Below are 45039 nucleotides of genomic sequence, written 5' to 3' on the forward strand. Positions count from 1 at the left end.
CTGTTGATCCTCGTGATCCTGGTGCAGCCCGGTAAGTCCGGCGGCCTCGGCGCAGCATTCGGTGGCGCGGGCGCTCAGCAAGTGTTCGGTGGTCGCGGCGCGGGCAACCTGCTCTCCCGCGTGACCTGGATCACGATGGCGGTGTTCTTCGGCACCAGCATCAGCCTCGCCTACATGTCGAGCTCCGGCGACACCGCCCTCGAGAAGGAAGTCAAGAAGGACACCGATCCCGCCGCGGCGAGCGCAGCTGCCGGCTCCGAGGAGAAGCCGAAGGAAGAGGAGAAGCAGGAGCCCGAAGAGGCGCCCGCTCCTACCCCCGCGGAAACGGCACCCGCTCAGAGCGCAGCACCCGCTGAGAGCGCGGCACCGGCACCTGCAGAAAGCGCGGCGGCTCCGGCTCCCAGCGCCGAGAAGAAGCCCGCTCCCAAGCCCAAAGCTCCTGCCGCGCCCAAGGCGCCGGCTCCCGCAGCACCTGCCCCGGCTGATCCCGGCGCCAACTGAGCCGCTCGTCGGCTGACGATTCATGAAACCCAGCGCGCGCGGGCTGCCGCTGGGTGGAGCGTTGCTGTTCAAGCTCGCGATTGGCTTGCTCGCGCTGTTCGGCGAGGGCTTCCACGGGGTGAGCGACGACGACTTCGCCCGGGTGTTCATCGCCCAGGGCTTCGCGACCGCCCCGTCGTTGGATCCTAGCGGAACCAGTTGGCTGCCTTTTCCCTTCTGGCTCACCGGCTCGGCCATGCTGGCCTTCGGCAAGAGCCTGTTCGTTGCCCGCATCGTGGCGGTGCTGTGCGGGCTGCTAAGCACGGCGCTGCTCTACCTGGCCGCGCGTCAGCTGAAATTGAGCCCCCTGCGCTCAGCCAGCGCCGCCGCCCTCGGCAGCACCTTCCCCTACGCCGCCTACCTGGGCGTCGCTACCGTGCCTGAGAGCCTGTGCGCCGCGAGCATCGTCGCCGCCTGCGTACTCGTCAGTAGCTCCCCTCGCCTGCGCCTCTTCGGTGGCGCCCTGCTCTGCAGCGCGTGCTTGAGCCGCTACGAGGCTTGGCCAGTCGCTCTGGGTTTCGCCCTGGTCAGCGGCTGGGACGCATTCAGAGGCCGTTCTGAGGTCAACACAGAGCCATTCTCGAAGCCTCAGCGCACTCTCTTGCTCGGCTCCGGCGCCCTCGCCGTCTCCGGTTCCCTCTGGTGGATGCTCCACGGCCTCTACGCCCAAGGCAGTGCCACCTTCTTCGTCGATCGCGTGGCCGCCTACCGTCGCGCCATCGGCGCCGCCCCCGAGTCCTTGTGGGCGCGGCTCTCCGGCTACCCGCTAGGCTTCCTACGAGGTGAGCCCGAGCTGGTGCTGGTGACGTTTGTATTTTCCGCCTGGCTATTTTCCTCTCTACGGCGCAGTCAGTCGCCGGAACCTCCGCCGTCAGATTCTTCGGGGGTGAGGAGCAGCGTGTCCCAGCCGTGGCGCCGCACAGCGGCGCTGTTGCTCCTCATGCTCCTCAGCCTGATCTACGGCGACTTGCGTGACGGCGCGCCAACCCACCACTCCGAGCGCGCCGTGCTCGCCTTGTGGATGTTCACGGCGCTGGTCCTACTCCGGGTGCTCGAGCTGCTCCTCGCCCACACCAGCAAGCCGCGCATCGTCCTCGTCGCCGTGGCCTGCCTGCTGCTCGGCCAATTCGTCCTGCGCCCCTGGTACAGCCGCCGCGACTCCTTCATCATCCGCCGCGCCGCAGTCGCGACAGGCGCCGCAGCCAAGTCAAAAGGCGCCGAAAAGCTAGCCGTCGCAACCGACGACTTCGGCTTCTACGCCGTGTGCGTCGGCTTCGAAGCGCCCGACGCCTGCTTCAGCCTGCGCGACAACGACCCGCGGAAGAAACTGACAGAGGACCCGCTAGGCTCCGTCAGTGCCCTGCGGAAAGCGCTGGACGCGAAAGGCGCGCGCTGGTTTGCATTGCCAGTGAAGTATCGTGAGCTTGGGGAGCGCTTGGGCACTGAGCGGTTTGTAACGGGTGGGTGGGTTTTGTTTGAGGCGGGGGAGCCGCTTCGATAACAGAGCGACCGCCCCGATGGTGACGCTATCAACAATGCCACCGTTACGGGAGACGTCGTCAAAGTTGGGCATTGAGTAGCCGATTGGCGCTACTTGCGCCCCTTGTTGATCTCCCAGATCTGCCGGATCTCGTCATCAGGAACTCGCGCGAGCGCTTGCTCAATTGCGCTAAGCGTCGTGTCTGCCGAGAGCCGGAGCACATAGGTTTGCAATTCTCCTTGCCCCTCAATCGTCAAGTGAAACTCGAACCCGAGGTCCGTTAGATGGTCGTCCAAGAAGTCACAGAGCTCCCAGTCATCAACGACCAATGAGACCGCGCCACCTTCGGTGCTAACCCTTATGTGCTCACTCTTCACTGAACGACTCCTAGCTCGTCGGGCGTTGGGTCTCGCTTGTAGCCCTTGGTTCCCGGCTGGCGCTCTGGCTAGCTCTCTCCATCGATAGACGCCGAATCCAGTGGGCCCAACGGTCACGCTTCGTCATTGTCAGGACGACGCGAAGAGGAGAAGCACACCAAGCCTGCTGGCCGTATTTCCGCGTGAGTAATTTGCGTCATGTGTTCGCGGGGGTGGATTCTAGTCTCGTGACGGGAGCACGTACGCTTTGCCGAGCTTTCCCGGAGGTGCGCGGAACGGCTTCCCCTCAACCAGCGGATAGTAAGACAGATACCGATCGGAGTTTTGGAACTCCGCCGCGAGCTCTCGGAACCGCGCGTACGGCTTCCAATCTTGCAGGCGCCGCTTGTCCAAAGCCAGGTAGTTGAACTCGTACAGCGGATCGCCGGGGTCATCAACGAGATGCCCTATCAGTAGAACCTCGCGCTTCGGGATGGAGACATCGCAATGCGCACACACGCGCGGACTCCGCCAGAAGACCTTTTCCGTGGCGTATCGTCGGAGCGCCTTCTCGCGAAGCGGGTGCGCGTCAAAGCACCGCAGGTGAAACCCCGCGTCACTAAAGATCGAGAGTTCGTCAGCGAGATTACTAACGAATGCGGCCATCCCGCGCCGCTCCGGTCCGCTTCCAAGCAGTTCGGAGCACAGTGCGCATTTCGACCGTGCTGTAAGCAATACCATCTATGGCGAATGCTAGTGCCGCGGAGCATCCAGCTCAAGAAGCTACTCCGGATACGCGTCCCATTCTGCGTAGTACAGCAGTAGGTCAACGGCGGCGTTCAGCGGTTCGTCCTGACGCGATGAAAGCACGTCGCGCGCGAGCGATACCTCGAGGAAATAGACGTAGCCAAGGTCCTGGACTTCTAGTGGAATTGAGTAGTCTTCGTTGAAGCTCACGACGACAAACTCGCCTTCAGCAACCCATGGCTTGCGTCCGCAGATCACAGCGTCGTCGTCCAATGAAGGCAATCGGCCTACGAGCTCCGTCAGCGTCACCGGTTCAGGCTTCACTAGCTTTCGTTCCACCTCCCTCCCCCTCGCACATGGCTCACGCTATCGGCATGAAGGCGTCCGACTCCCGCAACGCTCCAGCCTCGAGCAGCTATGAGGACGTGCGGGCGTGGCTTCTCGAAGTCGATCCGGAACTCGTAGCCGCCGCCGACGACGTCGATCAGACGTTGCTCGACTCCGCTGCTCGCCGTTCCCCGCTCGAGCTGCTCCGCGACGCGAGCGCGAGAGAACTCTTGAGGCTGCAGACCACTACCGCGTCGCTGAAGAGCCGCACGTCGTTGGCGTTTCAGATTTCCACGTGGCGTTAAAGCGACCAACCAATACAACTCAACTGAAGACGTCTTCCAACTGTCGCGCATCCAGCACCCGGTCCGTCCAATGCTCGAGCTGCGCTTCATCCGCGGCCGCGAGTCGACTCAGCACCGAGTCATCCAGCGCGGCATCTCCAAACTTGCGACGGAGCAGGCGCTCGAGCGCGCGGCGCTCGCCCTCCACTCGGCCCTTCGCCTCTCCCCTGGCCTCGCCTTGAGCCATCCACTTTTCTGCGAGTGTCGTCATCGCTTCCTTCGCCTCCGGCGTCGCTTCACCAAGAGCGTCCAGCAAGTCTCCTTCTGTCAGCGCCTGGGTCAGCAGCGTCAGGTAATGTAGCACTCTCCGTCCCGCTTCCCTCCGCCTCGCACATGGGTCACGCTATCGGCATGAAGCCGTCCGACTCCCGCAACGCTCCCGCCTCGAGCAGTTACGAGGATGTGCGGGCGTGGCTTCTCGAAGTCGATCCAGAACTCGTAGCCGCAGCCGCCGACGTCGATCAGACGCTGCTCGACTCTGCAGCCCGACGTAGCCCGCTCGAGCTGCTCCGCGAAGCGAGCGCCAGCGCTAGAGAGCTCTTGAGGCTTCAGGCACTACCGCGTCGCTGATGTTTGACCTTGGCGCACTCTTGGGATCACTGCGCGAGGCGAGCGTCCGCTTCATCGTGGTGGGCGGCGCCGCAGCAGTGCTCCATCGTGCGCCCGTGACCACGGTCGACCTCGATATCGTCCACGATCGCGACCCGGAAAATGTCGACCGGCTCCTGGCTGTACTTCAACAACTCGATGCCCGCGTGCGCGACCCCGCCGGGCGAGTGATTCGACCCGCCGCGTCTCACCTCGTGGGTCCGGGACAGTCGCTCCTCACCACCACCCTCGGCGACCTCGACTGCCTCGGCACGCTTCACGACGGGCGGGGTTACGCTGAGCTCGAACCACACACGGAGCGCATCCAGGATGGGAACGACGACCTTCTGGTTCTCGATCTAGCGACGCTGATTGAGGTGAAGACGAAGGCAGGGCGACCGAAGGATCGCATCGTCGTGCCCGTATTGCTCGAGCTACTCCGCCGAGAGGAAGAGTAGGCAGCTTCGCGCCTCATCGCGCTTGCCCAAGCGAACGCCGCGTCACCTGGGCTTCAACCTTGCTTGTTGCGTATGGCCCGCCGAATGGAGCTGTCTAGTAGGTCATCGGTGACTTCACTCGGGCCATCGTAGGGCCACCAGCCGTCCAAGCCGGACACATCGCTGAGGCCCACGTGGAAGCACTCCATGAACAGCCACATCAGGTCAAAGGGACTCATTTTGCGCAACTCGGGATCATCACGAATGATGTCCGGAATGCGTGCGCCGCTGCGATAGGCAGCTATCAGCCGGCGATGCAGGTCGGTTGGGCGGTGCTCCATCTCGAGGAATCTAGCCCTGGCTGCGGGCGGCGCCAACGTCCGCCTTCGAGCAGCGCGGCCTCCCACTGCTCCCTCACCCCCAAAATCCGCGCGGATCCAGGCGGCGGCTGCTACATCGGCTCAGGTCGGCTCTGGAGCGTCAAGTTTGGCTGGGGTGCGGTCTGGAGACAACTAGTGGACGGCGCCGAAGATGAGCAGCATGGGGAGGTCGGCGTTTCCGTCGCGGGCCGTTTTGCGCAGCAGTGGGAGGAACGCGAAGCACTCGATGGCGTGGATGCCGACGAGGGTTGGGACAATCCAGCGTTGGCTTGCGAGGCCGGGGACGAACCACTCGGCGACGCCCGGAGGCAGCACGTACTCGTCGCTCGGATCCGTCGTGGAGTCATCCAACAGGCGTATGCACACACACCGCCGCTGCAGCTCGCCTCCTGGGCGTGAAGATCTTCCCCGTGTGTGCTCCAGTTGCGTTTGGGTCGATTTGGGTTGCGTTTAGGTCGAATAGATATCAACCTCCAAAGAGCAACATGACAGTCGAAACAGCCGAGAGATCGATTGAGGAACGGATCCGACGGATGACCCCAATCGCGGCTCCACCGAACCAACGGGCTGACGTGGCTGCGCTCTTCGCCTTGCTCGACGGTGCAGCCGGCGCGCGCAAGAAGCGCAAGGCTTGCAAGCTCGTCGGCCCTACGGGCGAGTCGATCTCAATCCCCGAGAGCGTGTTCTACGTACTGGAGCGCGTCGCTGAAGTGATGGCTCGCGGCGACTCGATCACTGTGGTGCCGGTTGGCCAAGAACTAACCACCCAGCAGGCGGCCGACCTGCTCAACGTGTCGCGCCAGTACCTGGTTCGACTCCTCGACGAAGGACAGCTCGTCTACCGAAGGACTGGCAAGCATCGTCGCTTGAGAGTCGACGACGTGTTGGCCTTCAAGGAGCAACGAGATCGCAAGCGGAGAGCCGCGCTCGATGAACTCACCCGGCTCAGCGAGGAAGCCGGCGGTTACGAAGAGCTAGACTAGCAGTCCTCAGACGATGATCGTCGCGCCCTTCAAAGTCGTGTTGGACGCCAACGTCCTGTTCCCATTCTCACTGAGAGACACGTTGCTTCGAGCGGCCGCAGAGGGACTATTTCAACTGTACTGGTCTGAGGAGATCCTCGACGAGACGTTGCGAAATCTACTCTCAACCAACCGAATGAACGCGCTGCAGGCAGGGCGCCTTCGCGCCGCGATGACAGATGCTTTCCCTGAGGCAATGGTTGACGGATATCAGCCCCTCGTGGCCGCTATGACGAACCACGAAAAGGACCGCCACGTGGCCGCCGTCGCTGTGAAAGCAGGGGCACAGGTGATCGTGACGAGTAACCTGAAGGACTTCGCGACCCTACCCCACGGGATCGAAGCACAGTCTCCGGACGAGTTTCTCTGCAATCTGTTCGATCTTCAGCCTGACGGCATGGTTGACCTCATCAGGGAGCAAGCACAGGCGCTGAAGAACCCTCCGCGCAGCTTCGAGGACCTAGTACGTGGTCTCGCGAAGTCCGTCCCTGAGTTTGCCGACAGCATAGCGCGCCATACGACACTCGGACACGTGTTCCTCCAGTCCGCTCAGCTCAACCCAACCCAAGCAGCGCGGGGTTCTTGCACTCATGGACCCACGACCCCAACGAATTCACTATTTTGCCGCAAGGAAATACTATCGACGATTCGCGAGCCGACTCTGAGCGAACTCCGCGGCCATGATGAGCGACGTGAAAGCCGCGTACGCTTCTGACATGGGTTCTGCATAGGATTCCTCACCGGCAAGCCATTCGTTCAGATTGGCCATCAGGTCGTCACAGTCGAGAAAGGCTACCAGAGCCTCCAAGGCGGAGTCCTCCGCGAGCTGGACTTTCCGGTCTCGGTCTCTATCGTCGCCGATACCCCATACCTCCGCGAGCGGTATGAGCTGCCACAACGCTGGCGGAACGTCCTCACGGTTCAGGGTTGGGACGCTGTTCATCGCCATGCCACCCCTAATGATTGATTCCGTGAGGTAAATTTCCATCACGCCTAGCTTTACCCAAAAACGTCTTCCAACCGCTGGGCATCCAGCACCCGGTCCGTCCACTGTTCGAGCTGGGCTTCATCCGCGGCGGCGAGGCGACTCAGCACCGAGTCATCCAGCACGGCATCTCCAAACTTGCGACGGAGCAGCCGCTCGAGCGCGCGACGTTCGCCTTGAGTTCGTCCCCGGGCCTCGCCTTGAGCCATCCACTTTTCAGCAAGTGTCGTCATCGCTTCCTTCGCCTCCGGCGTCGCGTCTCCAAGCGCTTCCAGCAAGTCTCCTTCTGTCAGCGCCTGGGTCAGCAGCGTCAGGTAATGTAGCACAAAGAACAGCCCGGTTCGGGCATCGGGGAGCCGCCAGAGTATTGCAATAACCAGCGCCCAGTGGGCAAAGGCACCACGAATCGCCTCGTCGTCCCGCGAGTCCCGCAGCGCCCAAAGGGTGAGCGGAACGATCAGCGATGCCGCGTCCTTGGCGCGGGTGCGTAAGGCTTCGTCAGTCTGGTGACTGATGTCATCTAGGACCACGCGGAAGTGCGGCACGTGCTCTCGAACTCCCGGGATTGCGAGCACCGCGGGGTCGAAGAGTTCCTCGAAGCTCTGCGCGACGGGCCACCCGGCCTTGCTGTGGTGCAATACAATCGGCAGCACCACAGGAGCGGGCAGCTTCCCCCCGTGTTGGAAGTAGCGCGCGAGCACATCGAGCACGTAGCGCCCCACTTGCACCAGCGTCTCCGCCTTTGAGTCGCTCTTGTGTTCGAACACGATGTAGAGCCGCGCGTCGCGACCCGCGAGCTGCACCCGAAACAGCAAGTCGGCTTGCGTCTTAGCGAACGCCGGATCGATGAAGGTCTCTGGCAGCACCTCAAGCGTGGACCAATCGATCGCCGCGACGATCGGTGCGGGTAGCACCGCTTCGAGCTCAACCCGCGCGTTCTTCGGATCACCGAAGATCTGCTTCACCAGCACGTCGTGTGGCTGACGTGGCGGTGTTGGCTCCGGCTTCGCGCTTTCCATCGTGGCGATGTCGGTCGCTGAGCGATTGGATTGCGCACAAGGCACAAGGCACCAGCCCACTGCTCCCTCACCCCCAAAATCCGCGCGGATCCGGGCGGCGGCTGCTACATCGGCTCAGCTCGGCTCTGCGGCGTCTGAGTTGGCTGGGGTGCGGTCTAGGGATAGGTAGTGGACTGCGCCGAAGATGAGCAGCATGGGGAGGTCGGCGTTGCCGTCGCGGCCCGTTTTGCGCAGTAGGGGGAGGAAGGCGAAGCACTCGATGGCGTGGATGCCGACGAGGGTTGGGACGATCCAGCGTTGACTGGCGAGGCCGGGGACGAACCACGCGGCGACGCCAACGCCCCAGCCGGCGAGTACGGCAGCACGAGCAGCTTGGAGGGGAGCGCCTTTGAGGATGAACATGGTCCAAGCGTACCCACGGAGCGGGCTCGCGGGGAGTTGTCCATTCGCGCCTTTCGTGCTGCCACAGCGTCCCGAATTGCCTCGAAACCGCAGTAACTTAGCTTGACCGGCGGGCCGGGAGGCTCGACACCGGGTGCAAAATCTCGCACGCTGAGCCTCATGCAGTGGACGCGGTGGATGGTGGTGGCGGCGCTGGTGTGCGCCAGCGTTGGGTTCAGCAATCGGGCCTCAGCGACGACGGAGATCAAGATTGCGACGCTGGCTCCAAAGAACTCCGCGTGGGGGAAGTTCTTCGTCAAGCTGGACAAAAAGCTGCGCCAGAAGACGAGCGATGAAGTTGGGTTGCTCGTCTACTACAACGGCGTCCAGGGCGATGAAGGCGCCATGGTCTCGAAGCTGAAGACAGGGCAGATCGACGCTGCGGCGCTGACCTCCGTCGGACTCTCACGCATCTACAAGAACGTGATGGTGTTGCAGCTCCCGGGCGTGCTCGACAGCTGGGCGCTGCTCGACAAAGCGCGCAAGCAGATGAAGAAGGAGCTCGAAGGCGGCTTCGAGAAGGAAGGCTTCACCGTCGTGGGTTGGGGCGACCTCGGCCGCGTGCGCCTGATGTCCAAGGGCTTTGCCGTGAGGAAACCTGGGGATATGCAAGGCAAGAAGCCCGTCGCCTGGCGAGATGAGCCGATGGCCCCGGTGATTTACGGCCTGATTGGCCAGGTGACGCCCACTCCCCTCGGCCCGACGGAGGTGCTGCCAAACCTGCGCTCCGGCGCGGTGAACGTCCTCAGCGCCCCGCCTCTGGCCGCGGAGCAGCTACAGTGGACGCCCCAGCTCGATCACATCGGCGCGGACTCCACGGTGTGCGCGATCGGTGGCACGGTGATCCGCACCAAGACCCTCGAGGGCATGCCGGAGGATACGCGCAAGCTCGTGCTCAAGCTGCAGCGCAAGTACGGCAAGAAGGGCGCGAAGAAGATCCGCAAGCTCGACGACGCAGCCTACGCGCGCCTGGCGAAGAAGATGACGGTGGTCAAGCTGACCCAGGCGGAGCGCGACGAGTGGGAGAAGCTCCTGCGCAAGGCGGTGACCAAGCTCGGCCAGGGCACTTTCCCCAAGGAAATGGTTGAGAAGGTCGTCAAGATCTCCGGCAAGAAGAAGTAGCCGAGCAGAAGTTAGGGCTGCGGCTCCGGGGTCGGGGCGTCTGCTCCGGACCCCTCGTCAGCCTCCGGGATGTCGCTCAGATCAGCGGCCTCCGCGGGGGCTGACTTGCTCAGGAGCTCCTCCGGCGTCGCGGAGTTCGGCTCAGGCGCCGCGCCCGACGGCGCCGGTGGCGGCACGTGACCTCGTGGATCGCCGAGCCAACGGTCGCGCAGGCGGCTGACGGCTCCCCACAGCTCGCTGCCCGCGCGACTGGCGGCATCGGTGCCGAAGATGGCCTTCGCGTGCTCGAGCCCAGTGTGCTCCCCGAGGGGCACGTAGGTGAAGCCGAGCACCGCAAACAGCAGCACTGTGGCTTCCACGCTGCGGCGTCCCAGGCTGCCGAACATCGCCGGCATGCTAGTCAGCCGCGGCCTCACTGGGCGACTAATTGGCGTGGGATCTCGCCCCGCTAGACCCGGATTGGGGATGCCGGATCACCCGACTTGGTGTGCGAATTTGCCCATTTTTAGGCCTGATCCGCGATCGGAGCCGCCGCGTATGCAGGACTCGCGGCGGGTACTGGAGACGCGTCGCGCCGATTTCGACTGATCACACGGAGGGTCTCATGCGCATCGCACTCACTTGCCTCGTACTCGGCACACTGGCCATCGGCTGTTCGGATGACGCTTCATCAGGCAACGGAGGCGCCGGAGCCGCTGGAGGAAGCGGTGGCGCGGCCGGCAATGCTCAGGGTGGTAGCTCAGGCTCCAGCGGCAGCAACCAGGGCGGCATGGGCGGCACGGGCGGCGCAGCCGGCGGCATGGGCGGCAGTGCTGGCTCAAGCGGCAGTGCTGGCTCAAGCGGCAGTGCTGGCTCGAGCGGCAGTGCTGGCGCCGGTGCTGGCGGCATGGGTGGCAGCGCGGGTGCAACGACTGGAGGCGCAGCCGGCGCGGCCACGGGCGGTGCGGCGGGGAGCGCAGGAGCAACGACAGGCGGCACCGCCGGCATGGCCAGCGGAGGCGCCGCGGGCAGCGCTGGAACGGTGGGCACCGGCGGTAGCGGCGGAACGCCCAGTGCTTTCTGCGCGGCAAAGCCAACGGGCACGCGCTGCGCGCGGGGCACCGAAGACGTTTTCTTGGTGGGTGGCGTGACGTCGGGTGGCGAGGGCCAAGTCAACGTCCATCGGCGCTCGGACGGTGCCTTTGTTCGCTCACTCTTCAAGGGAGGGCTCCTCACCCCCAACCGAGTCTACCAAGGACCTGACAACTGCATTTACGTGTCGGGCTTCAGTGAAGTCACGGTCTGGGACACCGACGGGAAGTTCGTGGCTGAGCACTTCATCGGGCAGCCGCTTGGGCTCGACTTCTTTGGAGGCAAGATCTACGTCGGGCGCAGCGACCAGATCGAGGAGTTCAGCGACTTGACGATGACAGGTTCGACCTACGCCAGCGGCGCGGCTCACTTCATTCACTTCCGCACGGATGGGAGTGCCTGGGTCAGCCAGGCAGACCTGGGCACGAACCGCGTGGCGATGGTTCCGGCGGGCGGCGGTAGCATGACGGACCTATTGACCGGTGTGGACGATCCGATGCAAATCGCTGAGATAGCCAGCGGGCAGTTCTTGGTGTCCCTCGCCGGTGAGGCGCGGGTCGCGGAGCTGAACGGAAGTGGCAGCGCGACCGCCTCGACAGCGACCCCTGGCTTGAACCCCGTGGGCGCTCAACTGCTCGACAACGGTGACTTGTTGGTGTCGTCGAGCAATCCGCCGGATTTCGACGGAGGTGGCACGTATGGCGTGTTCACCGCAACGCGCAACGGATCCGCGGTCACCTCAGTGCGCAGCATGGCCGTCTCGAGCAATATCGAGCTCAGTTGCCTTTAGCGCTCAGCCGCAAGGAAATGCCAATACTCGGCGATTCCGTGCGACCCTCTAGGCTCGATGAGTTGGGCGGGGCTTCGAGTATTGCTGCTGTTCGTCTGCGCGACCCTGCTCGGCGCCTGCGGCTACACCCCCGGGCACACGCTGGAGCGCAAATCGGGCAGCTCCGTCGAGCCTCCAGCGGTCGAGCTGAGCGACTGGGAGTACCACTGGGGCGACCTACCGCGCGATGCGGAAGGTCGCCTGGTGGAGCCCAAAGATGGATCCCCGTGGCAACACTTGAGGCTCCCTGCTTACCCCACAGGGCGCCCGCCCGGCGAAGCTGGACACTATCTCTGGATGCGCGCGCGCCTGCCTGGCGCTCACTGGCAAGAACCGACCCTGAGCATCGACCAGGCGCTGCTGGCCCTCGAGGTGTACTTCAAGGGTCAGCGCATTCACGCCTTCGGCGACCTGGAGCACGGCCACAACACGGGGCGCGGCTTGCCCTGGCATTTGGTCAGTTTGCCGCGGGGCAGCGAAGGTCAGTGGGTGTACCTGCGCTTGCGCTCGGACTACTCGCTGATCGGCGTGCAAGGACGCGTACGAGTGGGCGAGCGAGGCGCTTTGCTCAGCGACGTGGTGCGGAGCGACGTCGCGAGCTTGCTGATCGGCGCCCTGGTGATCTTGCTCGGAGTGCTGGCGCTATTGGCCGCTGCGTTGGGTCGAGGCGACCGTCCGTTGAGCTTCGCCTTTGCTTCACTCGCGCTCGGCACGGGGCTCTACACGCTGCGCTACACCCGCATCAAAGGCATCCTGGTCGACGCGCCGGAGCTGTGGTTCGACGTTTGGTTCCTGTCTCACCCGCTCTTGTTGCTAGGCGGCCTGGGCTTCGCTTGGCGGCTGTTCTTCGCGCACGGCACTTCACGCTGGCAGCCGTGGCTCAAGCGTCTGTGGTGGTTCGAAGTGTGCTGGCTGGCTTGTTTCCTCGGGGTTGCGTACACGGTGGGTGGCCTCGGCCCTTGGACGCTGCTCGACAACGACCAACAGAACGCGCTACTCGGTACGCTCCGGGTGCTTCACGGCGTGAACGACTTGCTGATCTTGTTCGTCGTTGGGCAACGCGCCTTGGCGGGGAACCGCGAGGCGCGCTGGTTTGCGTTGGGCGTCATCGTGCTCACCCTGGCGGGGGTGCGTGACGTGGCCGCGGCCGTCGGTTGGATTTCGTTCAGCGGCAACACGTATGTTCCGTGGGGTGTGCTGGTGTTGATCGGCTGCCTCGCGACGATTCTGTTTCAGCGCTACCTGGAGGAGCTGCGCGAGAGCGCCCGCGCGCTGGCTGCCAGCGCTCAACAGCGCGCCGCGATGATGCGTGATCTCCACGACGGCATCGGCGGCATCACCACGAACATCGGACTCTTGAGCGAAATCGCCAAGCGGCGCGAAGGCGTGGAGCTCGAGCGTACGCTGCAAACCATCGCCACCCTGTCGCGAGATGGGCTCGGAGAAATCCGCAGCTTCATGCACAGCCTCGACGACGAAGAGGCGAGCTGGAGCGGTTTGATCGCGGAGCTCCGTGGTCAAGCGCGGCACGTCTCAGCGAGCCTCGCGACGGAAGACGCTGAAAACGCGATCAGCGTCGAGGCATCTCACCCACCGAACCTCGAACCGCCGCCGAATCTACTGCGCTATCACCTGTTGAAGATCGCCCGCGAGGCGATGACCAACGCGCTCAAGTACGGTTCGGGAGCCCCCCGCCTGGCGCTCGACATCAGCGGGGAGCGCCTGCTCTTCGAGCTGCAGAATCCAATCGATGGTTCGGCGCCAAAGCCAGAAGCGCTGGGCATCAATCGCGGCCGTGGCTCGAACAACCTGCAAACGCGTGTGCAAGCGTTAGGCGGAAAGCTCCACACCGAGCGCGACGCCGATCGCTACACCTTGCGCATCGAAGTCCCCTTGCCCATCACGTACCCTGAGCTGGAGACCGAAGGGAGCACCCGATGAAGCTCTTCATCGTCGAGGACGACCATCTCATCCGTCAAAATCTCGAACTCTTGCTTGGGGGGGAGAGAGAGGTGGAAGTCGTTGGTACCGCAGCGAACGTCGCTGACGCCCTCGCGGCACTGAGCGATTCCCCTGCGGAAATCGTCCTGAGCGACATCGGCCTCCCCGATCAATCCGGCATCGAGCTGATCGCCGCGCTCAAAGCGCAGCGCCCAGAGCTCGAGGTGATGGCCTACACCGTGTTCGAAGATCGCGAGACGGTGTTCGCCGCGCTCAAAGCCGGCGCGACCAGCTACGTGCTCAAAGGCTCCACACCGCGGGAGTTGATCGAAGCGTTGCACAGCCTGAATCAAGGCGGCGCGCCCATGAGCCCGAAGATCGCCCGCGCGGTGATCCAGGAGTTTCAAGCGCGCCCCGCGGCTAGCCCGGAGCTCTTGAGTCGCCGCGAGACGGAGGTGCTGAGCTTCGTTGAACAGGGGCTGAGCTACAAAGAGATCGCCAGCAACCTGAACTTGAGCCCGCACACCGTGCACAGCCACATCAAGAAGATCTACGAAAAGCTCCAGGCCAATGGCAAGCACGACGCCCTGGAGAAGGCCCGCCGGAAGGGCTTGATCTAGATCCTCGCGGATAGTCTCTTTGCGCTCGGAGCAGCAGCAAGCGCAGATTGGGGATACGGCCTCCCCAGCGCGGGTGATTGAGTGGTGAGAGGCAATCCGACGGATCCGGCGGCTCGTAATGCACGAGCACCATCGGATCAGGAGGACTCATGCGTCGACTCATCATCGCCACTTTTCCACTGCTATTGGCCCTTGCCTGCGATGACTCCAGCAGCAAGAAGCCCGCCGGCGGCAACGGAGGCGCGGCGGGAAGCAGCGCCGGAGCGGGAGGCAGCCAGACCAGCGGCGGCGCGGGAGGCAACAGCGGCAGTGCCGGTGTGAGCGGCAGTGCCGGTGTGAGCGGCAGCGCCGGCGCTTCGGGAGCTGGCGCGGGCGGTGCGAGCGGCGCGGGCGGTGCGAGCGGAGGCGGCGCAGGCACCGGCGGCAGCGCGGGCAATCAGCCGAATCAGATCTTCAGCGTCTCGCCGGGCGCCATCGGCTTGAGCGGCACAGCCGTCGAGACGAACCAGAGCCAAGTGGCGAGCCAGCTGTATGGCTCGAGCAACGTTGGAGACGACGCCGACCATAGCGGAGCATCGGGAACCAACGAGCTCTACTTCAGCAACGCGAACCTCGGGCTCGCCGCAGCGGACGACCTAGACGCCGTGAGCGCTCCCCATCAGGTCGTTTTCCCTGCACCGCTATACTTTTCCGTAAGGAATGTTACACAGAGCACCGACGGCTTGCCCGTCACCGAGGTCCGCGATGAGTCCATGGCCAGCGAAGATCCGGGCGACCTCTTCGTCTCCGTCGGCGCGCTAGATCCCACCGGCGGCGGCAAGAACCAGCTCTATACCGACGAGTATCGCATCGGCCTGCAACCCCTAGCGGCGGGCGGCACACCGAAGGACAACGTCAACGCCTTCGACCTCGATGTGCAAGGCAACGCGCGCATCTACTTCTCCGTCACCAAGGACTCCCAAGGCGCGCCCGGCAGCGCCGTCGCCATGACCGCGGCCAACGAACGCGGTTGCACCTTGTTCGAGTCCGACGGCGATGGCGTGAACCGCGTCACCTTCAGCTGCGACGATCTCGGCTTGCTGCCGGGAGACGACATCGACGCGCTAGTCGTGTTTGGCGCCGCGATCACCACGCCCAGCGACGTGTGGTTCTCCGTGGATCCAACCAGCGTCGGCAAGACGGGGAGCGCGGTGTTCCTGCAATCGAGCGCGGGCGAGCACCCCGCCGACGTCTTCCAATCCAAGGGCGGCGGCGTCAACGCGCTGCTCGTCGATCAAGTCGCCCTCGGCTTGCAACCCATGGCATCCAGCGGAGGCCAAGACGACATCGACGCCCTCGCCGTGCGCGCCGACGATTTCGATTGGTTCTGGTACTGGGGTTCATTCTCCCCGCCCGCACCGCCGCCAGGCGCTCCGCCGCCCGCGCAGTTCTCGAGCGGCCTCAAACGGCACTCGTGTGAGTTTGCCAATCCCAGGGAAAAGACTCCTCAGCCCGCGCAAGACATTTCAGCGGTGAGAGCCCAGCTCGAGACGCCCGACGTCGTGCGCTACTTCAACTCGGCGAACGCACCATTTGGTCCGGGCTTGAGTCTCCCGGGCCTGCCCTACGGTGTTTTCCACGGTGGCCTCGTGACCCCCGGTTCCGTTGCCGCAGGGCAATATCTACATGTTAGCGTCAAGCTGCGCGCGCCGTTCCCTGCGGACGACCCCGGCAACAAGTTCTACCAGTACGCCTTCGTTGTCGATCGAGACGGCGTCGCCGGCAACAACTACGCCGCCAGCGCTCCATGCGACGCCGACTTCTTCGACGGCACCGATCGCTGGTACGAGCTTCACACCGGCCCTGGCGGCACGTTGATCCTCACCGTGACCGAAGCCTTGAACGGCACCTTTACTGACGTCACCGCAACCAGCGGAGCCGTCGCGGTCATCCTGGTGGACGAGATCCACTTCTTCGTCCCCAAGTCGGAGCTCGACTCGATCGGTGCCGACTTGACCAAGCTCAAGTACCGCGTGAGTGCGTTCGCCCATGACGGCGACTACGTCACCAACTGGAGCGGCGGTGTGTTCCCCGGCTTGACGGAGCCCGCACTGACGGTGCCCTAGCCGACTGACTCGGAGCTGAGCACGGGCGCGTAGTGCTGCATCTCCTCGATGTGGGTGATGAAGGGACGCACCGCTGCCAGGAACGCCGGGAACTCCGCGCTTTTGCGAAAGCCGCTTAAGTGCTCCTCGACGGAGGTCCAGTGGATGCGCAGGGTGAAGCGCGCCGGCTCCTCTTCGCAACGAGCCAACTCGTAGTCGATGCAGAACGGGCTGACGTCCAGCACCTTGGCCGCTCGTTGATACGCGGAAACGAACTCGTCCGTTTGGTCGTCAGGGATGCGATAGCGCACGTACTCGGTGATCATCGACGGAAGCTAGTGCCCACCACTGACAACCGCAACGCACCAGATGGTGCGTTAAGGGCGGTTCGTTAGGTTATCCCGGTGCTCCTCCCCCCAATCAAAAAGGGCCTGCAACACGGGAGACAGGGAGCGACCACGGTCGGTCATCACGTAGGCAGACGCAGCGTCTTTTTCGATCAAACCGCCGAGCTCCAGCTCATGGATGCGCTGGGTGAGCATCTTGTCACTCAGCTTGGGCACTAAGTTCCGCAAGTCTCGATAGCGCTTCGGCCCTGTCTTGAGGTGGGCCAAGAGCACCGTCTTCCACTTTCCCCCGAGCACGCTGAGTGCGAACTCCACGGGGCAACCAAACTCCGATGACGTCACCCGCGCTACATAGGCACCAACGCCGCGCCTGACAGCCCGCTAAAGTTGCTCCCCGCGTAATCAGTAGCCACGCAGGCTCGAGCCGCTCAATCAGTGCGTATCGGCTTGCCGGAGCGATCGTACTCCCGCTCGTCGTACTGGTCGCCGTCATCGTACGTGTACTCGAGTCGCAGCTGACCCGTGTCGTAGTACTCCTTTACCCGCTGCGCGCCGCCCGGCTGCTCGACGGCTTCCCTCGCGAGCTTGCCACTACGGGCGTAGTCTCTCGTGGCTCGATGCGTACCGTGCAGGTAGTCCATCTCCGCTCTAAGAGTACCATCCTCGCGGAAATACCTGACCGTGCCGTGCACCGCGCCATCCGCGTCGTGGGGCGTGCTGTGCTCGACCGTCCCGTCTTTGTAGTAGCTGACTTCGTCGCCCACAATCTTACCTTGCTGGTACCGCGTTTCGGTCTTGATGTAGCGAACTACCGTGCGGATTCTGGTCCAGAGACCTTGTTTCTTACCTGCTTCGTATTGCCCAGTTTCGCTTAGGTCGTCGTATCGGAGTGAGTACTTCCCGTGCCGCTTGCCGTGCACGTAGTTCGTTTTCTCATGGTAATTCGTTTCGTCCGCTTGGAAGCGCTCGCATAGAGCGTGCTCCTGCCCTTGGTCGAAGTTCTCTCGGGAGAGCAGCTTGCCGTGCGCGTCGTAACCCTCCCAAAGCCCCTGCTTGCGATCGTTTTCATAACGTCCACGGGCGACGACCACCCCATGAACCTCCTCGTCCTCTAGTGTCGCGAAGCGAATGTAGGGTCCCTGCTTCTTGGGGCGACGTCCCTCGAGTCGGCCGCAGAAGATCGCCGGTTCGCGGATCAGGTACGCGAACTCCAGCTCCTCCACCTGCCTGAAGAGCTGCGTCCCCTTGGGACAAATGAGGGTGCCCTTCGCTTTTGTCGGAGCAAAGAACGCTCGCGAATAGAAGGACATCGCGCGCTTGAAGTCTTGCTCCTCGTAGAAGGCGCCGGCTTCCACACAAGCATTGGCGTAGCCGCCTTCACAGCCCTTTTCATATAGTTTGATGGCTTTGTCGGGGGGTTCGTGGGCGGCTAACTCGTAGCAAGCGTCCCCGTAGCCCGCGCTGCAAGCATCCACGCGGATACGTCTTGCGCCTACGGCATCACGCTCACCACCGACACCTCGGTCCATCAGCCGTGCGAATTGCACGCAGGATGGCTGGTAACCACTCTCGCACGCTTTCTGCCAAGCTGCCCTCGCGCCTTCGAGGTCGGGCTCGAACTTGGTCACCGGGAGAATCGGATTCTCCGCACCACCGAGGGCCAGGATGTAACCCAACCGCGAGCAGCTCAGCGCTTGCCCCTGCTTGCATAGCTCTTCACAGGCGTACAGAGCCCACGCCTCACACAACTTTCCGAACTTCGATCGCCGTGGCTTCAGCTCGGGCAGGCCCGACGTCACCGGCGCTGGAGCGTCGGGCGGGGCTTGGACGGCACGCTCCGGTGCCAACGGACGCGGTGAAGACGGCGGAAGTTGCTTCCCCGCGCAACCGACTGCCAACGCTAGGAACACTAGAAGTGAGCCCCCAATGGTTCGCATCGCCCTAGCCTACCATCCGCACTCAACACTCTCGCCCAGGAACCCAGAAGCGAGGGTTTGGGGGGAGAGGAGCGTCAGGGCTGACGGATACGATGGATCACGCTGGCCTCCCCAGCGCTGGGAGCCGGCTGATCGCGCACCACGAATACATCGAGCGTGCTCGGGGTGACCGATGTCTGGAAAGTACAGCTCGTGCGCGGCGCGACGAAAGGCGTGAGCACGTTGAGGCCGACGGCATCCCCCGGCGTCCGATTGTGCAGCAGCTGACCAGTGACCTCCGTCATACCGGTGACTGGCAGGAGTCCGCTCTGGGTGAGGAATTGATCCATCTCACCGGTGCCGCCGCTCAGCGTGATCACGACGCCGCCACCCATGGTGAACGAGTCGAGAGACGCCTGGAGCGCAGCGCCCGCCGTCGCGAGCTCACCCATTGGAGCCAGGGTCTGATCGTAGACCAAGAACACCTGAGCGCTCGCGACGTTCAGCTGAGCAGGAATGAGGGTGTAGTCGCTCACGGTCGTGAGCGCCAAGGGGCGTCCAGAGTTGGTCTGCGCATCGGCGACGACCTGCGCGACATCGTTCTTGTGCGGCTGCGAAGCGTACTGGTCCCAGGCAAGCACGCTCACACCGGCGAATCCGGGAGGCAACGTGACCGCGTTGGTGAACAGCAGCTGCTGCATCGAGTCCTTCGGGTGGACATCGAGATCCATGCACATGGCAACGATGTGGCCAACCCGGGAACCCACACAAGAGCCTGCCTGGCACACCCGAGTGACGCAGCGATTGCCGCAGCTCCCACAGTTGTCGGGATCCGTCTGCTTGTCGACGCAGGTGCCGCTGCAGTCCTCGAGGGGCGGCGTGCACAGCGGCACACAGGCAAACCCACCATCGACTGCGGCACACACCGGCTCGGCGACGGTGCATGAAGTGAAACAATCTCCGCAGCGCGCGGGCGTGTCGAACGGCGGGACGCACGCATCCGCCGCGTCCGTGGCTGCATCGCTCGCGTCCGTGGCTGCGTCGCTGGCGTCCGTGGCTGCGTCGCTCGCGTCTGTGGCTGCATCTCCAGCGTCGCTCGATGCGTCGCCACCGTCTGCGGAAGCATCACCGCCGTCTGCTGAGGCATCGCCGCCGTCCGTCGATGCGTCGCCAGCGTCGCTCGGCGCATCAGTCGTCGCGTCGCTCCCTCCGTCAGCCGTCGCGTCGCTACCCCCATCGAGGCTCGCGTCGCTACCGCCGTCCACGCTGGCGTCACCACCGCAAACCCCTGCGACGCACGCGACGCCTTCGGCGCACGCATTGCCACACGAGCCGCAGTTCGCGGGATCAGAGCTTAGGTCGAGACACTTGCCGCTACACTCGGTCAGCCCGCTGCGGCAGTCGCCTCCGACGATCCCCGAGGAACTACACGCGAGAGGTACCGCGGCGGCGAGCACGCACGCCACGACCAGCTGACGCAATAGCTTGAAGGCGGGCTTCTTCACTTCGCGCCTCCCTTCGGCGCCTGGCCCTCGTCATCAGGACCTTCCTCGGGCAGCTTGGTGTCGTCGTCGCTGGGAGGCACCGGGACCGGAGGCGGCGCAGCCTTCGAGCTGGCTGCTGCGTCGCTGTGCTGAACCACTTTGCGCTCCCGTGTCACCTTGAACTCCACCCGTCGGTTCATGAACCAAGCATGTTCTGAGCTCTTGTCCACCAACGGGCGCTCGGAGCCGTAGCCGATCGCGTTCATCCGGTCCTTGGCGACCCCATGCTTGACCAGGAATTCCATGACGGAATTGGCTCGGTCTTGGCTGAGGCGCTTGTTGAAGCTATCGCTACCGCGGGCGTCGGTGTGCCCCTCCACTTCGATGTGCACGTACTCCGGGTGCTCGAGGATCAGCTTCGCGAGACGCTCGAGCAGCGGGTAGCTGACGACACGAATGATGTGACTGTTGGTGCGGAAGTGCACGCGGTCGTCGAGCACGATGCGGTCGCCAACCACGCGGATCTGCTCTGAGTCCGGGCAGCCGTCGTGATCGGCGTAGCCGTTCTTGGTCTCGGGCTCGTTGGGACACAAGTCTTCGCTGTCCGGAATGCCGTCTTGATCGTTGTCGGGGTCAGGGCAGCCGTCTTCGTCCTCGAAGTCGTCCTTGTCCTCGGGTTCGTCAGGACACTTGTCTTTGACGTCCAAGATCCCATCCTGGTCGTTGTCCGTGTCCGGGCACCCGTCGTTGTCTTGGAAGCCGTCCTTATCCTCGGGGATCAGCGGGCAGTTGTCGGCGCCGTCGAGGACGCCATCCTTGTCGTTATCCGGCTCGGGGCAACCGTCCCAGTCCTCGAACTGATCCTTGTCCTCAGGCTCGTCCGGGCACCTGTCCTTGGGGTCGATGATTCCATCGTGGTCGCGGTCACCGGGGCCCTTCGGGGGCTCGCCGAACACCAGCTCGAGGTGGATCCCGACGAACGGCACCCGCGCGTCCGCGGGTCGGAGCTGATCGTCAGGCTGAAAGACGTGGGTGTAGCCGAACACCGGCCCAACGCCGAGGCGCCCAGACGCCGCACTGAAGTCGTACCCAAGCTGAGCATCCACGCCTGGGCGCGCGGCGCCGCCTGTAAACACTGCTTCCCCGTGGAAAGCAAACCAGAGCCCACCGGGAGACACCGCTCGCACACCGCGCTCCCCAAACGGATGCAGCCGCGCGCCCAAACCCACCAGGGTCGCACTGCTCGCTCCCAGGGGCTCTAGCGTCGGATCCTGCGGCGGATCTCCCTCGCTGAGGTAGATGGTGCCCAGCTGAAACTCGACACCCAGGAAACTAGCCACCCCGAGCTCCGCGCCCAGGAGGCCCGTTGCACCGAGCCCCAGCTCGCGTTGCTGATGGCCCCCGAGTGCCTTGCTGAGGCCCGCTGCACCATGGGCCCGCAGGGGCTCTGCGGACGCAGCGCTGCTCAAAGACAGGGCAACGCACGAGGTGCAAATGGCAAGGGACAGGCGGCGCACGTGTTTCTCCAATTTAACGTGGTAACAGATCGGCCAGCCTCCGGAAGTCTTAATGCCTTCCCGTGCCAAGCCGACCGGCCACGTCGCCCAGTGCCTGCGAGAGCCGCGGTTTTCCCCGCCGATCAGCGATGTGAACTCTTCACACTACTTTTGCGGCGGAGCGCCTCTGAGTGCCAAGTCTGCGGGGCGCGGCTCGTTCGGGTGCTCGTTATAGAACGCCTCGAGGCTCTCCTGGCTGATGCGCACCGCGATGAGACCGTCGCGCTCAATCTTGGCCTGGCAACCGAGGCGCGACGTCATGCGCACGTCGAACGCCTTGTCCAGGATGTCCTCTTCGTCCTCTTCGGCTTCGCTCAGCAGGTTCGCGCCTTCTTCCACATAGACGTGGCAAGTCGAGCACGCGCACACACCACCACACGCGTCGCCCTCTGGGGCGTGAATCTGCTTCGAAGCCTGAAGGATGCTCGTTCCCACGGGCACTTCGACTTCGAGATCTTGATCGATGAATCGCACCTTTGCCATCTGTCGCTAGCCCTTGGGCTCCTCCAAGCTCACTGAAACTCCACCATGAGCTGCCGCGCGCGTGGCTTCAGCATGCTTCGCGGCGCTTTCCTCCAGGTGGGCTTCGATACCTCGCGCGTTCTCCACGCGCTTCTCCACGTCGCCGAGCGACTTGCCAAGCGTTGCCGCACGGATTGCTCGATCCATGCGCCGCCCGGCCCAGTCGTGAGTCACGTCTTCCAGGCTGTCGATGGCGAGCTGAATCGAGCTCGCCTTCTTCGCGGACTGGATTGCCTGCGCCAGGTCTTCGACCGCTTGCACGACCTTCGTGCGCTCGGCGTCACTCAAGAGATCGGTGTCGCTCGTCAGCGCCTTCTGCGTGGCGTGCAAGATGCGCTGGCCCTCGACCCGCGCGTCAGCCAGACGCCGCGCCTCGAGGTCTTCCTCGCCGTGATCCAGCGCGTCGAGCAGCATGTCCTCGACCTGCTCGTCCGTGAGACCGTAGCTCGGCTTCACCTCGACGGTTTGCTCGATTCCGGTCGTCAGCTCCGTCGCGTGCACCTGCAAGAGGCCGTCCGCGTCGACGTGAAACTCCACCTCGAGGCGCGCCATGCCTGCTGGCATCGGCGGAATGCCCTTCAGGGTGAAGCGCGCAAGCGAGCGGCAGTCGCCAGCCAGTTCGCGTTCACCTTGCACCACGTGCACTTCAAAACCAGTCTGATTGTCCGCGAAGGTCGTGAAGGTGCTGCGCGCCCCAACGGGGATGGTGGTGTTGCGCGGCAAGATCTTGTCTACGCCGCCACCCATCGTCTCGATCCCCAGGGAAAGCGGCAACACATCGAGCAGCAGCACTTCGTCGCTGGCGTTCGCTAGCAAGTCAGCCTGCACTGCGGCGCCGTAGGCCACCACCAGGTCGGGATCGATGTCTCCAAGAGGCTCCTTGTGGAACACCTCGGCGACGAACTGCTTCACTCGCGGCACCCGCGTGGAGCCGCCAACCAGGATCACGCCGTCGACCTCGTGCGCCTCCAGTGTTGCGTCACGCAGCGCCCGCCGACAGCTCCTGCCGGTGCGCACCAACAGCGGGTCGATGAGCGCCTCGAAGTGCGCGCGGGTGATGCGGTGCTCGACGTTTTGCCCGCCCTTCTTCGGCAGCTCGAGCACTACCTCGTCAGCATCCGTCAGGGCGTGCTTTGCCTTGCGCGCCGTCTCCAGGGCAAGACTGATGATTTCGGGCGGCGCCGTGGTGTTTCCGTCAGGATCTGCCTCGAAGCCCATCGCCGGCAACAGCTCGAGGGCCAGCGCGCGATCCATGTCGTCGCCGCCGAGGGCGCTATCGCCGCCAGTGCTCATCACCTGGAACACGCCATCTTCCAGCCGCAAGATGGTCACGTCGAAGGTGCCGCCGCCCAGGTCGAACACCGCGAACACGCCGTTTTGCTGCTTCTCCAGGCCGTACGCCAGCGCAGCAGCTGTGGGCTCGTTCAACAGCCTGAGCACCTCGAGCCCAGCGAGCTTGCCCGCGTCCTTCGTCGCCTGGCGCTGAGCATCATCGAAGTACGCAGGTACGGTGATCACTGCGCCGCCCACGGCGTTCAGTTGCTCCACCGCGCTCTGGCGCAGGCTCTTCAAGATCTCCGCGCTGACCTCCACCGGGGTGCGGCTGCCGTCGGCGTCCAGGTCGAAGCGCACGACGCGCCCATCGGCTTCGCTCTCCGGCGTCTTGAACTTGTAGGCGCCGAGGGTCTTCGTCTGCGGGTCGTCCGCCGCGCGGCCCATGAAGCGCTTCACGCTGATGATGGTGCGCTCGGGCTCCCGCGTGGCGTAGCTCTGGGCGTTGCGCCCCACGATCACGTTTCCCCGCGGACCATAGTGGACCACGCTCGGGAGGAGCGCCGTGCCGTCGCAGTTGACCAGCGCCACGGGCCGCCCATCGCGCACGTGAGCGACGACAGAGTTGGTGGTCCCCAGATCGATGCCGATGGCTTTGGGCGGCGCCTTGGGGTCGAAGATGTCCAGTAGCATTACTCTAGCTCGTCCAGTATGGCGTTCGCCTCATCGAGGAAACGCCGGAAGTATCTCAGCTTGCCCAGCTCTCTGAGCAGCTGTTCGCGGTCGGTCTCGCTGACCTTGCTCTGCACCTCACCCCCTGCTGCCCCTGCAGCTCCACTCGCAGAGCTTGCGTCGGATTTTTGGGGGGAGAGGGCGGCGAACTGACGGGTCAGCTCCGTCAGCACTTCACGCTGCCGCACGGTAATTGCTGAAGCTAGCTTCTCGACCTCGTCCAGGTTCTTGGAGCGCCGGGCGTCACCGAGCGCCTCGCGCTGCTCCATCATTTCCATCAGGAGCATCGGGTCTGCCTTTGGCTCCGTGGACTCGCTGCGCTCGATGCCGAGCACCGCGCACAGCGCCTCGGCGCGCTGGATTGGATCCTTCAGCTTGCGCCAGGCTTCGTTCACCTCGATGGCTTTGCCCAGGGCTTGGCGCCGCTCGCCCGACGGCGCGCCAACGTAGCGATCCGGGTGCAAGACCTTGGAGAGCTCGCGGTGGCGCCCTTCGAGTTCGCTCAAGTTGAGGTCGAAGCTCGGCGCGATGTCGAAAACTTGAAAAGGGTTCATGGCGTAAAGACGCCTCGATTCCCGAGGGAACCGAGGCGGCTCGATCTGTTGGAACTCAGGCCCGCTCAGCGAACCGTGAAAGAGTGCCCGCAGCCGCAGCGCGAAGCCTCTTGGGGGTTCTTGAACTTGAAGCCCTGGAACATCAGCGTGCGTTCGTAGTCCAGCACGGAGCCCATCAGGTAGATCATGCTCTTCTTGTCGACGTAGAAGCGCACTCCGTCGACCTCCAGCACGCGATCGCGATCCCGCGGTGGATCGTCGGAGAACTCGATCACGTAGCTGAAGCCAGAGCAGCCGCCGCCCTTGATGCCCAGGCGGATTGCAGCGTCCGGCGTGCCGCGCGTGGCGAGCTTCTGCCGGGCGAAGTCAGCGGCCCCACTGGTGATGGTCAGAGCCCGAGACAAGTCAGGCTGTGCAACCTGAGGCGTGGTCTCTGCTCCACTCGTCATGGCAACTGCAGCTTCGGTCATGGTCAGCTCTCGAGCGCTGCCTTCTGGGCGCGCTTCTTCTTGAAGTCTTCGATGGCGCTCTTGATGGCGTCTTCCGCCAACACCGAGCAGTGGATCTTCACCGGGGGGAGGTTCAGCTCCTCGGCGATCTGGCTGTTCTTCAAGGCGTAGGCTTCGTCGATGGTCTTGCCCTTGATCCACTCGGTAGCGAGGGATGAAGAGGCGATCGCCGAGCCGCAACCGAAAGTCTTGAACTTGGCGTCTTGGATCACGCCGTCGTCGCTCACCTGGATCTGCAGCCGCATCACGTCACCGCAAGCGGGTGCGCCAACTAGGCCGGTGCCAACGTTCTCGGCGTCCTTGTCCAGGGTGCCGACGTTGCGGGGGTTTTCGTAGTGTTCGATGACTTTGTCGCTGTATGCCATGGCTCTGTTCTCCGAATCCGGTCGCTGATCGAAATCAGTGCGCGGTCCATTCAATCGATTTGATGTCGATGCCTTCCTTGTGCATCTCGTAGAGGGGCGACATGTCGCGCAGCTTGCGCACCTTGCCGATCACCAAGTCGGCGACGTAGTCCACTTCCTCTTCCGTGTTGAAACGCCCGAGGCCGAAGCGAATCGACGAGTGGGCGAGCTCTTCGTCGAGGCCCATCGAGCGCAGCACGTAGCTCGGCTCGAGGCTCGCGCTGGTGCAGGCGGAGCCGCTGGAGACGGCTACGTCTTTGATCGCCATCATCAAGCCTTCGCCCTCCACGAAGGAGAACGAGAGGTTCAAGTTGCCGCACAGGCGCCGCTCCGGGTGGCCGTTAAGCACCACCTCGTCGAGGGCGTCGGTGATCTTCTTGTGTAGGCGATCGCGAAGCGCTTGGATGCGCACGCTCTCCTGGGCGCCTTCCTCCATGAGGATCTTGCACGCCTTGGCGAAACCCACGATGCCCGGCACGTTCAAGGTGCCTGAGCGCATGCCGCGCTCGTGGCCACCGCCGTCCATTTCCGCGACCAAACGCACGCGGGGCTTGCTGCGCCGCACGTAGAGAGCGCCACAGCCCTTGGGCCCGTAGATCTTGTGGGCGGTGATGCTCGCGAGGTCGACATTCATTTCCTGGACGTCGAAGGGCGTCTTGCCGAGACCTTGCACCGCGTCGCAGTGCAGGAGCACGCCTTTTTCGCGGGTGATCTTGCCGATCTCTGCGATGGGCTGGATGGTGCCGACCTCATTGTTCGCGAGCATGATGCTGACCAAGATGGTCTTGTCAGTCATTGCCGCGCGGATTGCTTCGGGGTCTACCACGCCGTCAGGCCCAGCGGGCACGTAGGTGACCTCGAAGCCTTCCTTCTGCAAGCGCTTGCAGCTGTCGAGCACCGCCTTGTGCTCGATGGTGCTGGTGATGATGTGGTTGCCCTTGGACTGGTAGTAATGGGCGACGCCCTTGATGGCGAGGTTGTCACTCTCGGTCGCGCCGGAGGTGAACACGATTTCCTTGCCGCTCGAGGCGCCGATCATCTTCGCGATGGTCTCGCGGGCGTCGTCCACCGCGGCCTCGGCGGTCCAGCCGTAGGCGTGGGTGCGGCTCGCGGCGTTGCCGAACGTCTCCAAGAAGTACGGCTTCATGGCTTCGAACACGCGCGGGTCCATCGGAGTGGTCGCGTGGTTGTCCATGTAGATGGGGAACTTGAGGGCCATGTCTTGGTTTCTCGAATCAGCTCAGGTGGAGGCCTGCGACGAGGTCCGGCGCTTCAGGCGCTTCGGGGTGTCGCTCGCAGGCGGTGCATGAGTGGACCGGCAGCGCGGGTTCACACGCCGAGTCACAGGTGTTGAGGTAGAGCAGGCTGGCCTGGAGCTCTGACTCCAAGGCGCGCAGCTCGCGGATCTTTTCTCGGGTCTCTGCCAGCTTGTCGACATAGACCTGACGCAGCTTGCTGGCGCTTAGCCGTGCGGAATCGGCGTCTTCGTGTTCACGCACCAGCTCTTGGATTTGACTCAGGCTGAGCCCCAGGCTCGAGAGCTTGATGATCCAGCGGGTGCGCTGGAGCATGTCCGGCGCAAACAGCCGGTAGCGTCCCTTTTCGCTCCGCTCATGGGCGTGGATCAGCCCCATGTCTTCATACAGATGAATCGCGCGCACCGTCTTACCGACGGCCTTCGCTAGCTCCCCAACCTGCAGCAGATCTTCCGGCGCGACGTCCACGTCACTCGCCGCCGAGAGAGGGATGAGCTCTCCGTGGGGCTGGGCGACTTGAAGGCGAACTTTGCGGGAGGACATTGGATTGGCGCCGCTTAGCGCTTTTGAGGGGACTCGTCTAACCCTTACGTATGGGTGAGGGTTACGCTACGGAAGGTTGTAAGGGGCCACGCGGTCTCTGTCAACCTGGGCCGAACACCCCAACCGGCGTCCACCAAACGACCTAACCTACGGCGATTGCTCACTTTTTCTTCAAAGAGTGAGCCTCCAGGGCGAAAGCCCACGTAGCCTTTGGCGTTGGTTGAAGCATGAAGAAGTCGCTCCCCTCACCCCCAAACCCGTTCCGAGCGCTCGGAAGAGCGCTGCTCACCGCACTGCTGATCACCCCGCTACTGCTCAGCGCTGGCGGTTGCCGCTCGACTCCCAAGCCTGGGGAGCTCTGCACCCAGAAAGGTTGCGACGATGGCCTGCGCATCGAGTTTCAGACGGCGAAATGGGAAGTCGGGTCCTACGCATTCCGTGTGGAAGCAGATGGAAAGCACACGCTGTGCAAGTCAGTGTTCCCGCTGATGCCGTGCAATATCGGCCGCAGCGTGCAGTGCACCGGGGATCCGAACGCAGCCGTCTACGAGTCTGGCTGTGGTGTTGAAGCGGAGAAGCAGAGCTTCTCCGAGGTGCATTTCCAGTCTCACCCGAAGCAGGTCAAGGTGACCGTGCTGCGAGACGACGTGCAAATCGCGGAGCAAAGCTTCAAGCCGACCTACACCGTGACGCAGCCGAACGGCCCCAACTGCGAGCCGACGTGCCACCAAGCGAAAGAAACGCTGAAGCTCTGAAGCCGCTTGGAGCTCTGAGAGCGCTCGCGTTTGCAGCTTGGGCGGATGGAATAACTTCGCTCAGCGTAAGCGCCGAGTCGGGCTAGCGTTTCACCCCCATGCACACTCGCTCCCCCCGCCCGTCGTTCTTGCGTTACTTGCTCGGTGCCGTCGCCGTGCTGCCCCTGGCAGTCGCTTGCGCTAGCGGCAACCCCTCCCCGGCTCACCCTGGCAATAGTGGTCCGCCGAACCCGCCCATGGAAGGCAAAATCTGCACGGAAATTGGCTGCGTCGATGGCTTCCACCTCGACTTGCACAAAGAGAGCTGGGAAGCTGGCAGCTACAGCTTCCACATCGAGGCAGACGGCGCCGTCACGGACTGCACCGGCAACCTGCCCCTGAAGCCTTGCGACGGAAGCCCGAGCCTCACCTGCACCGGAGCCAAAGGCTTCTTCATCGGTGAGTCAGGCTGCGCGATGTCCCCCGACCAACAAGGCTTCGCCGAGATCCAGTTCGAGGGCGCGCCAAAGCAAGTCACAGTGACCATCAGCCGCGACGGCACAGAGCTAGTGAACCAGAGCTTCGAGCCGACGTATCGCGAGTCCCAGCCGAATGGCCCCGGCTGCGAGCCCATCTGCCATCAAGCAACCGCCGAGATGAGCATCGGGACGGCGCAGCCCGGCGTGAAGCTCTGAGCTGCGCCGTGGACGCGCGCTGTTTCAACGTAGAAATTGCAAACGTGAGCGCAAGGGGAGAGACCGAGCGACGTTTTCCGTACATGAACACACTCAAGCTCGGCCTCCTCGTCCCCTTCGTCACGCTCACTGCCGCTTCCCTCTTCACGGGCTGCGCGTCCAACCCACCCGGCGACGCGCAAGCCCCCACGCCAGACAGCGCGGCGCCCGCGTGCAGCCTGATCGGCTGTGAAGACGCACTGCAGATCCGCCTGGATGCACTCCGTTGGGGCGCTGGCGAATACACCTTCAAGTTCGACGTGGATGGCGCGTCCTCCGAGTGCAACGCGAGCGTGCCCTGGGCGTGTAGCCAAGACTGCGCCGCACCGGGCATCGCGTTCTACGGCTGCACGGAAGGCAAAGCGATCGAAGGCGTCCGCATCAGCGGCTCGCCGAAGCGCGTGAGCCTCACCATCCAGCGCGACGGAACCAGCGTCGCCAACAAGGTGTTCGAGCCAGATTACCAGCACGTGCAACCGAACGGCCCGCAGTGCGAGCCCATCTGTCACCAGGCGACCGAGAACCTCAGCGTGATCGTGCTGCGCTGAGCGGCGGCAGTCCCTATGTAATTTTCCTCTCGGAAATCAAAATGCGCACCGGCCCCCAAACCCGACGCCAGCGCCCCAGCATCCCCCCGCTCGTTTGGGGGTGAGGAGCAGCGCCCGGCCTCCAAGCGCACACCACCCACCGCGCCAACCGGCCTCGCGCCCCTCACGGCAACCTAACCCCCTGAAACTCCGCGATTTTCGCCCCTTTTCCAGGATTCGTACCGGCCTGCGCAATTGCCTTTGACAGAACCGTCCCAGCGACTATGTTCCCGGCCTCTGACGCGCGGTGGAGCAGCCTGGTAGCTCGTCGGGCTCATAACCCGAAGGTCGTAGGTTCAAATCCTACCCGCGCAACCGCTTTGCTCGAGGCCGGAAGCTAACGCTTCCGGCCTCTTCGCATTTGCGGGTCGGATTTCGATTTCTTTGGGTCGCCTTCGGCGACCTCCGCCGCTCCGCGGCGGGCTACCCGCGCCCACTAAGGCCGAAAGGCGAACCAAAGACGCCCGCTGGGTTATCAACCTGGCGGGCGTTTCTGCGTTTGTGCGCCAGCGTTTTGAAGCTGGTTTGGTCTGAGGGGCTCTTTGTGTGCGCAGCTAGGCGGCGTGAACAAGGACTGGACGGGGCGCTTCTGGGGGCGGTCTGAGACTGTCTGGGGGCTCAGAGGCGGTCTGAGGGTGACCTGGGGGTTATGGGGGGGTGGGTGTCGGCGATCCCCCACCGGACTCACCTGGAACGCGCACCGGTAGAACTTGGCTCCTCGCGGAATCGATGCAGCAACCTTGGACTTCCATGTCACAGGGCTTCCTGCGACAGGCCGTTCCGCGGTGTAGAGCTCACGCGCATCGCTTACTTGCCCTGTTTTGGCGCCTGGAACGTGTACATCTCCGTCAGGCCCTTGATGGTCGTGTTGTCGGCGATCGCGTCGTGCGGGATCAGGAGGTAGCGCCACGGTTTCCCGCCGTTGTCCTTCTCGTGGCCACTGGCGTGCTTGCACCAGACTGCCGCCGCGCGGGCCTTGGCGAGCACCACGGGGTCCTGCATCTGGTCCGCTCGCTTCGGTTCACACAGCAGCTTCTCGGTCTTCATCTCGACAACGAAATCCGGCTCGTAGGCGTTGTCGCTGGTGTAGCGGATCTGGAAGACGCCCTTGCCGGGCTTGAACCACTTGCTCACCGCCGAGTCCTTCTCCAGCACCACGGCGAAACGGCGCTCGGGATCGGAGTCGAACTTCTGCGTCGGGTAGAGGCACTTCTTGAAGCCGCCGAAGAGCATCTTGCGGATGTCCGACTTGTTGTTGATCGGCGTGTCGAACGGGCGCACCGATTCATCCGCAGACGCAGCAAAAGCCTGGGAACGAACCTCGGAGAAGCCGTGGCTCACAACGGCCTCGTAGGACGAAGCCTCTTCCCAGGTGTGCTGCTGCATCTGGGTGTGGATGAGATTCGAAATCTGCCGCTGGTGGAACAGCAGCACGTTCCGCACCTCGTCGTCGTCCTTCAGGTAGCTGCGCAGATGGGCGATGAACTGGCCTGCCAGGTTGTAGAGGAGGTCTGCCTGCTCGTCGTAGCTGACGTCGTCGAAGTCGATGAGCCCACGAACGACGTAGTCCTCCAGGCGCTCCTCTTCGTGCCCGCCCTCGAGCGCGCCGATGACCTCACGCGTGTCGCTGGTCAGGTGCTGGACCAAGATCTCCTTCGACACTGGCTGAAGGCGGAACGAGGAGAGGTCGAGCGTGAACTCGTTGAATCCTGCACGCACCACGCCCTTGGGCAACACGATGACGCGGGGAATGGCGATGGTGTGCGTGACGTAGACGGCCGTGGCCTCGCGCACCACCATCACGAGCTTCTTCTCGTCGATGGTCGGGTACATCGTGAGCTGCCCGGAGTTCAGCTTGTCGGTCACCTCGGCGACAATCTGCTTCTGCACCTCGTCGCTTTGCAGTGCTTTCGGCCCAGGCACGGCCTTCGGGTCGCGCGTGACCTTACGGATTGCCTCGAGCGCCAGCTTCGCGGCAGCCTGTTCGTCGGGCGTCTTGAACTTGGGCTCTGGCTGAGCAACCTGGCTCGCCTTGTCTCCGGTTCCAGCTGCGGTGGTCTCTCCCGGTTTGCTGGCTTCGACCGGGTGCGTGATGCCCAACATCGTCTCGACCACGGGAGCCACGACGACAGTCTGCTTCGGCGTCTCCGGGACGTCCTCGCCGATGTTGACGGTGCTGAAGGAGTAGCCGCCCTTCTTGGCTTCGTCGACGATGTCCTGGAAGCGGTCGTGGGCGACGATGGTCAGGCGATCGACGGCGGGCACGCCGGTCCGCCGCCCATACGGCAAACGGAGACCACGGCCGATGGACTGCTCCACCAGGGTTCGCGAGTCCGCCGCGCGCAGCGGCACGATGGTGTAGAGGTTCGTGACGTCCCAGCCCTCCTTGAGCATGTTGACGTGGACCACGATCTCCGTCGGCTCGTCTGGACGCTCGACGGCCAGCAGTCGCTCGACGTTCTCGTCCTTCTCCGAACCCTTCTGGCCGGAGTGGACCTGGATGACCCTGCCGCGGTAGCGGCCCTCGAAGAACGAGTCGTCCTCGATGAGCTTCACGAGCTCGTCGGCGTGCTGGGTGTCCGCGGCGATCACCAGCATGAACGGCTTCACCTTGCGGACGTTGTTCTGCTGGGCGTAGACGTCGAGGTCGACCTTGGCGGCCTCGTGGACCCGGATGCCATCCTCGAGCTTGAGGCGCTCGAGCGCGGCCGGCGTCATGGTCGACGGGTTGAAGTTGGCCCTCGTAGCGACAGCGGGCTCCTTCACGTAGCCGTCGTGCATGGCGTTGGCGAGTGGGTAGTCGAAGATGACGTTCTTGAAGCGGCTCGGAGACCTCCCCGACTCGATCTGAGGCGTCGCCGTGAGCTCGAGGCCCAGGACGGGCTTGAGATCCTCGATGGACTGCAGGCTCGAATCCGCCCGGTAGCGATGGGCCTCGTCCATGATCAGCACGAGGTCATCGAGCCCGGCGAGGTACTCGAAGTAGGACTGGCCGAGAAACTCCGAGAGACGCCACGCCTTGCGGGCATCCTTTGACCGCGTGTTGAACTTCGCGATGTTGAAGACGTTCACGACGACGTCGTCGCGCTCGAAGAGATCGAGGGTCTGGGGCTTCTGCTCGAAGTTGTCGCCCGTGACGAGCGCCGGCGCCTTGACCGCGAACTCGGCGATGCCCTGGAAGACGTACTTCGACGTGTTGGGCGTGAAGTCGGCGATGAGCTTGTTGTAGATGGTGAGGTTCGGCGCGAGCACGAAGAAGTGCCGGATGCCGTGCTCCAGGTGGAGGTAGGCGATGAACGCTCCCATCAAACGGGTCTTGCCTACGCCGGTGGCAAGAGCGAAGCATAGGCTGGGGAAAGATCTCTCGAAGTCTTCGACTGCCGAAAACTCAGAGCGGATGACGGACAGCGCCTCCGAGACGTCGCCGTTCTTGTGAGGCTGGGCGATCTCCATCACGCGGTGGAGAATCTCCAGCGACTTCCGCTGCGGCGTGCGCAGGCTGAGACGACCGCTGATGCTGTTCACGTGGCGGCTCATTTGCTCTTCCCTCCGTCTTCGATCCCCGCAAAGAGGGGCAGCTCCTGCATCGCAGAAGCCTTCTTGCGGCGCCGCCGCGTGGTGGTTGTCTTCTTCTTGCTGCCGTTGGTCTTGCCGTTCTTCTTCTCGTCGTCGGCCTCGGGCTCCGGCTCGGCCCGCTGCTCTTCGACCACCTGCACCGGAGGCAGGGAGTCGACGTTGAGGCTGTAGTCGTCACGCCCCCACTCGCAGCGGCTGAGCACCGCCTGCGGGATCTTCTTCACGGTGAGGTTGGGGAACTCGTCCCGCTTGGCGCGGAAGGCGGCGCAGCAGATCAGGAGCGTTCGCTCGGTGCCGACCTGGTCGCTGATGAATCGGAGCTGCTCGCGGCTGAGGTTCTGGGTGGTGATGTAGATGAAGTCGGTCTCGGTGGACTTGCCGTGGATCCAGAAGACGTCGGGGTCTGGCTCGTAGCGGAAGCCTTCGAGCTTGCACATCGCCTCGGCGAGCATCTCCGGGTGGTAGTCCTTGCTGACAACCCAGTTGCCCCACTTGTGTTTCTCTCAGAAGAGATGGCGCGAGTCGGTAGGTCGAAAGCCACCGCCGCCTTGCCAACCGGCGAATCCGGAGTGACGCCCGCTGGATCTTCGCCATCAACGACTTTGATGCGCGGGACGCATACGGTCGCTGCATGGTCGCCGAGCTCGACACCGATCCATCGGCGCCCCATCTTGTGCGCGACCGCGGCCCCGTGGTTCCGGATCCAGCGAATGAATCGAGAACCCAGTCGCCGGGGTTCGGTCGCAATCTGGAAGTCCGCGAGCGAGCGAGCTCTCCGGCTTTTGGGGGTGTCGAAGACCACATGGCCATCGAACATCTGCATCATCGCGCTTCGCAGAGTCGTTGGTGTCCCCGTGTCCGATGGCTTCCAAGCGTCTTTGGCACACCCCGCGCTCTTTTGCTGAACCTCCGAAAGGAACTTCTTGATTCGCGGGGCGTTGTTCCTGTCTTGCCGAACCAGATGTTGCCGGCAGCGATCGTGCGTGGTCTCGAAGGTCTCTTTGTGTAGAGCCAGCAGCGACCCTTCGGCGGGTTGTGAACCTTCAACTGCTGGGCGCTCGTAGTTCGGAGAACTGGGACGGCGTCTCATGTCCTGCTCTGGGCGGTCCCGTGTCACCGACTGCCAGGGCCACGCGGGTCGTTGTCGGGGTTCTTGTATCTATCCAGGACCTCGCGCTGAGCGGGAGCGGATTCCGGATCTGTTCGAAGAGCGGCTTGTTCTTGGCGTAGACAAGGATGTGGTCGTGGTTGAACGAGAAGACCCTTCATTTTTCGCGCGACGTTCTTCGCTCCCAGACCATGTTGGCAACAAAGTTCGCACGCCCGAAGATCTCGTCGCAGAGAACTTTCAGGTAGTGGGCCTCTGTGTCGTCGATCGAGATCCAGATCGAGCTTCCGTTGTCCGAAAGGAGTCGCTGGAGGATCTCCAGACGGTCTCGCATGAGCGACAGCCAGATCGAGTGTTCGAGGCCGTCATCGTACTGCTCGAACGCGCTGCCCGTGTTGTAGGGGGGTCGATAAAGACGCACTTCACCTTGAGGCGAAGTCCTGCTCCAGCGCCTTCAGAGCCAGGAGGTTGTCCCGTGGATCAGCATGTTGTCGAAGATGTCCTTCTCGGTCACGCGCTTTGGCGCGTGATACGAGAGTTCGTGGTCTTCGAGGAGGATGCGGGGCTCGAGGCGCGGCCGTTCATCCTTGCCGATCCACGTGAGCTCTAGTCTGCGTTTCTTCTCTGCCATGGGCGTCCTCAGTTGCTGGGGGCTTCGGGGAGCACCCACCGAATCGTGAAGAGCGTCTCGCGCTCGGCGCTGGTCTTCAGCTGGCGCTCGATGTCTTCGATGAGCTGTGTGCGCTTCTTGTCGACGTCGTCCTGGGCGTCGAAGAGCTGGCGCCGCTTGCTGTTGCGCCGCTGCTCTAGGGTCTTGATCCGCCGCTGGGCTTCGAGCTTGTCAGCAAGCACGACCTTCGTCTTCGAGTCCTTGCGGGCGGCCCGGATCTCGGCGTCGAGCTCCTTGAGCTCGCGCTCCAGCGTGAGCTTCACGTCCTCGGCCCAGCGATCGAGCTTGTCGACCTCTTCCTCGAAGTACTTCCCATTGCGCGTCTCGATCTCTTCGAGCTTGGCCGCGTGCTGCTGGGCGAGGAGATCGTCGAGCTGGCCGCTAACCTCGCCCGAGACCGTGGCCGCACCTGCTGCCCTGCCGGGAACATTGAGGAGACGGTCGCACCACTCGGCGTCGAGTGCCTCGGCACCAACACCTGCAGGAAGACCGGAGTCCGCGATGGCGGCCACGAGGAGATGCTCCTCCTCCTCGATGGACTTGACGGTAACCTTCGTGGCTCGCAGCCAACCACTCTGACCGAGGCGTTCGGCAAGGATGGCGACCGGCGCACCGTAGGCTTGGTAGTCGAACACTACTTCGCCGTCGTTCACCTGCCGCGCGAGTGAACGCTGAATGAGCGCCTGCGCCAGCGGGTGATCCGTACGGAAGAAGTGACCTCCCCGTTCTTCGGCCTCCTTCCAGTCAAACGAGTAGCTACCGCTTGGCGCAAGAGCCTCGCCACTTGGCTGGTAGTGGAAGCGTGCTGCGCCGTCCTCGAACGTCGCCTCCGCACCAAGCTCGCTTCTGGCAAGTGCCAACAGTCGCCGCCCTCGTTCGTCGAGTGCCGCTCGGGCCTCATCTCGGTGCACCCGAAGCCGGTCATGAACCTCTTCGTCGAAGTAATCCAGGACGACCTGTCGCGTTTGGGCAAGGCGGTCCTGAATCTGGTCGTCAAGATCCGCCTGGAGCTTGGCGAAGGCCCATGCGATGTCTTCCTGCGTTCGGCAGTCCTGGTAAATCTCAGCGATGCGGCGTTCGATGTCTACCCCGGATTCGAGGGCGCCAAGCACCTCATCGCTGGACCCGAAGACACCGTCGAAGAGGTGGAACTTCTTCGCCAGCAGCTCGTACACACGCTCATCAGCGGCGTTCTTCTTGTTGAGGAAGTTCACCACCACGACATCGTGCCTCTGGCCATAGCGATGGCAACGACCGATGCGCTGTTCGATACGTTGAGGGTTCCACGGGAGATCATAATTCACTACGAGTGAGCAGAACTGGAGGTTCACACCTTCTGCAGCTGCCTCAGTGGCGACGAGGATGGTGGCACGTTCACGGAACTCCTCGACGATAGCTGCCTTGACGTCAACCGGTCGGCTGCCGCTGACCACCTCCTGACCTCCGTGACGGGCCAGCCAAGCCTTGTAGATGTCCTTCGACCGCTGGTCCGCATTCGTACCGTTTAGGATGACAACCTTGCCTTCGTACCCCAAGCGTTCCAGCAGCTCGAACAGGTATGCCTGCGTGCGCTGGGACTCGGTGAAGACCACTGCTTTTTGGGCGCCGCCCAGCTCGGCAGCCTTGCCGAACGCGGTTGAGAGGGCATCGAGCAGTGCGTTGCCCTTCGCGTTGTGGGAGATCCTTTCGGCCAGAGCGAGGTACCCCTTGAGCGCGTCGATTTCGGCCTGCAACAACTCGCGTTCGGCAGCCGACGACGAGCTGGTGTCCCCGTCGAGGTCGGCTCCGCTGTCGTCCCACTCGTCACGCGTCTCGTCGTAGCTCTCATAGTCCGCAACCAGCTCGTCGACGTCCTCAGCATCACGCATTTCCTGAACCTGCTTTTCGAGGCGGTTGATCAGGCTGCGCAACGTGCCAGCGATAGCAAAGCTCGACGACGCGAGGAGCTTGCGCAGCACCATTGTCATCAGCTTTCGTTGGGCTCGCGGGAGGGCGAAGAGAGCCTCACGCTGGAGATACGCGGAAACTTCCTCATACAGCTGTTGTTCGTCATCGGTCGGGAAGAACTCCCAGGTGATCGGGATACGCTGGGTGAACTTGATGTACTCGAGGACCTGGCGGCGCAACGTGCGGTGGCAGACCGGTGCTAGTCGGCGACGGAGGTCCTCGTTCCGCAGGCCTTCATCATCCACCCGCACGAACTGGTCACGGTACGAGGGTTCATCGCCGAAGATGTGGGGGTCGATGAAGCTCACGAGGCCATAGAGTTCCATCAGCGTGTTCTGCAGGGGCGTCGCGGTGAGCAGGACCTTGCTACTAGCTTGCAGGGTGTCCCGCAGCGTCCGCGCCAACTTGTTGCTCTTCTTGTAGACGTTGCGAAGGCGATGCGCCTCGTCGATCACCACCAGGTCCCACGGGTGCATCGCCACGATGTCCGACTTGTTGGCCGCGAAGTGGTAGGAGCAGACGACAACGCGGTCTTCCTGGTCGAACGGGTTGGTCTTGCCTGCCTTCACGATGCGGTTGAAGCTGGCGGACTCCAGCACGATCGTCGGGATGTGGAACTTGTCGTCGAGCTCTTGAGCCCACTGCTTGCGGAGGGTGGCGGGCACGATAATCAAGATCCGACGACGTCGCTCAGCCCAGCGCTGGGCAAGCACTAGTCCCGCTTCGATCGTCTTGCCGAGACCCACCTCGTCGGCGAGCACCACGCCCTTGGAGAGTGGCGAGCGGACGGCGAACAGCGCGGCGTCTACCTGGTGCGGGTTGAGGTCAACCCGTGCGTTCGAGATCGAACGCGATAGTTGCCCGAGGGACCCCGACGGTCCCTTCAACGAGAGTTGGGTCGCCCAGTACTTGCTCTGAAAGAATGTTGTCATGCGGCGCGACTCATTTCCCCATGGATTCTATGGCGAGCGGAGCGACCTGCCCTGCATCGGAAGGCAAACCCAGAAGGCACAGGCGAGTCCGCCTGCCGTGTCGGAAAGGCGTCAGCTCTTGAAATCTCGGGCACAGACGGTCTCTCTCGGCACGCAGTTCATGCTCCCCGGTGAACGAGATCAGCCGAGAGTAGCGTGAGCCTATCACTGCGGTCGCTCTCCAAAGCCAGCGAAAGACGCGAATTTCGGCTAGCCTACGTGAGGGCTTGGTTTCAACGAGGCTAGCCCTACGTCTTCATCTCGCACTCCAGCGGAGCGACCATGCGGATTCTGGGCACCGAGATAGGGTTGTCGGCGACTGACCTAGCCAACCACGTAGGATGCCAGCACCTAACACGACTCAACCGCCAGGCGGTGTGCGGAGAAATCTCACATCCCGCCTGGAGGGACCCCCTCCTGGAAACACTTCGAGCGCGCGGGCTCGAACTGGAAACCACGTACATCCATTTTCTACAAACCCAGGGCTTGTCGGTCTTTGACGCAACAGCCGCAGATCAACCCGCTGGTGTTGAGACCACCATCGCGGCGATGCGGAGCGGGCATGACGTGATCGTCCAACCCTTTCTGGAGGATGGCCGATGGGTTGGTCGTGCTGACATCCTTCGACGGGTACAGCGCCCGAGCAAGTTGGGCTCGCACTCGTACGAGGTGGTGGATACCAAACTGGCGAGAGAGACGCGTGGCGGAACGATCCTTCAGCTCGTGCGTTACTCGGAAATGGTGGCCAGATTGCAGGGGAATCAGCCCGAACTGATGCACGTGGTCTCCCCCGGAAACGACTTCACGGCAGAGAGTTTCCGTGTCACCGATTTCGTCGCCTACGTTCGCTTTGTGAAGGCCGACCTAGAGAGGGCGGTCGAGGCGAATGAGAGGCAAACCTATCCAGAACCCGTTCCGCGGTGTGAGACCTGCCGGTGGTGGCGTGTCTGTGACCAACGGCGTCGCGCCGATGACCATCTTTCGTTGGTTGCTGGCATTTCTCGCGGTCAACGGCAGGAACTTGAAGAATGGGGTGTCGACACTCTCTCGGCTCTGGCGGCGCTACCACTTCCCATTCAACAGCGACCACGCCGGGGAGCCCGTGCTAGCTACGAGCGGGCGCGCGAGCAGGCCCGAGTGCAACTCGAAGCGCGGGTGAGCGGAGGGCCTGTCTTCGAACTACTGTCGCGCACTGCCGACCGCGGATTGGCTCTGCTCCCGGAGCCGTCGAGCGGTGACATGTTCTTCGATATCGAGGGGGATCCATTCGCGCTGGATGGCGGACTCGAGTACCTGTTGGGCTGGGCCACCCTTGAGAGCGACCGCCCCGCCTACCACAAGGTGTGGTCCGTGCAACGTAGCGACGAGCGCGAAGCCTTTGAACGATTTGTCGACACTGTGCTGACCCGGCGACGCCAGTGGCCGACCATGCACGTGTACCACTTCGCGCCCTACGAGCCGTCCGCCTTAAAGCGCCTCATGGGCAGGTTTGGTTCCCGCCAAGATGAGGTCGACGAACTCTTGCGCGTGGGGACCTTCGTTGACCTGCACAAGGTGGTTAAGCAAGCCGTCCGCGCGAGCGTGGAAAGGTACTCACTCAAGGACCTTGAGCAGTTCTACGCCTACGCGCGAGACGAAGATCTCCGGGAGGCATCGAAGGCGCTGCGCGCGGTCGAACGCTTGCTCGAGCTTGGTCAGCCAGGGGGGATTACAGGAGCACTCCGAGACTCGGTGGAGGCCTACAACCGCGATGACTGCGTCTCGACGCTTCGTCTACGCGAATGGCTGGAAAGCCTGAGAATGGGTCTCGTCGCAGCGGGTGAAGACATCCCGCGCCCCGCCGTTCCAAACGTCGCGCCCGCCGACGAGGAACCGCCCGAGGTACGCGTGGTCATGGCCCGGCTCCTCGACGGGGTTCCCGACGATGCCGCGGAGCGCACCCCCGCTCAGCAAGCGCGGTGGCTGCTCGCGCACATGCTCGAATGGCACCGCCGCGAAGAGAAGGCGCCCTGGTGGGAGTACTTCCGCCTCGTGGACCTCTCCGACGATGAGCTGCTCGAAGAGCGCTCGGCGTTGGCGGGACTGGAGTTCGTGGCCCGGGTCGGCGGCACCGACCGCTGCCCGGTGCATCAGTATCGCTTTCCGCAGCAGGACAGCGACGTTCGTGACGATGACCCACTGCGAGGCGGCGACGGCGACCACGTCGGGACCGTCGAGTCGATCGACGTTGTCGGGAGGACCGTCGAGATCAAGAAGAACGGCGCGATGGCAGACGCCCATCCGTCTTCGGTATTCGTCCACCGAGTCATCCCCGCCGAGGAACAGGCCGCCGCGCTGCTGCGACTCGGCCGCTGGGTAGCCAACCACGACGTGGACGCCGACGGTGCGTTTCGAGCAGGCCGTGACCTTCTGCTCCGGCGAGCGCCGCGGCGGGAGGCGTCGATCGAGTTAACGCAGCTTCTCCGTGACGGTGAATCGACGCTGGACGCTGCGAAGCGCGTTGCACTCGAGCTCGACCGCGGGGTCCTCGCGATTCAAGGGCCACCGGGTGCGGGAAAGACCTTCACTGGGGCTCGAATGATCTGCGAGCTGGTGCGCGCCGGTAAGAAGGTCGGCATAACCGCTCTGAGCCACAAGGTGATTCGCAACCTTCTCGACGAGGCCGTGGAGATTGCCGAGCAGCAGCGTCTTCTCATCCGTTGCACGCAGAAGGTGAAGGACAAGCCCGCGAAGTGGGACGGCGATCCCATTCGGGAGGTCGGCACCAACAAGGCTGTGGTCGACCAGCTCGCGAGTGGCGAAGCGCAGGTCGGCGCCGGCACCTCGTGGCTCTGGGCGAGGGAGGAGATGTCCGAGGCCGTAGACGTGCTCTTCGTGGACGAGGCAGGCCAGATGTCGCTCGCCAACGTGCTTGCGGTAGCGCAAGCAGCCAAGAGCGTGGTTCTGCTCGGTGACCCACAGCAACTCGAGCAACCCCTTCAGGGTTCGCATCCCGATGGCGCCGAAGCCTCTGCGCTGCATCATCTGCTAGGCTCCAGAAAGACCATCGCGACGGACGTCGGGCTGTTTCTTCCCGAGACGTGGAGACTCGGTCCCTCGATTTGTTCGTTCACCTCCGAGGTGTTCTACGAAGGGCGCCTGCATTCGCGTGACAGTCTTGCGAAGCAGGTGCTTGAAGGTCCCGAGGCTCTGGTTGGCGCTGGACTATTCTTCGCTTCGGTGGAGCACTACGGGAACTCGAGCTGCTCCACCGAGGAGGTGGCTAGAGTTGCCGCGCTCTGGGAGCAACTCACCGGTGCCGTCGAATGGCAGGACCAGAGGGGTCGGCGGCGGCCCGTTCAATCGAAGGACGTGCTGATCGTCGCGCCGTACAACGCCCAAGTAAGTGCGATTGGCGAGCGACTTCCAGACGCTCGAGTTGGCACCGTTGACAAATTCCAGGGGCAGGAGGCGCCGGTCGTCATCTATTCGATGGCCACGTCTACCCCCGACGAAGCCCCACGGGGGATGGAGTTCCTCTACAGCCTCAACCGGTTCAACGTCGCCACGTCTCGGGCACGTTGCGCGTGCATCCTCGTTGCAAGCCCCAGACTGTTCGAACCCGAATGCAGAACACCACGGCAGATGCAGCTCGCGAACGCGTTCTGTCGTTACCTGGAGCTAGCACGACGACTCTAGTGCTTCCCTCAACCGCTCGCCGCACGCGGTCGAGCACGTCCCCCTGCTGGTGCACGAAGGCCAACGGCTGCGGAACTTACGCCCGCTATTCCGATAGGATCGCCTGCCCCTCCTCGAGGATCCGAGTGTAGTCCGTCACCCAACGCTCCATCCGCTCAACCAGCGCGTCGGAAACGTCGAGGTGACGAGCGACGTCGAAGATGCGCTTGCGCTCGTTCTCAGTGTAGCTGCCATCGACGGACGCCAACACGATACAGTCCCTAACGATGATGCGCTTCGTGACGGTGGACGCGACCGCGCTCGCTGCGACGTCCGCCGGCGTTGCCAAGTCTGGTAAGGGCAAACCCATAGCCTCAGCTTGCCCATTGATAAACGCTTCTTCTTCGGGTTTCACGCCGTCGACTTGGGCAACGGCAATCAGCGCATTGAGATACGTCGGGCCGTCGAAGTCACTCAGGATCAGCGATACGTCAATCATACAACCTCCCTCACGAGCGCATGAACACGTCCAGGTCGTCCTCGTTCTTGATGATCTCAGCCTCAGCAACGCCGTGGGCTTGGGCAAGTCTGACGCTTACGGAAAGCCGCAGCTGGGCGTTCAGGGTCGGGTCGAACGCGGCGGTGGTGAGAACGCCAAGGCGCTCATACTCCGCGATCAGACTTTCGAGCCTAACCAGGAGCGACGCGTCCAACCTTTGAACCGCATGGTCGAACCGCTTCTCTAGTGCGGCGGTGAGGCGCTTCTCATCCTCGCCGAGGTACGAGGAGTACACGCTAACCATCAGGCGACCCGCCGCAGCGCCGACCAACGCACCGAGTATCGGCAACGGGATCACTGTCTGCCCAATCGCCGTCGTTAGCCCGACAATGGCTCCCTCCGCGCATACGAGCTGCCCCAGATCGACAAACTCGTCGAAGTCGATTTCCCCGGCGTGGTAGCGAGCCCTGACCTTGTTCAGCGCAAGGGCTGAACTCACCACGGCGCCAGCGAAGGGCGCTGCGAGGTCAGTGCAGTTGGTCAGGGTGTAGATCCCCGCGGCACTGACTCCACCCGATACGGCGCCCTTGGTGGCCCCCACGCCAAGATCTGCCCAGTCTTGTCGTGTGAAGTCCCCTCGAAGTGGGTTCTTGCCCTGCCTCAGCTTCGCATAGATGCCTGTGGCCAGCTGCACGCCCGCTCCCGCAGCGGCTCCCATAGCCGCGGCTTGCGCCGCGCCGGCGAGCGAAGGCTCGGCGGCTGCACGGTTCGCGGCGTCACGATCGCGGAGGTCTTGCTGCTGAGCCCTGCGCGAGCGGTCGACCTCCTCTTGGTGACGGCGCATCGTATCGTGCACCGGCCCTTCGGGAGCATTCGGACCCAGCACCGCACGCGGGCCCAACTGAACATCCCGGTAGCTTGAGACGCCGGGTCGCACGACCTCTTCGAAGGGTCGGCCAGTGCTTGCCTCAACCTCGGAGATCTTTCGGAGTAGCGCCTGCTGTGCTCGTGTCCCGAGCTCGGTGCTCTCTCCGGCGCGAACACTCAAGGCCTCGGCGTATTGGTCGCGGGGGATGTGGTAGACGCCGTCGAACGCTTCATACTTGTGCGCGTGATCTAGGATGTGGTCGAGGGTGTTGCGCGTGCCATTGATGAATTTCGACTGCACGTCAACGCCATCAATCACGTAGTCGACGGGCCCGGTGCGATGCACGACGTCGATGGCGGCACTCGGCTTGAGGTGGGCCATGTAGTCGCGTGCGTTCCGCACAGCCACCTCGACCTGCTCGGCTACCTCGCCATGCTTGGTTCCAGGATTCCCGAGGATCCCCTGAGGGTTCTTCACGAACTCGACGACCTTCTGAAGCTCGGTGGTCGCATCCGCGTAGTCCTTTGACCAAAGATCCGCGAGGCGGTGAAGATCGCCGGTTTGTGTCTGCAGCGTAGCGGCGCGTTGAGCCTGTTCCTGCGCAACAAAGGCTGCGGCGGCCTGAGCGGTGAGATGCGGCTCGTCGGGAATGTTATCAGGCATCAGACACCTGCCGATTCAACAGCTTGCCGAGCGTACGAATATTGTTAATGAGCGCCGCGAGTTGTGCCTTCTGATCTAGCGTGAAAAGGAGGTAGTCGTCTGGCGCTGGGCTCATCTCACGCAGTTGCGCTTGAGAGCCGTCGGTGTGCTCCTGCGTGAGAGCAGAGAGTTCGCCGATTTCCGTTCGCAACGCGCCAAGTGCACGAACTTCGCCTTCGATACGCTCCGCCTCATCAGTCGCCTCTTTCGCGATGCGCCCGTTGCGCACGTGAGTCAGCGCAACGCCGCCGGCTATTGCGACGCCACCAATCGTCCACCCAACGGGACCAGCCAGCGCCAGGAAGGCCTGTCCGGCGGCCATACCACCCCCACCGGCTGCCGTGGCTCCGCCTCCAAGCCACGCTAGCGCTGCGCTGGTTTGCGCAGCACCGGAGAGCGCGGCTATCGCGGTGCCTGTGCTCGCGGTACCCCATGTCGTAGCTACGGCCATGGCAGCCGTCGGACCGAATGCCGCCACGCCCACGCCCGCCGCGATGCCGCTAGCCGCCGTTCCGCCGCTGACCCGCTCCACGCGGCTGCCTTCAACATGGAGCCTCTCTACGGTGTCGTTGAAGTGACTCACTTCGACGCGTACCTCTGAGATGACCCGCTCGAACTCCTTTGGTGCGTTCGCAAGGCGATTCACCAAGTTCTCCACCTGGACGATAAGCTCGACCGATTCACAGCGCAGTCCGTGCAGCTCGATTGCGGCCTGGGTGGTCTCCGACACTTCCGCTTCATGCCGCTCCGCTGCCTGCCTCAACCGGGCGAGGGCTGCCTTCTTGGTACCAAGGTTCAACACGTGCCGTACCTCCGTCCGCGAGCTATTCGTATCAGCATACTTCGGAACCCACAGCCCGTGTCAGAATTGAATGAAGGCAAGACAGACAATGTCCGACTCGCCAACGAACGGACTTCGCCAGGCGCCCTATGCACGCTTCAATGGAGCCGATCGGATAGCCGGATGCTTGGATAGCCGCGCGTCGAGAGGTGATCCGGGTGGATCTGGGCTCCTGCTAACTCACTCTTGTATCGCTGCCCCCACCATCCCACGCTCTTCACCGCCTCCCTCAGCGGCCGCTCCGTCATCGGCTCGACCCCGTCCGCAGCCTCCAGCGACACGACGTACGCCTGGATCGCCGGGCTCAGGTAGGTGAGGTTCAAGATCTGGGTCACCCGCGGCTGCGACACGCCGAGTCGCCGCGCGAGTTCTCCGACGCCGCTCACCTCGCCGCGCTCGAGCACACCACGCAGCTGATGCGCGAGGGCCAACAGCCGCGCAACGTACGCGGGGCGTCGGCACGTTCCGGGTGGATCTGCAGCCTTCGCAGGTTTGGGTCGCGGCTTGAGCTTCGCGCGGACCACCACCGCGTCGGAGTCGCGTCCCCGGATCCTACGCGGCACGGCCATCTCCCTTGAGCGCCTCGCCCACCCAGGGCTGGAGCGCGATCTCCACATCGCCGTTCGGCTCGTCCACGTCCACGCGTGCGACCACCGATTGGATCACGCGCACACGGTTCCGCGGGAGCAGGTTCCGCCACACCTGGTGAAAGCCCTG

The 45039-nt window shown here is 63.5% G+C and carries 44 protein-coding genes, 1 tRNA gene and 1 pseudogene (1 of these 46 only partly in view); 17 read left to right on the forward strand and 29 right to left on the reverse strand.

From position 1 onward, the window contains the following. A protein-coding gene (gene secG / locus H6718_06520) for a preprotein translocase subunit SecG (protein ID MCB9585033.1) crosses the window boundary here: on the forward strand, positions 1-501 show its 3' portion. 54 nt of this gene lie to the left of the window's left edge; 501 of the gene's 555 nt are visible here — the last part of the coding sequence; the start codon falls outside the window, past its left edge; the stop codon is at positions 499-501. 22 nt (positions 502-523) lie between these two features. Further along, on the forward strand, positions 524-2041 hold the full coding sequence (locus H6718_06525) for a glycosyltransferase family 39 protein (GenBank protein ID MCB9585034.1): 1518 nt from the start codon (positions 524-526) through the stop codon (positions 2039-2041). Between the two features lie 89 nt (positions 2042-2130). Here the strand turns inward: H6718_06525 and H6718_06530 are convergent, their stop codons facing one another. The 3 genes from H6718_06530 to H6718_06540 all read right to left on the reverse strand — a co-directional run bounded on the left by H6718_06530 (position 2131) and on the right by H6718_06540 (position 3462). Continuing rightward, the gene (locus tag H6718_06530) at positions 2131-2397 is read right to left on the reverse strand and encodes a hypothetical protein (protein ID MCB9585035.1); all 267 of its coding nucleotides are present in this window, start codon (positions 2395-2397) and stop codon (positions 2131-2133) included. Between the two features lie 219 nt (positions 2398-2616). Then, positions 2617-3042 carry a hypothetical protein gene (locus tag H6718_06535; protein MCB9585036.1) on the reverse strand — a complete coding sequence of 142 codons (426 nt, stop codon included), beginning with the start codon at positions 3040-3042 and terminating at the stop codon, positions 2617-2619. Between the two features lie 117 nt (positions 3043-3159). Then, entirely contained in the window at positions 3160-3462 is a 303-nt protein-coding gene (locus H6718_06540) for a hypothetical protein (protein ID MCB9585037.1), read from the reverse strand. A gap of 17 nt (positions 3463-3479) precedes the next feature. Between H6718_06540 and H6718_06545 the strand changes: the two genes are divergently transcribed. Continuing rightward, positions 3480-3755 carry a hypothetical protein gene (locus tag H6718_06545; GenBank protein MCB9585038.1) on the forward strand — a complete coding sequence of 92 codons (276 nt, stop codon included), beginning with the start codon at positions 3480-3482 and terminating at the stop codon, positions 3753-3755. A gap of 19 nt (positions 3756-3774) precedes the next feature. Here H6718_06545 and H6718_06550 read toward each other — a convergent pair whose 3' ends face one another. Then, on the reverse strand, positions 3775-4098 hold the full coding sequence (locus H6718_06550) for a hypothetical protein (GenBank protein ID MCB9585039.1): 324 nt from the start codon (positions 4096-4098) through the stop codon (positions 3775-3777). 47 nt (positions 4099-4145) lie between these two features. Here H6718_06550 and H6718_06555 point away from each other — a divergent pair, with 47 nt between their 5' ends. Both H6718_06555 and H6718_06560 read left to right on the forward strand, forming a co-directional pair. Beyond that, positions 4146-4364 (forward strand): hypothetical protein, encoded by a 219-nt coding sequence (locus H6718_06555; GenBank protein MCB9585040.1) that lies wholly within the window; start codon positions 4146-4148, stop codon positions 4362-4364. Beyond that, positions 4364-4840: a hypothetical protein gene (locus tag H6718_06560; GenBank protein MCB9585041.1), complete on the forward strand. Its 477-nt coding sequence runs from the start codon at positions 4364-4366 to the stop codon at positions 4838-4840. Before H6718_06555 ends, H6718_06560 begins: the two co-directional genes overlap by 1 nt. A gap of 53 nt (positions 4841-4893) precedes the next feature. On the opposite strand, the gene H6718_06565 is transcribed toward H6718_06560, so the two are convergent. Both H6718_06565 and H6718_06570 read right to left on the reverse strand, forming a co-directional pair. After that, on the reverse strand, positions 4894-5160 hold the full coding sequence (locus H6718_06565; protein ID MCB9585042.1) for a hypothetical protein: 267 nt from the start codon (positions 5158-5160) through the stop codon (positions 4894-4896). Between the two features lie 171 nt (positions 5161-5331). Beyond that, a complete protein-coding gene (locus H6718_06570; protein MCB9585043.1) occupies positions 5332-5550 on the reverse strand; it encodes a hypothetical protein in 219 nt (72 codons plus the stop codon). 182 nt (positions 5551-5732) lie between these two features. Between H6718_06570 and H6718_06575 the strand changes: the two genes are divergently transcribed. Continuing rightward, the gene (locus H6718_06575) at positions 5733-6182 is read left to right on the forward strand and encodes a helix-turn-helix domain-containing protein (GenBank protein ID MCB9585044.1); all 450 of its coding nucleotides are present in this window, start codon (positions 5733-5735) and stop codon (positions 6180-6182) included. A 13-nt stretch (positions 6183-6195) separates the two neighbouring features. Continuing rightward, the gene (locus tag H6718_06580; GenBank protein MCB9585045.1) at positions 6196-6936 is read left to right on the forward strand and encodes a PIN domain-containing protein; all 741 of its coding nucleotides are present in this window, start codon (positions 6196-6198) and stop codon (positions 6934-6936) included. A gap of 284 nt (positions 6937-7220) precedes the next feature. Here the strand turns inward: H6718_06580 and H6718_06585 are convergent, their stop codons facing one another. Both H6718_06585 and H6718_06590 read right to left on the reverse strand, forming a co-directional pair. Beyond that, the gene (locus H6718_06585) at positions 7221-8225 is read right to left on the reverse strand and encodes an Rpn family recombination-promoting nuclease/putative transposase (protein ID MCB9585046.1); all 1005 of its coding nucleotides are present in this window, start codon (positions 8223-8225) and stop codon (positions 7221-7223) included. Between the two features lie 114 nt (positions 8226-8339). Beyond that, positions 8340-8627, reverse strand: a complete 288-nt coding sequence (locus tag H6718_06590) for a hypothetical protein (protein MCB9585047.1) — start codon at positions 8625-8627, stop codon at positions 8340-8342. A gap of 159 nt (positions 8628-8786) precedes the next feature. Between H6718_06590 and dctP the strand changes: the two genes are divergently transcribed. Beyond that, positions 8787-9788 (forward strand): TRAP transporter substrate-binding protein DctP, encoded by a 1002-nt coding sequence (dctP, locus tag H6718_06595; GenBank protein ID MCB9585048.1) that lies wholly within the window; start codon positions 8787-8789, stop codon positions 9786-9788. Between the two features lie 11 nt (positions 9789-9799). Here dctP and H6718_06600 read toward each other — a convergent pair whose 3' ends face one another. After that, complete coding sequence (locus H6718_06600) at positions 9800-10174, reverse strand: hypothetical protein (protein MCB9585049.1); 375 nt, start codon at positions 10172-10174, stop codon at positions 9800-9802. Between the two features lie 218 nt (positions 10175-10392). Between H6718_06600 and H6718_06605 the strand changes: the two genes are divergently transcribed. From H6718_06605 to H6718_06620, 4 genes are all read left to right on the forward strand, one after another. Then, a complete protein-coding gene (locus H6718_06605) occupies positions 10393-11649 on the forward strand; it encodes a hypothetical protein (protein ID MCB9585050.1) in 1257 nt (418 codons plus the stop codon). A gap of 57 nt (positions 11650-11706) precedes the next feature. Continuing rightward, positions 11707-13629 (forward strand): hypothetical protein, encoded by a 1923-nt coding sequence (locus H6718_06610; GenBank protein ID MCB9585051.1) that lies wholly within the window; start codon positions 11707-11709, stop codon positions 13627-13629. Continuing rightward, positions 13626-14249, forward strand: coding sequence for a response regulator transcription factor (locus H6718_06615; GenBank protein MCB9585052.1), 624 nt, complete (start codon positions 13626-13628; stop codon positions 14247-14249). The genes H6718_06610 and H6718_06615 overlap by 4 nt, the downstream gene beginning before the upstream one ends. A gap of 149 nt (positions 14250-14398) precedes the next feature. Continuing rightward, on the forward strand, positions 14399-16354 hold the full coding sequence (locus H6718_06620; protein ID MCB9585053.1) for a hypothetical protein: 1956 nt from the start codon (positions 14399-14401) through the stop codon (positions 16352-16354). On the opposite strand, the gene H6718_06625 is transcribed toward H6718_06620, so the two are convergent. The 12 genes from H6718_06625 to H6718_06680 all read right to left on the reverse strand — a co-directional run bounded on the left by H6718_06625 (position 16351) and on the right by H6718_06680 (position 27428). Further along, positions 16351-16659 (reverse strand): antibiotic biosynthesis monooxygenase, encoded by a 309-nt coding sequence (locus H6718_06625; protein ID MCB9585054.1) that lies wholly within the window; start codon positions 16657-16659, stop codon positions 16351-16353. The genes H6718_06620 and H6718_06625 overlap by 4 nt on opposite strands. 51 nt (positions 16660-16710) lie before the next feature. Further along, positions 16711-17022, reverse strand: coding sequence for a helix-turn-helix transcriptional regulator (locus H6718_06630; protein MCB9585055.1), 312 nt, complete (start codon positions 17020-17022; stop codon positions 16711-16713). Between the two features lie 86 nt (positions 17023-17108). Next, entirely contained in the window at positions 17109-18617 is a 1509-nt protein-coding gene (locus H6718_06635; GenBank protein ID MCB9585056.1) for a hypothetical protein, read from the reverse strand. A gap of 74 nt (positions 18618-18691) precedes the next feature. Continuing rightward, complete coding sequence (locus H6718_06640; GenBank protein ID MCB9585057.1) at positions 18692-20101, reverse strand: hypothetical protein; 1410 nt, start codon at positions 20099-20101, stop codon at positions 18692-18694. Beyond that, a complete protein-coding gene (locus tag H6718_06645; protein MCB9585058.1) occupies positions 20098-21597 on the reverse strand; it encodes an OmpA family protein in 1500 nt (499 codons plus the stop codon). The genes H6718_06640 and H6718_06645 overlap by 4 nt, the downstream gene beginning before the upstream one ends. A 144-nt stretch (positions 21598-21741) precedes the next feature. Further along, positions 21742-22119, reverse strand: coding sequence for a 2Fe-2S iron-sulfur cluster binding domain-containing protein (locus H6718_06650; protein ID MCB9585059.1), 378 nt, complete (start codon positions 22117-22119; stop codon positions 21742-21744). Positions 22120-22125: 6 nt separating this feature from the next. After that, positions 22126-24123, reverse strand: a complete 1998-nt coding sequence (gene hscA, locus H6718_06655) for a Fe-S protein assembly chaperone HscA (protein ID MCB9585060.1) — start codon at positions 24121-24123, stop codon at positions 22126-22128. Beyond that, entirely contained in the window at positions 24123-24716 is a 594-nt protein-coding gene (hscB, locus tag H6718_06660) for a Fe-S protein assembly co-chaperone HscB (GenBank protein MCB9585061.1), read from the reverse strand. Before hscB ends, hscA begins: the two co-directional genes overlap by 1 nt. 65 nt (positions 24717-24781) lie before the next feature. Then, the gene (locus H6718_06665) at positions 24782-25186 is read right to left on the reverse strand and encodes an iron-sulfur cluster assembly accessory protein (protein ID MCB9585062.1); all 405 of its coding nucleotides are present in this window, start codon (positions 25184-25186) and stop codon (positions 24782-24784) included. A 2-nt stretch (positions 25187-25188) separates the two neighbouring features. Next, positions 25189-25590 carry a Fe-S cluster assembly scaffold IscU gene (gene iscU / locus H6718_06670; GenBank protein MCB9585063.1) on the reverse strand — a complete coding sequence of 134 codons (402 nt, stop codon included), beginning with the start codon at positions 25588-25590 and terminating at the stop codon, positions 25189-25191. 34 nt (positions 25591-25624) lie between these two features. Continuing rightward, positions 25625-26848: an IscS subfamily cysteine desulfurase gene (locus H6718_06675; protein ID MCB9585064.1), complete on the reverse strand. Its 1224-nt coding sequence runs from the start codon at positions 26846-26848 to the stop codon at positions 25625-25627. A 16-nt stretch (positions 26849-26864) separates the two neighbouring features. Then, entirely contained in the window at positions 26865-27428 is a 564-nt protein-coding gene (locus H6718_06680) for a MerR family transcriptional regulator (protein MCB9585065.1), read from the reverse strand. A gap of 227 nt (positions 27429-27655) precedes the next feature. On the opposite strand from H6718_06680, the gene H6718_06685 reads away from it, so the two are divergent. The 4 genes from H6718_06685 to H6718_06700 all read left to right on the forward strand — a co-directional run bounded on the left by H6718_06685 (position 27656) and on the right by H6718_06700 (position 29798). Beyond that, complete coding sequence (locus H6718_06685) at positions 27656-28183, forward strand: hypothetical protein (GenBank protein ID MCB9585066.1); 528 nt, start codon at positions 27656-27658, stop codon at positions 28181-28183. Between the two features lie 98 nt (positions 28184-28281). Next, positions 28282-28857 carry a hypothetical protein gene (locus H6718_06690; GenBank protein MCB9585067.1) on the forward strand — a complete coding sequence of 192 codons (576 nt, stop codon included), beginning with the start codon at positions 28282-28284 and terminating at the stop codon, positions 28855-28857. A 44-nt stretch (positions 28858-28901) separates the two neighbouring features. Then, positions 28902-29444 carry a hypothetical protein gene (locus H6718_06695; GenBank protein ID MCB9585068.1) on the forward strand — a complete coding sequence of 181 codons (543 nt, stop codon included), beginning with the start codon at positions 28902-28904 and terminating at the stop codon, positions 29442-29444. A 280-nt stretch (positions 29445-29724) separates the two neighbouring features. Continuing rightward, positions 29725-29798, forward strand: a tRNA-Met gene (locus H6718_06700). A 492-nt stretch (positions 29799-30290) separates the two neighbouring features. Here the strand turns inward: H6718_06700 and H6718_06705 are convergent. The 4 genes and pseudogenes from H6718_06705 to H6718_06720 all read right to left on the reverse strand — a co-directional run bounded on the left by H6718_06705 (position 30291) and on the right by H6718_06720 (position 37716). Continuing rightward, the gene (locus H6718_06705; protein ID MCB9585069.1) at positions 30291-33020 is read right to left on the reverse strand and encodes a DEAD/DEAH box helicase family protein; all 2730 of its coding nucleotides are present in this window, start codon (positions 33018-33020) and stop codon (positions 30291-30293) included. After that, positions 33017-33511, reverse strand: coding sequence for a hypothetical protein (locus H6718_06710; GenBank protein ID MCB9585070.1), 495 nt, complete (start codon positions 33509-33511; stop codon positions 33017-33019). The genes H6718_06705 and H6718_06710 overlap by 4 nt, the downstream gene beginning before the upstream one ends. 813 nt (positions 33512-34324) lie before the next feature. Continuing rightward, a pseudogene (locus H6718_06715) lies at positions 34325-34798 on the reverse strand (site-specific DNA-methyltransferase). Positions 34799-34806: 8 nt separating this feature from the next. Beyond that, on the reverse strand, positions 34807-37716 hold the full coding sequence (locus H6718_06720) for a DEAD/DEAH box helicase (protein MCB9585071.1): 2910 nt from the start codon (positions 37714-37716) through the stop codon (positions 34807-34809). 321 nt (positions 37717-38037) lie between these two features. Here H6718_06720 and H6718_06725 point away from each other — a divergent pair, with 321 nt between their 5' ends. Beyond that, on the forward strand, positions 38038-41433 hold the full coding sequence (locus tag H6718_06725) for a TM0106 family RecB-like putative nuclease (GenBank protein MCB9585072.1): 3396 nt from the start codon (positions 38038-38040) through the stop codon (positions 41431-41433). A gap of 85 nt (positions 41434-41518) precedes the next feature. Here the strand turns inward: H6718_06725 and H6718_06730 are convergent, their stop codons facing one another. The 4 genes from H6718_06730 to H6718_06745 all read right to left on the reverse strand — a co-directional run bounded on the left by H6718_06730 (position 41519) and on the right by H6718_06745 (position 44885). Continuing rightward, the gene (locus H6718_06730; protein MCB9585073.1) at positions 41519-41911 is read right to left on the reverse strand and encodes a hypothetical protein; all 393 of its coding nucleotides are present in this window, start codon (positions 41909-41911) and stop codon (positions 41519-41521) included. Positions 41912-41921: 10 nt separating this feature from the next. Next, positions 41922-43442, reverse strand: a complete 1521-nt coding sequence (locus H6718_06735) for a hypothetical protein (GenBank protein MCB9585074.1) — start codon at positions 43440-43442, stop codon at positions 41922-41924. Further along, positions 43435-44283 carry a hypothetical protein gene (locus H6718_06740; GenBank protein ID MCB9585075.1) on the reverse strand — a complete coding sequence of 283 codons (849 nt, stop codon included), beginning with the start codon at positions 44281-44283 and terminating at the stop codon, positions 43435-43437. The genes H6718_06735 and H6718_06740 overlap by 8 nt, the downstream gene beginning before the upstream one ends. Positions 44284-44420: 137 nt before the next feature. After that, positions 44421-44885 (reverse strand): hypothetical protein, encoded by a 465-nt coding sequence (locus H6718_06745; protein MCB9585076.1) that lies wholly within the window; start codon positions 44883-44885, stop codon positions 44421-44423. Positions 44886-45039: the final 154 nt, after the last annotated feature.

The organism is Polyangiaceae bacterium (assembly GCA_020633205.1).
GTDB lineage: Bacteria > Myxococcota_A > Polyangia > Polyangiales > Polyangiaceae > JAHBVY01.

Bases quoted from the DNA above. Each gene is read 5' to 3' on its own strand.
- H6718_06525 (MCB9585034.1), top strand. From the start codon at position 524: ATGAAACCCAGCGCGCGCGGGCTGCCGCTGGGTGGAGCGTTGCTGTTC.
- H6718_06535 (MCB9585036.1), bottom strand. From the start codon at position 3,042: ATGGCCGCATTCGTTAGTAATCTCGCTGACGAACTCTCGATCTTTAGT.
- H6718_06545 (MCB9585038.1), top strand. From the start codon at position 3,480: ATGGCTCACGCTATCGGCATGAAGGCGTCCGACTCCCGCAACGCTCCA.
- H6718_06555 (MCB9585040.1), top strand. From the start codon at position 4,146: ATGAAGCCGTCCGACTCCCGCAACGCTCCCGCCTCGAGCAGTTACGAG.
- H6718_06560 (MCB9585041.1), top strand. From the start codon at position 4,364: ATGTTTGACCTTGGCGCACTCTTGGGATCACTGCGCGAGGCGAGCGTC.
- H6718_06565 (MCB9585042.1), bottom strand. From the start codon at position 5,160: ATGGAGCACCGCCCAACCGACCTGCATCGCCGGCTGATAGCTGCCTAT.
- H6718_06575 (MCB9585044.1), top strand. From the start codon at position 5,733: ATGACCCCAATCGCGGCTCCACCGAACCAACGGGCTGACGTGGCTGCG.
- H6718_06580 (MCB9585045.1), top strand. From the start codon at position 6,196: ATGATCGTCGCGCCCTTCAAAGTCGTGTTGGACGCCAACGTCCTGTTC.
- H6718_06585 (MCB9585046.1), bottom strand. From the start codon at position 8,225: ATGGAAAGCGCGAAGCCGGAGCCAACACCGCCACGTCAGCCACACGAC.
- H6718_06590 (MCB9585047.1), bottom strand. From the start codon at position 8,627: ATGTTCATCCTCAAAGGCGCTCCCCTCCAAGCTGCTCGTGCTGCCGTA.
- dctP (MCB9585048.1), top strand. From the start codon at position 8,787: ATGCAGTGGACGCGGTGGATGGTGGTGGCGGCGCTGGTGTGCGCCAGC.
- H6718_06600 (MCB9585049.1), bottom strand. From the start codon at position 10,174: ATGTTCGGCAGCCTGGGACGCCGCAGCGTGGAAGCCACAGTGCTGCTG.
- H6718_06605 (MCB9585050.1), top strand. From the start codon at position 10,393: ATGCGCATCGCACTCACTTGCCTCGTACTCGGCACACTGGCCATCGGC.
- H6718_06610 (MCB9585051.1), top strand. From the start codon at position 11,707: ATGAGTTGGGCGGGGCTTCGAGTATTGCTGCTGTTCGTCTGCGCGACC.
- H6718_06615 (MCB9585052.1), top strand. From the start codon at position 13,626: ATGAAGCTCTTCATCGTCGAGGACGACCATCTCATCCGTCAAAATCTC.
- H6718_06620 (MCB9585053.1), top strand. From the start codon at position 14,399: ATGCGTCGACTCATCATCGCCACTTTTCCACTGCTATTGGCCCTTGCC.
- H6718_06625 (MCB9585054.1), bottom strand. From the start codon at position 16,659: ATGATCACCGAGTACGTGCGCTATCGCATCCCTGACGACCAAACGGAC.
- H6718_06635 (MCB9585056.1), bottom strand. From the start codon at position 18,617: ATGCGAACCATTGGGGGCTCACTTCTAGTGTTCCTAGCGTTGGCAGTC.
- H6718_06650 (MCB9585059.1), bottom strand. From the start codon at position 22,119: ATGGCAAAGGTGCGATTCATCGATCAAGATCTCGAAGTCGAAGTGCCC.
- hscA (MCB9585060.1), bottom strand. From the start codon at position 24,123: ATGCTACTGGACATCTTCGACCCCAAGGCGCCGCCCAAAGCCATCGGC.
- hscB (MCB9585061.1), bottom strand. From the start codon at position 24,716: ATGAACCCTTTTCAAGTTTTCGACATCGCGCCGAGCTTCGACCTCAAC.
- H6718_06665 (MCB9585062.1), bottom strand. From the start codon at position 25,186: ATGACCGAAGCTGCAGTTGCCATGACGAGTGGAGCAGAGACCACGCCT.
- iscU (MCB9585063.1), bottom strand. From the start codon at position 25,590: ATGGCATACAGCGACAAAGTCATCGAACACTACGAAAACCCCCGCAAC.
- H6718_06675 (MCB9585064.1), bottom strand. From the start codon at position 26,848: ATGGCCCTCAAGTTCCCCATCTACATGGACAACCACGCGACCACTCCG.
- H6718_06680 (MCB9585065.1), bottom strand. From the start codon at position 27,428: ATGTCCTCCCGCAAAGTTCGCCTTCAAGTCGCCCAGCCCCACGGAGAG.
- H6718_06685 (MCB9585066.1), top strand. From the start codon at position 27,656: ATGAAGAAGTCGCTCCCCTCACCCCCAAACCCGTTCCGAGCGCTCGGA.
- H6718_06690 (MCB9585067.1), top strand. From the start codon at position 28,282: ATGCACACTCGCTCCCCCCGCCCGTCGTTCTTGCGTTACTTGCTCGGT.
- H6718_06705 (MCB9585069.1), bottom strand. From the start codon at position 33,020: ATGAGCCGCCACGTGAACAGCATCAGCGGTCGTCTCAGCCTGCGCACG.
- H6718_06710 (MCB9585070.1), bottom strand. From the start codon at position 33,511: ATGCTCGCCGAGGCGATGTGCAAGCTCGAAGGCTTCCGCTACGAGCCA.
- H6718_06720 (MCB9585071.1), bottom strand. From the start codon at position 37,716: ATGACAACATTCTTTCAGAGCAAGTACTGGGCGACCCAACTCTCGTTG.
- H6718_06725 (MCB9585072.1), top strand. From the start codon at position 38,038: ATGCGGATTCTGGGCACCGAGATAGGGTTGTCGGCGACTGACCTAGCC.
- H6718_06730 (MCB9585073.1), bottom strand. From the start codon at position 41,911: ATGATTGACGTATCGCTGATCCTGAGTGACTTCGACGGCCCGACGTAT.
- H6718_06735 (MCB9585074.1), bottom strand. From the start codon at position 43,442: ATGCCTGATAACATTCCCGACGAGCCGCATCTCACCGCTCAGGCCGCC.